This window comes from Alteromonas sp. CNT1-28, assembly GCF_022348345.1.
GTDB classification, from domain to species: Bacteria; Pseudomonadota; Gammaproteobacteria; order Enterobacterales; family Alteromonadaceae; genus Alteromonas; species Alteromonas macleodii.
Genome location: NZ_JAKREZ010000007.1, coordinates 171,829 through 229,499, shown reverse-complemented (window position 1 = coordinate 229,499; position 57,671 = coordinate 171,829). Strand labels below are relative to the sequence as shown.

Genomic DNA, 57,671 nt, shown 5'->3' with positions numbered 1-57,671 from the left:
CGGGCTCGGGATTTTTTTATTTATAGCAAAGGTAAATGACGCTAGAGCGCCTAACTTTTGTTATAAGGTAAGATAGACACAGATCTTTAACGTCAAAGAATATCTAAGGCAGCCTTATGCACGAGTTTAAAATTGATGTAACGCTAGATGCATCATTGCCCTTTGTTTTTGCAGCATTTCACGAGCCTGAATATCTTAGTGAGTGGTTTGCACCGGGCGATTGTTCGGTCACACAAATCATGAGTGATTTCAAGGAAGGCGGTCGCTATCGCATAAAGATGATGGATCCCAGCGGTATTGAAATGTCATTAACTGGTGAGTATGTGACTATTTTAGCGAACGAGCAGCTGTCGTTTTCCTGGGCGTGGGAAGATGATATGGAAGAGTCGGTGATGACATCAGTAGACATTCACTTCGAAAAGACCGATGAGGGGAATGTAAGGTTGGTGCTCATTCAGCAGGGCTTTCTCAATAAGCAAGAGTGCGATCAGCACAATTACGCGTGGATGTCGTGTCTAGAAAAACTTGCCGTATTAGCCGCTAAGAAAAAGTCGTTTAACTAAGGGCATATTTAAATAGTGAGAACGCGTTAGCATTACACATCGTGTTATTTCAAATAACGCTTTTGAAAAGGGCAGAGCGCTAGGCTCTGCCCAAAGACAGTCAGGTCAGCGAAGTCATCGCGTCCTTCCCACTCTTCTCGCGGTAGGTTTCAAAATCGTTGTAGCCTTCAACACCACCTCCGTACCACGATGATGGATCGTCAAAGGACTCGAGAGGGTAATTATGCTTAAATCGTGTCGGAAGATCTGGATTCGTGATCCAAGGTCTCCCAAACGCAATCATGTCACCATCGCCATCAGATAAACGTTTCTCGGCTTCTTCTTTGGTGTAGCCACAGTTTCCGATTATCATACCGTCGAATAGTGCTCTAAATTCAGCAAGGGTCATGGCTTCGCCTCGTTCATGGAAGCCAAAGGCCAAGCCATCCATTACGTGTAAATAACCTATCTCCAATTTGTTTAGCTGTTGAGCAACAAAGGTAAAGGTTTCACGAAAATCATCGGCCCCCATATCGTTAAACACCCCGTTTGGCGATAATCTCACGCCAACGTGCTCTTTATCCCACACGCTCAATACTGCATCCATCACCTCGGCCAAAAAGCGGTAGCGGTTATCGACACTACCACCATAATTATCGGTGCGCTGATTGCTGCGGCTATCCAAAAATTGATTGATGAGATAGCCATTTGCAGCATGAACTTCCACACCGTCGAATCCGGCTGCCTTGGCGTTAATGGCCGCTTTTTTGTAGTCTTGTACTGTGCGTTTTATATCGTCAAAGGTCATCGCCTTCGGCACTTCGTAGGGCTTCTTGCCTTTAGGCGTGTGAATTTCGTCCCCTTCAATTTTTATTGCTGATGAAGACAGGGGCAAATTTCCATTGTGGAAATCGCTGTGTGATGCGCGTCCAGTATGCCAGAGCTGCAAAACGATTTTTCCCCCTGCCTCGTGCACTCTATTGACCACCGAGCGCCAGCCCTCGACCATTTTGTCGGTATAAATTCCAGGGGTATCAACCCAGCCAATGCCTTCTTCTGAAATGGCCGTTGCTTCAGTAATAATGAGCCCTGCATCTGCGCGTTGTACATAGTGATCGCCCATAATTTTATTGGGTATGCGATCGGCGCCAGCTCTACCTCTCGTCATAGGGGCTAATACCATGCGGTTTTGCAATGTATTCTCTGCCCAATCAAACGAGCTAAAAAGTACTGAGTCTGTCATTCTTATTCCTTATTCAACGTAGAAAAGATTGATGTTGAAGCGCTAAGCGTATTGGTGCTCAAAACGCTATAAGATAGTAGTGAATACAGAGATAGCGAGAAGTTGGATTGGTAGAAAGTTGTCCTTGAAACTAATTAAACTCAACGGCAGGGAATGGCATCGGTTTGAAAAAAAGCGCCCGAAGGCGCTGTAAAGTGTATTGCAGGGAGATTTAAAGTATCAAAGCCGCTAGGTTTACGTCGAACCTTAGGCCCAGAACAATCGCATCATCAAGTGCCATGACTCTGTCGCGCTGTGCGAATTGGTCGGGGTTGATAATGTAGTGAACGTTCGGCTGAATTCTTACGTGGTCATTGAGTTGATAACCATAACTTAGCTCTAACATGGTTTGGCTGCTTGCTGGTGTGCCAACCCCGCCGTTTATGCTTCTTAATATACGCTGATCCTCTAGCGCTTCGTCACTGTACTGTTGACGGGTAAATACGAAGCCAATGGTATCGTCAGGGCGTGAGGCCAGTGTGCCTCGCAATACAAAGCCCGCTTTTATATAGTAGTCTTCAATCAGCTCGCCCGATGTACCGGTTAGCACGGCTCCGAATAGTGTTAACCCTTCTTTCGTTAGTGGGTTAGGACGAGTAACAGTTTGTTCAAAACGTGCGAATATACCCGAGCGACCGTTTCTAACAGCGTAATCATTGCCTGACTGCGCCGCATAGTTGCCCTCCTCATCAAAGACAGGGTCGGTGTAGTCTGCGCCATCGTACCAACCGCCAATTTCGTAGCGTCTTGGAAGTTCGTCATTGTCCCACGTAGTTTGATAGCCCAGAGTGAAGGGCACAACAACGCCTGTAGCCTCATTAATCGCCCAATCGAAGCCGTGATCGCCTAAGTCTTGATGACTGGTGTTATCTTCATAGATGCCGGTATGAAAGTATGTTTTTGGCGAAAGCCAGTATTTCGCATGGCCACCCCAACTCGAAACCGGCCACCAAGTAAAGTTACTGGTTCTAAATACAAAGGTTGGGTTCCCACAAGCAGCATTGGTTTGAAAATATTGACAAAGTTCAGAGCCTAAAAAGCTGATATTCGCTACTGTGCGGCCACCTTCCAGTTCTAAATCGCCATCTAAAAACGAGGAAGAAATCGTAAACCGTGCAAGACGGGTATTTTGGCCGCCAAAGATTTCTTGTACGGACGTACTGTTCCCAATGTAGTGCTCGGCTAAGTTTTTGCCGTGTCGGTTTGTCATGGCAATATGAATTTTGGTGTCTTTCCAGCCCGCTAGCGTATTTAAATCTAATTCCCCACCTACAAAGAGCTGACCAGCATAGGCACTGCCTCTGCGTTCACCACCGTCAATATTGGTGGCTGACTCACCCGTATAACTTGCTTGAAAGTCAAACGCGTCTTGAAACTTACTTTGTGATGCTGACGCAGTGGCGGCAACAATGGCGGTGCTTGCGAGGAGCGCTGTTTGCAAGCCTGTCTTACATCCAGAAAAGCGACGGGTAACTGTAGGTGTTTTCATCATTATTCTCTCAATTAAAAATGTTTATCAACCGCAGCTTGTTATAAGCGTGTGACTGATGACATCTATGCATTTGTTGCTAACTCCTTGTTGACGCGAGATAAATCAGAGTTAGCTAACGTTACAACGCGTTAACATATGTTTGTTTTGAACGAAATCTAACTAACCTTTGCTATTAAATCAACCTTGTTTATTTATTTCATTTGCTACATTTGTGTGTTTTTCGTTAATAGTGGGGAGATGCGATGGCAATATTTCAAGGTGAGTAGAAAGCGTTCAGTGAGGCGTACTATCTAGGTTATGTCATTGTATATTAAGAAATTTTCAAAGGCGCTTTTATCCGCTTAATAACAGTCACGCATTTTCTGTTAACGGTCGTCTACATATAAAGTCTAATTTTTAACGCAATTTGAAATAAGTAAATCAAATTGATTTATTGACAGAGGTAAAGAGCAATGCTTAAATTGGTTAACTAATTTTTTACAAGCGAAAGGCCGTTCTTATGAAAAACAACGCCCCTTTGGTTTCCAAAGACACATTGATTCCCTTTGTATTGTTAACGATTTGCTTTGCTGCATGGGGTGTGGCTGCGAACATGACAGACCCTTTGGTAAAGGTATTTAGTAAAATATTTACCATGTCGTCTTTGCAATCGGCATTGGTTCAATTTGCCTATTATGGCGCGTATTTTTGCTTAGCCATTCCTGCTGCTTTTATCAACAAGAGCTTTTCTTATAAAACAGGTGTATTGACCGGACTGGGCTGCGCGGCCACGGGGGCATTTCTGTTTTATCCAGCCAGTCAAACCATGACTTACGGTTTTTTCCTTGCTGCACTTTTTGTATTGGCTGGCGGATTATCCATTCTGGAAACGTCGGCGAACCCTTACGTCATGGCGATGGGAAATCAAAAAAGTGCGACACGCCGTTTAAATCTAGCTCAAGCATTTAATCCCGTTGGTACTAATTTAGGTGTGTTTTTGGCTGCAACGCTTATATTGCCAAACCTGAATCAGGCATCTGCACAAGAGCGTGCCGCCATGTCGGTAAGCGAGCTTAAAAACGTGATAGGGGCTGAGCTTGATGCGGTAATGCTTCCTTATGTAGGTATGGCATGTGTACTCGTTTTGGTTTGGGTTGCAATCTTCCTGATCAAAGCGCCAATTCAAGAATCGGTTGAGTCTAGTGTGGAAGACGTTAAGTTGGGCGCTTCGCTTAAGCGGTTAGTAGCCAACAAGCATTATCGGTTTGGCGTATTGGCTCAGTTTTTTAATGTCGGAGCACAAACGTGCGTGTGGACCTTCACCATCCAATATGCAATGAAAGCGACAGGTGGCAATGAAGTGAGTGGTGGTGAAATTTTACAATACAGCATGATTGTATTTCTAATTTCTCGTTTCGTGATGACGTGGGTTATGCAGTACCTCTATCCAGCTAGACTGCTAATGATCATGTCACTGATTGCCATGGCGCTATGTATCTTCATGACACAGTCTCCTAATTTAGCAGGCGTAATCGCATTGGTATCTATCTCTGCCTGTTTGTCACTAATGTTTCCAACGATTTACGGCATTGCGCTTGAAGGTCTGGGGGAAGACACTAAGCTAGGCGCAGCAGGCCTTGTAATGGCCATTCTTGGTGGAGCTATTATGCCGCTGTTCCAAGCCGCCATTATTGATAGCGCAGGTGTTGTTGTGTCATATATTGTTCCAGCTATTTGCTTCTTGCTAGTAGGTGGCTATGGCTACTTCGACATGCGCGCCAAAAAGAGCAGCGCTAAGCCTCAGTCCGATATAGACGCAGATGCCCTTAAAAAGATGGAAATGGGAATAGCTAAGTAGTATTTCTTCAGAAACGTGTACGGGGCCAGTGATTCTATCACTGGCCTTTTTTGTATATTGAATACGTTATGTATTCCACTTTTTTGAGGAATGCACTCAATTAGTTAACAGCATTTTTTCACCGTATTTTCATCAGTTTAGTGCATGTTGAATATAACTGATTTTTCCCCTTGTATAGCGCAGAACACCTGCTAAAGCATGAACAGCAATCGTATAATTCACCCCTGACAATTTGGGAGTAAAACGTATGCTGGACTATGTGCTCATTGGCATAGCGGTAATGGCATTATTGGGTGTGGTATTTGAAGAAGTGCTACACGTGAATAAAGCCAAAACCACATTATTTTTCGGAACATTCGCATGGATCCTTCTTTTCATAGATGCGAATAGGGGCCCTCATCTAGCAGAGCTCAATGAACACCTCATAGAAAACATAAGTGAAATATCCACCCTCTGGTTATTCCTTGTGGCGGCAATGACCTTCGTTGCTTACCTTAACCGCAAAGGTATGATTGAAAACATGTTAAACATTATCATGCCGCAAAAAATAACCCTCAAAAAACTCATATTCTTTACCGCTATTTTTAGTTTTTGCTTCTCCTCGCTAGCTGACAACATCACAGCGACCTTGGTGTCTATTGCCATGGTTTTATCCTTGGGTTTGCCCTTTAACCAAACCATGCGATTTGCCGTGCTAGTGGTATTTGCGGTGAACTCTGGGGGCGTGTCGCTAATAACCGGGGATGTCACCACTCTTATGATTTTCTTGGATGATAAGGTCACTATAACTCAGCTGCTCTTACTTATTATTCCTTCACTCACAGCAGTACTATTTCTAGCGTTACTGTTGAGTATAGGTATGAAGGGGGAGGTTAAAATAAAAAAAACACGCCATGAACTTAGGCCGGTTGATTACGTAATTGCGGGAATATTCCTGTCCACTATTGTACTGACGTTAATTGCCAATGTGCTTTTTGCTATTCCACCTATGCTTTCGTTTTTAGCGGGTATGGCGGTTATGTTTTTAGTGGCAACCTTTATGGGAGAAGAAAAATATGATGATCCTATCTTGGACTATATTCGCCTAATAGAATTCGACACGCTTCTGTTTTTCCTTGGGGTGTTGCTGCTTGTCGGAATGCTCGATCACATTGACGCATTGGGCGCACTTTTACATGTATATAGCGTAATGCCTTCAACAGGAGCCAACTTTGTGATGGGGGTGTTGTCTGCCATGATAGATAATGTGCCATTAACTGCTGCGTTGTTAAAAGCGGACATTGCCATGTCGACAGCTGAGTGGATGGCGTTCACGTATGCAGTAGGCGTTGGGGGCTCGTTACTTATTATTGGCTCATCAGCAGGTATTGTTACCATGAGTAAGGTTAAGGGCCTGACGTTCGCCAAATACGGCAAGTTCGTGTTGCTTCTTCTTGCAGCGTATAGCGTGGGTTACGCGCTGGTGTTGGTAATGGCGAATTTGTTTGTTACGGCAAGTTAATTGGTGACGTTGCTTTTATAAACAGAACCAATAAAGCGTTTGAGGGCGATAGCCTGTCGCCCTTACGCTTTTTTATATAACGCTCCGAGTACCGTTGCTTTCGAAGCCCCTGTGACTGCAGGCACATTGCCTGGAATATCATTCATATACGCATGTGCAAACCACGCAAATGCTGCGCCTTCAACGTGCTGTGGATGGATGCCCAGAGCATGGCTGTCTGTTACTACATAATCGCTTAAAGCATTGCTCAAGTTATGCATTAATGCTTTATTGAAAGCGCCACCGCCACACACTATAACTTCGCTTTTTGCGCCTTCTCTATTTGTTTTAGGAAAATGCTTCACAATTTCCTGAGCGATAGTGCTACCTGTTAGCGAAAGTAGGGTAGCTTGCACGTCTTTAGGGGCTAAATTATTGTTCTTTTCTTCGCTTTGCAGCTCTGCACTAGAAGGGAAGTAATCGGCAAGCGCATTACTTAACCAATTGATATTGAAATACTCTCTACCAGTACTTTTAGGCGCAGGCAAAGCGAAATAATCATCCAATAAGAGCCTGTTTAACAGGCCTGAGTGACAATGCCCTGACGCAGCCCATGCTCCATCTTCATCAAAGCTTTTATTTAAATGAAGGCTTATCCACTGATCCATCAAGGTGTTACCGGGGCCGGTATCAAACCCTTTAGGTGGCGAAGCATCTTGTTTTGGCGCAAGCAGTGAAACGTTTGCTATACCGCCAATGTTAACGAGTGCCCGGTGTTTATCATCACTGGCAAATACTGCATTGTGAAAAGCGGGCACTAAGGGAGCACCCTGACCTCCAAGGGCTATATCTTTGCGCCTAAAGTCGGCAATAACATCAATGCCGGTAAGAACAGCGATGGTATTAGGATCGCCTATCTGACAGGTGAAGCCGCGTATGGATGATTCTGCAAAGTGTGCTGACAATACATCGGAATTCGGATGATGACGTATGGTTTGGCCGTGCGAGCCAATAGCCGTAATATCCGAAGGATGTAGGTTGTTTTTCTCAAGCAGCGCTAAGGTGACCTTTGCAAAGGTTTCAGCAACCAGTCTATCAGCGATGGCCAAACTATTAAGTTCATCAGGACCTTCACTACAAAGTGCATTGAGTGCAGTAAGTAATTCGGCAGAATAAGGAATTGAATGGGCGGCGAGGGTGGTGCAAGACGTTTGCGAGATGTCGCACAGGACGGCGTCGACGCCGTCCATGCTAGTACCTGACATCAGGCCAATATATTTTGCCATTTAGTCGTCGCTATTTCATTGCAAGCATAATGCGCTTGTTATTATCTAGCTGCTCTTGGCGTATTGCGGCAATTTCCATAAACCTTTCTTTCTCTTCCTTAGCAATAGGAAGCGCCTTCGGTAGTTCTACCGTTCGTGGGTTTCGGTGAACACCATCCACTAAAAACTCATAGTGAAGATGGGCGCCAGTAACCATACCTGAACTACCTAAATAGCCCACGGTTTGGCCTTGCTTAACCGTATCTCCTACCTTCACTGCACGCTTTTTAAAGTGAAGATATTTGGTCGTGTATTTCTCGCCATGCTGAATGAATACATGGTGACCGTTATATTTATCGTATCCGGCTTTAATTACCTTACCGTCACCCGCAGCCATAATTGGCGTACCAACCGCAGCAACGTAATCTGTACCGCGGTGCGCTTTCCAACGCTTTTGCACGGGGTGGAAGCGAGCTTTTGTGAAGTTAGAGCTTACATATCTAAAATTCACCGGCGCACGCAGGAAGCTCTTACGCATACTGCGCCCTTCAGGCGTGTAGTATGTGCCATCTTCGTGAAGAATAGCGCTAAAATGCTCGCCTTGGTTGGTAAACTCCGCTGCAACGATGTCGCCGTAACCGACAAATTCACCGTCGATGTATTGCTCTTCGAATACTACGTTGAACGTATCGCCAGAACGGATCTCAATGGCGAAGTCGATATCCCAGCCGAAAATACCCGCCAAATTCATAATTTGGTTGCTGGTTAAGCCTGCATCACTGGCGGCGTTCCAAAAGCTTGAGTGAATTTCACCTTGGGCGAAGTTGTAGCGAATGTCTACATCTCGCTTTTCAAGCTCAGCGGTTAAGGCGCTGTTCTCATCCGACGATTCTGGACGTACAAACAGGGTTTCAGTCGAAGACAATTTATACTTTAGCTCGCCGAAGCTGCCGTCTTTATTCGCTTTAAACGATAGTTCATCGCCGGGCAATAAAGTAACCAGCGTTTTTGTTAGCTCTCCTGCCTGCGTTACGTTATATACGTCACGCGAAGTGAAGCCAGCACGCTTAAAAAGCTTTGCTAATGTATCGCCACTGCGCACCTTGTACGTCTGCCATGAAGATTCTTCTTCACCAGAAAATACTTTGGTTGACGGCGCAATATGAAGCTCCACCGGATAGCGGACACCCGCATCCAGAATGTGTGCTTCTTGATGGCGACTGGCTTCTACTGGTTCACTTGGAAAAAGAATAAGCCCACCCAGAAATAAGCTAGCTACTGCTAACCCAGTTCTGTGCTGTTTCGGTAATTTTTTAAATAAATTGAGCGCTTTAGAAGCGTCTAATTTCTTTCTCATACTACTGCCCACCTGAGAAATGTTATGTGCACAACACTATTTCACATACGTTGCTTAAAAATGCAACTTTTCTCATTATATTGTTAGCGCAAATTGTTACACCCAATAGCTCTTATCATGAAGACTATTTCTTGAGTTTACTGAATACAGTCCACGTTAATTCAGCACTCTATTTCCACGTTAAAAGCTGTTGGGTTTAACAACATGACTGTTTGTAATCCGTTTTTTGACGCGCAAACCTTTTAATGGTTCCGTTGTACGCGTAAAATGCCCGCCAATATTGAATATACAGTTTTTTTAAGAGTGTGACGTACAAATGAAAGATTGGCAAACAGCGCTAGCTGAGATTAAACGGGGCGTTGATGAAATACTCCCCGAAGAGGATTTAATTGAAAAACTAAAATCCGGCAAAACCCTAACCATCAAAGCGGGTTTTGATCCAACTGCGCCTGATCTGCATCTTGGTCACACTGTGTTGATCAACAAGTTGCGTACATTCCAGCAACTAGGCCACAAAGTTGTTTTTCTTATTGGCGATTTTACTGGCCTAATTGGCGATCCTACAGGTAAAAATGTAACACGCAAGCCTTTAAGTAAAGAACAGGTATTAGAGAACGCGAAAACGTATCAAGAACAGGTGTTCAAGATCCTTGATGAAGATAAAACGGAAATACGTTTTAACTCAGAGTGGATGGACGACCTTGGTGCGGCGGGCATGATCAAACTTGCTGCAAGTCAGACGGTTGCTCGTATGCTAGAGCGCGATGACTTTAAAAAGCGTTATAACAACGGTCAGCCAATTGCTATTCACGAGTTTCTGTATCCGTTAGTGCAAGGTTGGGATTCTGTTGCGCTAGAGTCAGACGTTGAATTAGGTGGTACTGATCAGCGCTTTAACTTGCTAATGGGTCGTGAGCTTCAAAAAGAGCAAGGCCAAAAGCAGCAATCTATTGTAATGGTTCCGCTTCTAGAAGGTCTAGACGGCGTTCAGAAGATGTCTAAGTCTTTGAACAACTACATTGGTATTACAGATGCGCCAAACGATATGTTTGGTAAAGTGATGTCTATTTCTGATGATTTGATGTGGCGTTACTATGACCTTCTAAGCTTCCGACCGCTAGAAGAGATTGCTGAGCTTAAAACTCGCGTTGCTAACGGTGAAAACCCACGTGATATTAAAATCATGCTGGCGAAAGAAATTATTGCACGCTTTCATGACGACGCAGCGGCAGAAGGCGCGCATCAGGACTTTATTCAACGTTTCCAGAAAAACGCTATTCCTGACGACATGCCCGAGCTTGAAATTGCATTGAGCGATGAAGGTATTGCCATTGGTAATTTGTTGAAAGAAGCTAACCTTGTAGGTTCGACTTCAGATGCTATGCGCATGATTAAGCAAGGCGCAGTTAAAATTAACGGCGATAAAGTGGAAGACACCCGCTTAGTAATCACCGAAAAAGGTGAAAATGTGTATCAGGTGGGTAAACGCAAGTTTGCGCGTATTACGCTAGCCTAATGTTTTTCTGATAGTTTTTGAAAGCCCGCTTAGTTAAGCGGGCTTTTTTTTTCCTGAAATATAAGTACTAGTGGATAGTAGGGCGATTATTTTTTTAGAAGGCCCTAACTACTCATACAAAGTTAAGCATCAAGCCAAATTTGAAAGTGGGGGATATTGGCTTTAACGTTTATAAGTAATTGTCGTTAAAAGTTTTTTATTTTTCTTACTTTTTTTTGAAAAAGTTTGTCAGGATTTTGCAATCGCTATCGTCTATAGGGGAAAAATCAATCAATGAACCCAACCGTACGATAAGCAGTTAACGCGTAGCAGGCTGGGATGAAACAACAGTGAAACTCAATACTAACGCTTACGCAATGCAAAGGATAAAAACATGACAACGGTAACTTCAACTCGTGCAACATACCATCAGGCTAACAAGAGCCTTCCTGCGAAGGAAGCGTTCATATGGCTGAAAGAGGGGGGGCAGCTTTTTATAAAAGCACCTTTCAAATTATTGGGGCTTTCTTTTGTTACTTTATTTGCCGCGGGGCTCATTCAAGCGCTAGCAGGGCCAATTGGCTTAGGCATATCGAAATGGGTAGGTCCGCTTCTGGCTACCGTAATGTGGTTGGCCATTGCCAACTTAGCAGAGAACAACAAGCTGAGATTGTCGGGCGGTACCCTGCGCTCATGGACAAATGTCGCTTTGTGGAGTTTGACCGGGCCAGTGATCGCATGGATCCAATTTCAAATTGGCGCTATGTTAATGGGCGCAGATGCAGTGGCGGCGTTAGCAAATGGTGTTGTAGTAGATGTACCCGCTTGGAAGGTCGGGCTAATGATGGGCTCGGCAACACCAATAAATTTACTGCTTTTATTTGTACCTATGTTGCTTATTTTAAAACATCGCTCAATCCCAGCATCTTTTAAAAATAGTATTGCTGTAGTAGTGGGCGCTTATAAGCCGATGTTGATAATAGGTGCCATGATTTTCTTAACAGTTGCACTTGCGCCCTATACTTTCGCATTGTCGGGATTAGTGTTTGGCCCTATTGTTTCATGTATGTGCTTTATTGCTTACCAGCGCTTATTTCGCTAATCAGCTAGGAAGCGTAATTCAACTGCTCACTTAAAGCGTGGAATTAAAAAATAATAAAAATGGAAATGCAGTGAAAGAAACCATTCAAATAGAAAAACTGCTTAGTGAATACGCGCCGCTCATGGCGCGTATTGCGGCAACATTTGAGGCTAATAAATCACTTCAAGATGAGCTGATACAAGAAATGTCACTGGCGGTTTGGCGCGCTTTTGAAGGAGCTTCAAAAGACAGTGGTAGTGGCTTTCGCGGTGAGGCAAGTGTGAAAACGTTTGTTGCTAAAGTCGCACATAACAAGGCGGTTGATCACGTGATTAAAGAGCAGCGGCGTCAAGAGTTTACCCGTGACGGCGAGTTTGATTCTTCTCATACAACCAGCGCCAGCTCATCTCGGGATGTCACGTTACAAGAGAATGCGATTGATCTCATGACAGGCTTACGTCAGCTAGAAATAAAGTACAGACAGGTACTGGCATTGCTTTTAGAAGGTTTCAGTCAGCTGGAAATAGCTAATATGTTAGGTATCAAAGAGACTGCCGTCGCTAAGCGAGTAAGCCGCGCCCGCCAACAGCTAACGCAGATAATGGAGCAACAGCCTTGAGCGATAACAAAAAATCCTTGAGCGATAATAAAAAAGCCTTGAGCGAAGAAAAATTAAGTATGGCCGAGAACAGCACGCAAATGAACGAAATAGATAAGCAACTCGCTCAGTGGCAAAGTGCCTACAAGGATGCAACCCCTTCAGTAGATACAGATGCACTGATAAAAGAAACCAAGAGCGCAAGATTTAAACTTAAACTAAAAGGTGCCGTTGATTTGGTGCTCGGGCTAGCGGTTTCTGTGTGGTGTTTAACTTTGGTGTTGTTCGAGCCACTTAGCACGTATCAATTTTTGCTTTTCATGGTACTTACACCTATTCCCGCCGCTTTCGGGGCATGGGGATATTGGGTAAGGCAAAAGCAGTGGAAGGTCCAGGCGTTAGACGTTCAGTCAATGTTGGCGTTTAAACAAAATCAATTAAAACAACAATTACATTACTGGAAAATTAGCCTCTATGGATGCTTGGCTTTGTGGTGTGGACTGCTGGCACTCGCCGTTTTTAATGTACTGATGTTTAACGCCTTCACGCTGTGGGGAACACAGCTTTTGATAAACAGTGTGGTCGTTTTTATCGTATACCGCCGGTACAAAAAGTTAGCCGCCGACTTGCCGTCGGCGTTAGCGAAAATAGACGATATGAAATAGCTGAAACTAATAGTCTTATAATTCCAGCATTGGTACGAAGCCCCCATAAATAAGGCGCTTACCGTCGAAAGGCATGGGGTTTTCGTTTTCCTGCATTCTTGGATCTTCCATCACCTTTTTCCAAGCAGTATCACGTACTTCTTTTGAAGGCCAAAATGCAATGGAAAACACCACGGTTTCATTTTCTTTGGCTTTAACAGCCATCGGGAAAGACGTGACTTCCCCTTCAGGGACATCGTCACCCCAAGCTTCAAGTATTTTAGTCGCACCATACTCTTTAAAAATATCGCCGGCGAGTTTGGCGTGCTCAATGTATAACGCTTTATTTTCAGTGGGAACGGCTACAGCAAAGGCATCGATATATGACATGAGGTGACTCCGTCAAAGAATAGATACCTAAAATAGCCTAATTTATAGACAGCATGCAATGCTTAACTTTAAGGTGAATCGTAATTTATAACCATTACTAGCGTTCTGCTATTTTCGCCCATTGGTACAAGCCATGCAGTGCTAGCCTTCTTGCTTTTGCAAAGGGGTAGGTTTTCAAAGGAGAACGATAAAGGGGAAGCGATAAATCGACGTCATTGCTACCCATCATACGTTGAGCAAGTCGTTGCCCTGCAAACGCGGCAAAAGAAACGCCCGAACCGCAATACCCCATGGCGTAACCGATATTACCGCTAGAGCGGTTTAAATTGTTGCCGCTAACCTCATTGTCGATAAATATCCGCGGCATGCTGTCTAACGATACACTTACCCAACCACTCCAAAAATAATCCATGGCTATACCGCTAAGTGAAGGGAAACTTTTTACCATAGCGCGGTATAGTCGCTGTTTCTCTGACGCGTTATCTGCATCTTTACCTTTTACGGCACCACGACCGCCGAATAATAATCTGCCATCTGGCAAAACACGGTAGTAGTATTTCATCATCCGTGTATCCATAAAGCTCATTGGGGTGGTTAGGCCAGACTTTGCGCGCTGTTCGCTACTCAATGGCGCAGTGACAAAAATGCTCGACTGAACAGGAAATTGCTTATTGTCTACGCTGTCATGAAAGCGCTTAGGGGTATAAGCATTAGTAGCAATGAGCACGTGTTTGGCCGAAACTGACCCGCTGGGTGTTGCGACAACATATCCGGTCTTGTGCTTTTCAATGCGAATGGCTGGCGAGTCGTAAAAAAGCGTTGCTCCAAGCTCCTTTGCTACTCTTGCATATTCGCTTACTAATTTTAGTGGGTGTAAGCATGCACCCTTTAGCTCAACGCCACCATACGCCCCTTCAATACCAAAGCGCGCAGTAAGGTCTTTATCACTAAGTGGAGAGCTCGGTACGTTGAAGTGTGACTCAAGATGCTTAGCACTGGCACGGAGTAGTTCGGCTTGCTTTGGGTTATGCGCCAGTTTTAAATAGGGTCCTCCTACCAAATCGACCTGCATATCAAAGTCTGCAATACGTTGTTTAAGCAGGTGTACCGCGCCATCAAACTCTTCCTGCATAGCTTTGGCGATGTCGCGACCCCACTTGTCCTCTATGGCGCTTAAGCTCAATCGGCCGCTACCCGAGAGGATAAAGCCCCCGTTGCGGCCCGCACAGCCAAATCCCAGCGAATTCGCATCAAGTAGCGAGACTTCTTGTTTCGCTTGAGCAAGAGTGATGGCAGCTGAAAGACCGGTATAACCACCACCGATAACGAGGTATTCGGTGCTCACCTTTTTGTTTAAAGGCGGTATTGTCGGTGGTTTATGTGTGGCATGCCAGTAGCTGTTTGCTGCGGGTAACATTGATGAAACGCCGCGTGAAATAAGAGGATCGTAGGTCATAGAATAAAAACGTTTTTACCTTTGGCGTACTTATGGGGCTTGAAATTGAAGTAGCATTTCCGCACCTTCACACTCGCAATAACCCTCGCATACAGGACAATCGTAGCCTTCATGAATAGATGCGTAGCGCCACTTATTAGGATGCTTCTTTACAAGCTGCCCCCCATTTTTGGTGAAGTACTTAAATGCGCTGTTGCCAGGGCTTGCCAACCAAATATGTGCTAAACCCGCTTCTGCGCCTTGAGTTTGCGCACATTCAATCGATTTACTTAATAGTCTGCTGCCAATTCCACAGCCCTGCATTGCGGGGTCTACCGTGTTGCATTTGAAATAACATACGGTATTTGGATCTACTGGCCAAAGGGAAGGGCTGCACCACTCATCTGCTTCCCATTGCGTATGCGCAAAGGTGAGCCTGAAACCAACAACTTTTTGTTTGTATAGGGCTACCCAGCTAGCATTAGTATTGCCAACAAAGCTCTTTGCATAGTAATCAGCAAGCAGCTTGTTGGTTAGGTAGTTATCTCCGTGCACGTGATTGCCAAGAGCAATCACCCCTGCAAAAAACTCAGGCGCTAGAGACTCGTAGCTGATATCACTTTGAATTATGTGGCTCAAATGATTTGTGGGCTTCATACTTTTTCTTTACGCGGGGCGTTTTTCATCCCGTCAAGGTGCACATCCAAGGCTTCAACTGATATCAATATTTCTCTTACCGACATCCATAGTGAATACAGAAGTGATACTAAACTTGCAGCAAACACCCAGTTTCCTACCTGTTGATAGGTGAGGTATATCGCTAGCATGGATACTACACAAAGAAAAAAACTACCCACACCTGCTATTTGCATTCGCTTAATAAGTTGAATACGTAATCGAAGGTTTTTTATTTGAGCTTGAGTATTCTCATCTCTCTCTTCTTTTGAAAAGTTTCGGATAATAGTTGCAAGCGTTAAAAAGCGATTGGTATAGGCTAGAAGCAATAAAGAAATCGCCGGAAATAACATGGCCGGAGTAGCAATATCTATTTTCATGGGTGTTTCATACAATCGTCGAGTAAAAAGAGTGTATCACAGGGGCTCAGTTACACACAGTAATCAGCCAAGAGGTTGAACTTACAACATCTTTAGTGCCAAAGACTAATACGAAGGAGAAGGCGGAATATTGAGTCTACATTCGGTCAACTGTCATGCCAGCGGCACTCCAGCCTAACATATCGCCTTCTAAATGCATGACTTCAGAAAAATCGAGTTCTTCCAATACTTTCATTGCCAGTTTGGCTCTTCTGCCTGAACGACAATAAATGATAATAGGCTTGTTTTTGTGGCCTTCTAATTCGCTAAGGTAGTCATTGATATTTTCATGGGGCATATTTACTGCGCCAGGAATGTGACCATCGGCGAATTCTTGCGGAGAGCGAACATCAATAAGGAGCCAGTCGTTGTTCGCAACTCGCTCGATAAGATATGGTGATGCGGCAACAGAGGCTTGCGCGGTCGCTTTCGCTGTGCACTGAAGCGACACAAACAATGCAACACTGATAACAACTAGAAAACCCGCAACAACAATCCGCATGAATAAAAACTCTTACCTTTTTATAGAAGATTAGAACCTGCTCTTATTCTGTTACACAAAGGCGCTTAAATTGGGCCAAGTCGGTGTGTATCAATTGAAAACAGCCCAGCAGGTCTAGACTTAAGTATAACGCTTATGCGCTTTCTTTAATACCTTTACAGAGTACTTTTAGTTCATTTATTAATCGCAATGAAAACCGACTGGTGACGTCTGGATCCACAACAATTAAGGGGGCTTTGAGGAAAGAGCGATGATCATGCCAGAATACCTCAAGTTCTGAATGCGTACTTTTAGATGCCGCAATGAGTGCATGAGGTTGGCGAGTAAGTACATCTTTTAATGCGACTTGAGGATAGTCTACAGGACTGTCTGCAAATAATGTTTGAGCACCACACACATTCAGCAGTTGGTTACCCCACGCGTTGGGACCGATGGTCATAAGTGGAGCAGTCCACGAATAATAAAATACTGGTATAAGCGAGGATTTGTCGTATTTACTTCGAAGTTCGGCCAGTTCGTTGAGAAAATCATTGGAGAGCTGGGTTGCCTGCTTTTGCGTATTTGTAAGTGCCCCAAGCCTTTTAATTTCGCTGGCTATATCAGTGATATTTTCGACCTTACTGCTAAATACGTTTAGACCCATCGAGGAAAGTTTATGGATATCTTGCGGCTTATTGCCTCCATCCCATGCAAGAATTAAATCAGGTTCTAACGCCACAATGGTAGCGATATCGGCACCTTGAAAATCCGCCACCCGCTTAATATTTTTCGCGGCGTCAGGATAGTCGCTATAGTCGCTTACACCTACAAGGTTAGGGCCTAAGCCCAAACTAAATGCCCATTCGGTAAGGTGGGGCGCAAGGCTGACTATCTTTAGCTCGACGGAATTTGATAAGGCGCTTGATTCCGAGCTTGGTGCAACATCGCCAGAAGCAAATTGATCTGAATGAGCTAGGTGCTTTGTCTCGGTATCTGATTCTGAGTTAGCAAATGTGAGAAGAGGTAAATAGCTTAAAATTACAAAAAAAATGATTTTCATCATAACTGCTGTTTTCATTGGGCTACGGCCATTGCCAGCATAGCTAACGATGCGAAGGCGCTAACTGCAATCATGGCATGAGTAACCGTATTTTTGGCTGTCAACATGTGAGAGTACTTTACCTCGTTAGCGCCTCCCACGCGGGTGCATCGAATCTTCTTGTTGGCATAAATTGCTGGGCCGCCGAGTTTAATATCAAGCACACCGCCCATAAGCGCAAGCAGTAGCGACGTTTTATCTTTCACTGGGGAGCGCTTTATGGCGCGAAACCCTTTAATAGGATGGCTGACCAGAAGTGTTGCTAGACCACCAATGACCGCGGGCGGCATATTAAGTAAGTAAACAAGATTGCGTACGGGTTTGGCAAAGAAAGTCATTGCAGGGGTTCGGTAATGCCACTGCCAAGATGTGAGCAAAAGCAATCGATAAATGAGTGCGCCTATGGGGCCTGCCACTACAAAGTAGAAAATAACGCCGCAATAAAGATAAAGAAACTTCAGCCATAGCGATTCTATCGCGGCTTTGGCAATTCCTATATCGGAAAGTGAAGCGCATTGACGTGCAGTAATGGTTTGCGCCATTTCACGTGCGAGGGATTTTTTATTTCTTCCCACACTCGCCAGCACTTTTTTGTACTGTTGACGCTGGTAACCGTAGTCGAGCAGTGCGACAAGAATAATCGCCTCAAAGAATACGGGGTATTGGGCCATGTACACCAAGATGGCAACACATACTACCAATGGCGCAAGAAGAACTAGGGCGGCTAATGAGCCTGAAATATAGTGCTGAGACCTACCGTATTCGCGAGAGGGCACCACTTTGCGCCCCATTTGCTGAACGAGGTAGCGCATAAGCGTTAATGGATGAGTACTTTGGGGCCAGCGCCATAACACGTCAACAGCGATAGCCAGCCAAAGTACGAATAGCGACTGGTATTGCGGGTCGCTAATTACCTCTGTCATCTTATTTTGCGAGGGCCTTAATCATTGCCATAACAAGTTGCGCTGAGTGCTTAGCGGCAGTATCTAAATACTCTTTAAAGCTAACTGACGACGTTTTTCCTGCAATATCTGACAATGAACGAATGACAAGGAAAGGCGTGTCGAGCATATGGCAAGTTTGACCTATAGCTGCACCTTCCATCTCAACCGCTTTCATGTCTGGGAAGTTTTCACGCAGTTCTGCTACAGCTTCGTCGCTACCGATAAACGCATCGCCCGTACAGATTAAACCTGTTGTCGATTGAAGTGAGGTAATGCCTGTGGCAGCACTACGAGCGGCTTCCATTAACCTTGTATCGCAACGGAAATCTTCAGGCATACCTGCGCATTGACCGAGCTTGTAGCCAAAATGGGTTAAATCGGCATCATGGTGAATAACGTGACTGGCGATCACTAAATCACCGATGTTTAGATTCTTGTCGAAACCTCCGGCAGAACCGGTATTGACAACAGCATCAGGGGCGTACTGTTCGATAAGTACAGTAGTAGCAATTGCTGCAGCCACTTTACCAATACCGCATTTTACTAGCACCACTTCTATGTCGTTAAGTGTACCTTCGTAAAACGTCAGGTGCTTCCACTGGGTTTCTTTTACATTCCAAAGTGACGCTTTAAGTAGCGCAACTTCTTCGTCCATTGCACCTAAAATACCAATTTTTTTCATAACTTTACCGACGGTGTTGAGGGAATTTAACGCGTGAATACGCTGCTGAAAGCGTTAATTGTATAAGGAAAACGGGCAAACTGACAGAAAAATGCCTCTGTTACCGCTATTTGAGAGTAAGAAAATAGCAAAGCAACAAAGGCCAGGGGAAGTGGGGTTATGTCTTAAGCTGCAGCTGGTCTGCTTGAACGCACTGGGCGAGTCGGGCGCTTTGGTGGCTCTGGATTATGCGTTGGCAGCTGTGCCATTTTTTGCTGTAAACGGCGATATGGAATGAGTTTGTTTTCCAAACACTCGCGAATATCGTCAACGGTATAACCAGATTTCACTTTAATTCTTGCATGAGGAAGGCCGGCAGCATCAAGTGCTCCGGTTACAAACCAGTCTTTTTGTGATTTATAACCATCTTTGCCTTGGCTATGAACTAAGTCGATAGCAAGAACAGGACTCATGTCGTGTTTATCTACTAATACAAAGTCGAGCTGTCTGCTAGAAGCTCTGCTGATGGCTTGGCTTGCCGTCTTTTTATTTGCAGACTGGCGAACCGCCACTAAATCGTTAAGACGCACACGGCACACTATGCGAAACTCTCTTCCCATAGCCTGTTCGATAAGGTTTAAAAAAGAGTGTTCAACGGGGGTGAACAATTGCGGCTTTCGCCTAAATGGAAATGCGACACCGCCGTCTGACAACTTTATGGCACCCAGTGCAACGACAATAAGTAACATCATTAGAATAATTGCCAATTCCATCGTAACCCTCGCAAATTTCAATAGTTAAAGCCCACGGAATGCATAATAAAGAAGCCCGCTAAAGTGTTTATATCGAAAAAAGCTTGGGCTCCGTTTGCAGTTTAAGCGTCATAAAAATGACACTCACTGTTACCGTGGAGTAGTTATTGATGATTTTGCAAAGCAGATGCCAACATGAGTAGATTTCGTAGTTGTCTTGCTAAAAGGGCTTATTTTGTTGTGGATGTAACAAGAATATCCACTTGAGAGCCAGTATTATCTGGGCTGATTATTACTCTGACCCCTTTATCTTCTGAGGATAACAACGTGCGGCCGCTAACTGGCGTGTGAGTTTTTAAAGCGGGGTGCGCCGTTTGGTAAACATTCAGTAATTCACTCGGGGAGCGAGGAGAGTGGTAAACCATTACTGCTGTCTTGCTTTCGTCAAATGCTTGGCATTGTCTTGCATCATCAGAAATCTTAACTTGCTGAAAATCAGAAGGGCAAGACATGATGCTTGGCTTACTAGGTGAAGAGTTGACGCTTTGTTTCTTAGTTTGGTTGTTAACTTGCGCATTTAATGAAGCGTCAACAGCAATGGTATCAGCTAAGCTGGCATTGCTCGCTGCTATCGCCAGTGTTAGACAAAATGTAAGTTTCTTAATGTTTAAATGCTGCATAGATAGATTCTTCACCCGATGTGCGATGTCTTTAATTGCTTAAACGATAGTAGAGTCGTAACTCTCGCGCTTCAACTAAACCTTGGTCTATTAACGTATATTAGTGAGGTTTTCCGTATAGGTTTTGGTTTAAAGCATCACTTCATCACTACAACTCTATTACTGGGCATAAGGCGTGGTCAGTAACTGATACAGCGCATTTGTTCCACTGTAAAAGTTGCCTATACGTAAGTTTTCATTAGGGGCGTGTTGATTGTTATCAGCATTGACTAATGGAATAAGAATTACCGGCTTCTCTATACTGTTTACTAGCGGTGCGGTTGGAACAGTACCCCCCATCATTGGAATAACTACAACCTTCTCATCGCTTACAGATTCTAGTGCCTTTTGCGCCCATAGACCAACTGGCTCATCGAGGGACGTTTGTAGTGCTGCAGTGCCGGGGCTAACTTCTATAAGAATGAGTTTTTCATGCTTTAGACGGGTTTCTTTTGATGGCAATTCGTCCACAATGTGATATCCCTTAGCTGTTATATAGTCTTTTAACAGCTTAACTTGTCTGGACGAGTGAGCCTCTTTTGTAGTTCTAATATCGATGGACGCTGTAGCGCTAGCCGGAATGATTGTCCTTACTGCTGTTGTGCTTGCAGCGCTCAATCCATTGATATTTAGAGACGGAAGACTAATGGATTCATAGTAGTTGCCACCTACAGACTCTGACTTTGCTACCCCAAGGCGTGCCAATAGTGCAGTTTCATCAATAGGAATGTCTCGAAGCACCTGTTTTGTTTCTTCTGACAGAGGAGCGTCTCCGTAATAATTAGGAATAGTCACCTTGCCATTTTCATTTTTCATCCCTGCTAAGAGTGTTGAGAGCATAAAAGCGGGGTTTTGAATGTAGTTGCCAAAGTGCCCACTATGGCTATCAGAGTTTGGTCCGAAGACAGTGAGCTTAACCAGTGTCGCACCGCGATGACCGAAAACCACGGTAGAAGCGTTGGATGGATGCATGGGACCGTCTAACATTACTACGGCATCTGCAGAAAGCTGCGCTTTGTTTTTTTCTATCACTTTTGCGAGGGTAGGAGAGCCACCTTCCTCGTTTGAATCAAGGAGCACTTTGATATTAACTGATGGCGTCACCTTATTCGTCGAAAGTGAGTTTATGGCTGCTAGTAACATCATAATTGGGGCTTTGTCGTCAGATGCCGAGCGCGCAAAAATACGCCAATTAGGGTCATAGTCTTTATCGAGTAAAGAGAGTGGTTTTTCAACCCAGCTGTCATTTTCTTCGATTTTTAGAACGGGCTGCCAAGGGCTGTCTTGTTCCCACAACTCAGCGTTAACCGGTTGACCATCCATATGTGCATAAAAAAGCAGGGTAGGGGCATTTTTCCCAGCTAGCATGTAATCAGCATACAGCATCGGCATGCCGTTGTTTTCCAGCAGCTGAGTATTAAAACCATACTCGCTGTATTTCGTTGCCGTCCAACGCGCAACCTTTTCTATATCAGTTGCTGATTGCGTTGCAACGTTGGGTAGCGTGAGATATTCCAAGTAGTCTGCGAACACAGCTTTAGCCGAGTGAGTGGTAAGTGCGTTACTTTCCTCTGCCTGGGCGCAATATGAAACGGAAACTAAAAATAACCCGTAAAGTAGCCCTGTCCGCAATCTCATGATGTCATCTCTTTATTCAATTATTCTATCTAATGTAAATCGTATCTCTTTAGTTTTAAATAAAAAAAGCTCGATAGCAGAACTATCGAGCTTTTCGTAAATGGACAATAGGCCTTAGTTAGCGAAGGTTAAACGCCAATATAGTCCATAATCCCTTCTGCGGCTTTACGGCCTTCGTCGATAGCAGTAACAACCAAGTCACTACCACGTACCATATCGCCACCGGCAAAGACTTGCGGGTGAGAGGTCTGGTAAGCAAATTTGCCAGCAGATGGCGCGCGTACGCGACCTTTTTCATCAAGCATAATGCCGAAGTCAGCAAACCATGGCGCAGGGCTGGGCTGGAAGCCGAAGGCGATAATTACCGCGTCAGCTTCTAGTACGTGCTCTGAACCCTCTACTTCAACAGGGCGGCGGCGTCCATTGGCGTCAGGCGGCCCCATTTCAGTTTTAACCAGCTTAACGCCACACGCTTTACCATTTTCGTCTACTGCGATGTCTAGCGGCTGAAGATTAAATTTAAACTCAACCCCTTCTTCTTTTGCGTTAACAACTTCGCGGCGAGAGCCCGGCATGCTTTCTTCGTCACGGCGGTATGCACAGGTAACTTGGGCAGCGCCTTGGCGGATTGACGTGCGAACACAGTCCATCGTGGTATCACCACCACCTAGTACTACTACGCGCTTGCCTTTCATATCAATGTAATCAGCAGGATCTTTTTCAAGGCCCATTACGCGATTGGTGTTGGCGATAAGGAAAGGTAGCGCTTCGTGAACGCCTTCAACTTCTTCGTTATCGAAGCCACCTTGCATAGACTTGTACGTACCCATGCCTAAGAAAACAGCATCGTATTTATCAAGCAAATCCTGGAACTGTATGTCTTTACCAATTTCAGTGTTAAGTACGAACTCAACACCCATCTCGGTAAAAATTTGGCGGCGTAGCTTGATTACGTCTTTCTCTAATTTAAAAGACGGGATACCAAATGTAAGTAGGCCACCAATTTCTTCGTATTTGTCGTAAACAACAGGTTTAACGCCGTTACGAACCAGAATATCAGCACATGCAAGACCAGCAGGGCCTGCACCTACAATCGCCACTTTCTTATCGGTCCATACCACGTCAGACATATCTGGGCGCCAGCCCATTTTGAATGCCGTATCGGTAATGTATTTTTCAATACTACCAATGGTCACTGCACCAAAGTCATCATTCAACGTGCATGCACCTTCGCACAGTCTGTCCTGTGGACATACGCGGCCGCATACTTCAGGCAAGCTGTTGGTTTTATGAGAAAGTTCCGCAGCTTCTAAAATGCGGCCTTCGTTCGCCAAGCTTAACCACTGAGGAATGTAGTTGTGCACTGGGCACTTCCATTCACAGTATGGGTTACCGCAGTCCAAGCAGCGATCTGCTTGGCCTTCGGTTTGAGATTGGCTCAGCGGTTGATAAATTTCCGCGAACTCTTGTTTACGTACCATGATCGGCTTTTTCGGCGGATCGATACGTTCAACATCGACAAATTGATATACGTTCTTTGCCATAAACTAAATCCTCCTACTGAGCCTGAATACGTAATTCAGCACTTGAACGACTGATGTGACCAAGCAAGTTTTTCACATCACTGGTTTTTGGCTTAATAAGCTTGAAGCGTTTCAGCGTTGCGGCGAAGTCAGTAAGCAACGACAACGAGTGCTCGCTTCCTGTTTCTTCGTAATGCTGATTAATTAAGCCACGTAAGTGCTCAGCAAGAATCGCTTTATCTTCAATTGGCATTACATCGACCAGTTCCGCATTTACACGGTTATCAAGGTCGTCGCCATCATCCATAAGATAAGCAAAACCACCAGTCATACCTGCACCGAAGTTAACACCAACCGGACCAAGTACAGCCACGATACCGCCTGTCATATATTCACAGCCGTTATCGCCAATGCCTTCAACTACCGCAATAGCACCAGAGTTACGTACGCCAAAGCGCTCGCCAGCACGGCCAGCAGCAAACAGCTTACCGCCTGTTGCACCGTAAAGGCAGGTGTTACCCATAATGGCGCTGTCGTGGGCGTCGTAAGAGATATTGCGTGGTGGGTGAATAACAAGCTTACCGCCGGTCATCCCTTTACCTACATAATCGTTGGCATCACCTTCAAGGTGCATATGCAGGCCGCCAGCGTTCCACACACCGAAGCTCTGACCCGCTGTACCGGTAAGTTCAACTTTGATAGGTGTATCTTCAAAGTCGTGGTTACCGTGGTGTTTAGCGATTTCACCTGATAGCAATGCGCCGACAGAGCGATCCGTATTGCGGATTGGGTATTTAAGGGTAATAGATTTACCGTCAACAACCGCTTGCTGGCCGTCTTTAAGCATCTGCGCGTTCAATTCACCTTTATCGATAGGTGCGTTGGTCGTTTGTGAGCAGAATAAGCGCGTATGGTCGCCTGCTTTAGGCTGCGCTAGCAACGGAGACAAATCTAAACGGTTTTGCTTAGCGGTAATGCCATCTAAAACTTTAAGTAGCTCTGTGCGACCAACAAGGTCGTCGAACTTAGCAATACCCATAGACGCCATGATTTCACGCACTTCTTGAGCAATAAACTTGAAGTAGTTCATTACCATATCAGGTAAGCCAATGAAGTGGTCGTCACGCAGTTTTTGATCCTGCGTCGCAACACCGGTCGCACAGTTGTTCAAGTGGCAAATACGTAGATATTTACAGCCTAAAGCCACCATTGGACCTGTACCAAAACCAAAGCTCTCAGCGCCTAAAATACCGGCTTTTACTACGTCTAAGCCTGTTTTCAACCCGCCGTCGGTTTGAACGCGTACTTTATGACGTAAGCCGTTTTCAATAAGTGCTTGCTGAGTTTCAGATAAGCCAAGCTCGAACGGACTACCCGCATATTTAACTGATGTTAGCGGGCTTGCACCTGTACCGCCGTCGTAACCTGAAACGGTGATAAGGTCGGCATAGGCTTTCGCTACACCAGTTGCAATGGTGCCAACACCCGGCTCAGATACTAGCTTAACGGATATAAGTGCCGTTGGATTAACCTGTTTCAAATCGAAAATTAGCTGTGCCAAATCTTCAATTGAGTAAATATCGTGGTGTGGTGGTGGTGAAATAAGGGTTACACCCGGCACAGAGAAACGTAGCTGTGCGATGTATTTATTTACCTTATCGCCAGGAAGCTGACCGCCTTCACCCGGTTTTGCACCCTGCGCCACTTTAATTTGAATAACGTTTGCGTTAACCAAATAGTGAGGCGTTACACCAAAGCGACCTGAAGCCACCTGCTTAATTTTAGAGTTCTTTTCAGTTCCAAAGCGAGAAGGGTGTTCGCCACCTTCCCCAGAGTTAGACTGACCGCCCAGGCGGTTCATGGCAATCGCTAGCGCTTCATGCGCTTCAGGGCTTAGTGCACCAATTGACATTGCCGCAGTATCAAAGCGTGGGAATAAGTTTTCCGGTGCTTCTACTTCACTAATATCAATAGGGTCGCAATCAGGGTTTATAGCTAGCAAGTCGCGAATGTGCGCAGGCGCACGTTCGTTAACAAGCTTTGCATATTGCTGGTAGTCGTCGTAGTTACCAGACACCACAGCCTTTTGAAGCGTACTGACTACGTCTGGGTTATAGGCGTGATATTCGCCACCGTGCACGTATTTAAGCAAGCCGCCGTGATCGACAGATTTACGCTTAAGCCAAGCAATACGGTTTAGGTTGATAAGATCTTGCTGGAAATCATCGAAGCCCGCACCTTGAATGCGTGAGGTCACACCTTTAAAGCATAACTTCATCACTTCGTTGTTAATACCCACTGCTTCAAACAGTTTAGAGCTACGGTAGCTAGCAACAGTGCTAATACCCATTTTCGACATGATCTTGTACAAGCCTTTGTTGATACCCTTACGGTAGTTCAACGTGGCCTGCATAGGAGAAATATCTAGCTCGCCTTTTTCACAAAGCTGCTCAATAGTTTCATATGCTAGGAATGGGTAAACCGCAGTGGCACCTAAGCCAATCAACACCGCGAAATGGTGTGGATCGCGGGCACTTGCTGTCTCAACAACAACGTTAGCATCGCAGCGTAATGACTTTTCAACTAAGCGACGCTGTACCGCACCAACTGCCATTGCTGCAGGGATAACCAAGCGATTTTGTTTAATGTTTCTGTCAGACAGAATAACGAACGCAGCACGCTTGTTTTTAACCAGCATCTCGACTTCGTTACACACGCGCTCGATGGCTTTCTTCAAACCTTCTTGCGGCGCATACTGAAGCTCCACGACTTCTGAGTAGTAGTTGTCTGGGTTAAATTCGCGCAGTTGCTTAAGGTCGGTATACATTAGCACTGGCGAGTCAAACAATACGCGGTCAGCGTAACCTGAGGTTTCGCTAAATACGTTTTGCTCGCGGCCAATACAGGTTGCCAACGACATAACGTGGTTTTCACGTAGCGGGTCGATAGGCGGGTTAGTAACCTGTGCGAATTGCTGACGGAAATAGTCGTAAACCGTACGTTGACGCGAGGACATAACCGCCATTGGCGTGTCATCACCCATTGAACCAACGGCTTCTTGACCGTCTTTCGCGAGTACTTTTACAACTTGTTGAATTTCTTCATAGCTGTAGGCGTGTAGCTTGTGGTACACCGCCATGGCATCGTCGTCAAACACGCGTTTACCAATTAATGACGCATCAAGCTTTTCAATTGGTGTAAGTCGACGAATATGCTTATCTAGCCACTCTTTATAAGGGTGACGTGCTTTTAAGTCTTCATCAATTTCAGTAGAGCGCCAGATTTTGCCTGTGTATGTGTCTACAGCAAGCATTTCACCTGGGCCTACACGCCCTTTTTCAATTACGTCAGCTTGCTCGTAATCCCAGATACCTACTTCTGAGGCTAGGGTAATGAAACCGTTCTTAGTAATAACGTAACGAGCAGGACGTAGACCATTTCTATCAAGGTTACAGGCAACGTGGCGACCGTTAGTTAAAACGATACCCGCTGGGCCGTCCCATGGTTCCATGTGCATAGAGTTAAACTCGTAAAATGCACGAAGATCATCGTCCATGGTCTTGTTGTTTTGATAGGCGGGTGGAACAAGTAACCGCATAGCACGGAATAAATCCATACCGCCGGCTAAGAATAGCTCCAGCATGTTATCCAGCGAGGATGAGTCTGATCCTTCAGTATTAACGAAAGGGGCTGCATCTTTAAGATCTGGAATAAGTGGCGTTGCGAATTTAGCAGCACGTGCCATGGCCCAGTCGCGGTTTCCTTTAATGGTGTTAATCTCACCGTTGTGCGCAAGGAAGCGGAAAGGCTGAGCAAGCGGCCAGCGTGGTAGTGTATTTGTTGAAAAGCGTTGGTGGAAAACGCAAATTGCGCTTTGCATACGCTCATCGGCAAGATCGTGATAAAAGGCAGGTAAGTCTTTTGGCATTACCAAGCCTTTGTAGATCGTTACCAAGCCTGACAAACAAGCTACGTAAAAATCGGGATCTTTCTCAAGACGTTTCTCAGCGCGGCGGCGGATCATATACAAACGACGCTCAAGGTCGCGTTTTCTCCAACCTGCTGGCGCGTTCACAAATACCTGTTCAATTTGTGGAACACCCGTTAGCGCTAATTCACCCAGTACTGAGTGGTCGACAGGCACTTCGCGCCAACCCACTACTGAAAGTGTTTCTTTTTCTAGTTCTTCATTAAGTACTTCACGCGCGGCTTGCGCAAGTACCGGGTCCTGACTTAAGAAAATCATGCCCACGCCGTATTTTTTGCTGAGTTTCCAGCCATTTTCTTCGGCGATTGCATGGAAGAACGCATCCGGTTTCTGTAGTAATAAACCACAGCCGTCACCGGTTTTCCCGTCGGCGGCGATACCGCCACGATGCTGCATACGGTCAAGACCGTGTATTGCAGTAGTTACCAATTCATGACTGGCTTCCCCATGAGTGTGAGCGATTAAGCCAAACCCACAGTTGTCCCGGGAATCATTGGGATTATATAAACTCATCTCTTAACTCCTTCAACCTTTTGACTGGGCAAGGTATGCGTTGCGTGTAGATGCGCCTAGGTTTGCGTATCACAACATTATTAGACGTCTTTTATGCCTGCGAGCGGTATTGCTCGCGGCGTGCGCCTTTCTTGTCGTTATTTTATTATTAGAGGATTCCAGTCGTTTCCGCATTTTTATGCATTATTGCGATGCGGGCCGTACAAAATACCCACATTAAAAACTAAAATCAAACGCTAAAAGTATAAGCTTTATAGTGAATTAGTATAAATATAATTAAGTCGATATTAATCAGTTGTTTACGTGTAATCATTTATGTTTGTAACAAAAATGTTATCAGTATTGCAAAGTTAATAACTCATCCCTTATAAATGATATTACTTCTCATTTGTGTTTTATTAATGAATAAATATGCTTTGAAATTGATGTTTTATGTTGTCAATAGCGGTTTGCGGTGTATTTTTATTAATTTGTAAAGCTATGGTTCCACTAATATAAGTAGTTTGCTATATTGGTTGAAAATTAACCACAGGTAAGGCTCGTGGTGCGCTGAAGGATGTTGATAGAGAGCCCTGTGTGTGAATTGAGTGTACGCTTATGTGGAAGGCGAAGAATAAAAATTCACTGTGGTGGCGTGCTGTTAAGACAATAAGGATTATTGTATGAATACACTACATGCTTTACCACTGCCTTTATTTAGTATAGATGATCATATTCTAACTGGCGACAATATCACCTTCAGGCTTTCTCCTAACACATCTGGGCGTTTTCAATCTGGATCTCCCGATACTATTGTTATTCATTTTACCGCCGGTAGTAGCCTTTCATCTTCGGTGAATGTCTTGACCAATGCCGATAGCGGTGTGTCAGCTCACTTTGCCGTTGGACGCAATGGTGACATTGTTCAAATGCTTCCGACTAATAAAATAGCGTGGCACGCAGGAGAAAGTTATTACGAGGGGCGTAGTGGCTTGAATCAGTACTCTATCGGCATTGAATTAGACAATGCCGGCCAGCTTAAGGCTAGAGGAGACGGCACCTTTGAAAGTTGGTTTGGCGAAATTTTTGGCGAGAATGAAGTATTAGCTGCCCAGCACATTAACCAACAGTTTATGGGCTATTGGCACAAGTACACCGACGTACAAATTGTTAGGACGCTATCGCTGTGTAAAGCGTTGTGTAGCCACTACAACATCTCTACTATCGTCGGGCATGAAGAAATAGCGCCGTCACGAAAGGTCGATCCTGGCCCCGCTTTTCCCCTTCAAAGACTCAAAGCCGCTGTTTTGCAAAGTGATAGTGAAACGTGGGCAACTGAGTCAAGTGATTCGAATTCACAGCGAGAGGCGCATGATCAAATTCAGCGGGATCTCGCTAGCCCTGTAAAGCGGGTGGCCAATGTAAGTGCCAATTCGCTGAATGTGAGAAAAGGGCCAGATGTTTCGTACCCAACTGTCGAGAACGGTTTGAATAAGGGCGAAGTGCTAAAAATACTGGAAAAGCGAGGGGAGTGGGCGAAAGTGTCTTACACGAAGGTGGGATGGGTGAATACCAAATACATTAATGAAATTACTGAAAAGTCGCCTTTCAAATCCTAATTCTGAGCAGGGCCGCAGAGTTATGCTTTGACAAACCGCATTCCCGAAAAGAGGAAAGCCTGATAGGATAACCGCAAAATAAGCTTAAATTAGACGTACATGCATTCAGATTCACCAAACGATTCTTGGGCAATTCGCTTTGCCCAATTTGTTCAGCGTTTTGGCACTCTAAAGCTCAGCATAATGTTTGTTGTTCTTTCGCTTGTGTTTACGCTAGGGGGCTCATACGTAATTCGCGTGAGCATGGGAAGCCAGGTTCAGCCCGATGACTTCATCAGTGCTGTAGTACTGACCATGTTATCTGCGCCTTGGGTACTTTATTTCTTTAGTGAGTTAATCAAGCAATTAGAAAACTCACGTACCAACTTAAAGGAAGTGGTAAGCCAGTTGGAAAGTTTGCGTGAAGAAGATGTCTTTCTTAACCGCGAACTTCAAAGCAACATCAGACAGCTTAATCACGAGATAGAGCAGCGCAAGCAAGCACAAGAAGAGCGTGAGGCGCTGTTTAAAGACTTAGAAAAAGAAATTCAGGATAAATCAGAACAAGAAGCACAAGCACGCCGCTTATCAACCTTGTTACGTTCAATCATCGATGCCTCGCCAGACTTAATATATTACCGAAATGAAGAAGGCAGGTTTGCTGGTTGTAACCGTATAGCGGAGCTTATGACGGGCAAAACCGAGCAAGAGCTGCTTGGCTTAACGCCAAAAGACGTATATGAGGAAGAGCTTGCCCGCCAAATTGTAGCGAGTGATCACGAAGTTCTAGAAACCAACGCCAGTATCACAGAAGAGCTGTGGCTTCGCTTTGCTGATGGACGTCGTCGTTACTTCGAAATGAAGCGTGTACCTTTCTTCGATAAAGACGGTAATCGCCTTGGCTTGTTGTCGTTCGGTCGAGATATGACTGAGCGTAAGCAGGCTGAAAATGCTGCTGCAAAAGCAAGTACCGACAAAACTCGCTTTATCGCAACCATAAGTCATGAGCTACGCACACCGCTAAACGGTATTGTGGGCTTAAGCCGTATGCTGCGTGATACCGAGTTGAGTGAAGAACAATTTAACTGGGTAAGTACGATATACGCCAGCGCTATAACATTAGGTAATATTTTTAACGATATTATCGACCTTGATAAGTTAGACAGAGATAAGCTTGAGCTGAGTCTAAAAACCATATCGTTGAAAGACTTTACCGAAGAACTTAGCAGCATTATTCGTCTACTTGCAGCCGACAAACAGCTAGAGCTTAAAACGACAATTAACGAGCCGCTTCCCCGTCTTGTTGAAATAGATGGTACGCGCCTTCGTCAGATATTATGGAACATCCTGTTTAACGCAGTGAAGTTCACACAAAAAGGTCACGTAAGTCTAACGGTTTCATCGACGAAACCTGATGGTGATAAGGCGTACGTAACATTTGTGATTGAAGACACGGGCGTAGGTATTCCTGAAAGCGAAATTGATAAGATTTTTGCCATGTACTATCAGGTTGATCACCCTGACCACCAATCGGCCACAGGTACCGGTATTGGATTGGCAATTTGTAAGCAAATGGTCGACTTGATGAAAGGTGAAATTCACGTTTCAAGTAAAGTGGGTAAAGGCACCCGTTTTGAAATTGTGTTGCCTGTTCAAATTTCTAATAGCCCGATGAAAGTCGCGCAGCTTCAAGTGACAGGGCTCAATATCTTGTTAGTAGAAGATATTGAATTGAACGTAATGGTCGCTAAAGCCTTGCTCGAGAAGCTTGGCCAGAAAGTCGATGTAGCAATGACCGGTCAAGAAGCCATAGACAAAGTCAGGGAAAACCAATACGACCTTATCTTGCTTGATATTCAATTGCCTGACATGACAGGATTCGATGTGGCAAGTACGATTATTGAAGAAGATCTGGTTATGCAAACGCCTATCGTGGCGCTAACGGCAAACGTCATTAAAAAGCGTGATGAATACTTAGAAAACGGTATGGATGACGTTATTGCGAAGCCGATTAAAAAATCTCGCGTTATCGAGGTGTTTAACGAGCTGTTCCATGCACCACCTGCACCGCTTGAAATTGACGGCGAAGTAGAGCGCCCTGAACCTAACAAAACATTAAGTAACATTTTAGATATGGACTTGTTACAGATGTTAGTTGATACCATAGGGGATGAAATGGTGCGCGCTAGCGTTAAAGTATTCCAAGAAAAAATGCCTGAATACATGGAAATACTGCAGCTAAGCTTAAGTGCGGACGAAAAGTCAGAAGTGTGCTCACAGGCTCACAAAATTAAAGGCGCCGCTGGCTCTGTTGGTTTGGCTCGTGTACAGCGTATTGCTAATCAAATTCAACAGGGCGACCACCCTACATGGTGGGAGAACGTGCATGATTGGGTGGAAGAGCTACAAATGGCCGTTCAGCACGACATGAAGGCACTACACGATTGGCTGAATGAACAGCAGGTTGATGACTAGTTAGCATAACGCGCTCTTTAATAGGTAACGTAAAAAAGAGGGCTTGCCCTCTTTTTTGTTATAAAAACTGCGCTAGATAAAGCGGTCAGAGCAGCGTTGCTAAGTAGCTAAGCCTCTCCTTAAAAAAAGCGGCAGGCTGATCTTATTTATACAGTGGTAAAAGGAATTAATGCGATGACAATTAGCGCACAACAAGAAACCGTGTTTTCAAATAATCAGCTCAGTGTTGAGGAAATTCCCTCACTTCAAACGCTCGCATTACTTCCTATATCCAAAAAGTACCGGACACTAAATATCCTCTCCATTGGATTGATAGCCTTAGTGCTAATCGGTATTGCTTCTGCGTTACGATTCCAAAGCTTTTGGTCATTGCCAGAAGGACTGCTGCAAGCCTACCCGTATGTTGTTGCTGGTATCGTCGCTGTAGGCTCTCTATGGGCGCTGTACCACTTTTTTGCTGATGTACGCATATTTTATGCGATTCGAGAGCAAGACATCAGTAAGCAGTCAGGGCTAATTTTTAGAAAACTTTCGTGCCAACCTATTTTGCGTGTTCAGCATGTAGAGGTTAATCGCGGTCCATTGGACAGGTGGGCGGGTCTTGCCTCACTTCAGGTGTTTTCGGCTGGTGGTGAAATGCACACGTTTGAAATACCTGGGTTAAGCATTGAAAGGGCAGAGCAGTTGCGTGAGTTCATTCTTGCTCATAAAGACATAGGTGCACGCTAATGACGGTATCAGAAACGCCCTCACACCAAGCGCCTACACTTAATCAGTCAAAAGAGCTGAAAGAAGATGCTGTGCTCAAATCCCATGGGCAAGATGCTAATATGGAAGAACCGAAACTTAAAGTAGAGACGGGTGATGAGTGGCAGCGCCTCTCTCTAATTTCTATTTTGTATTTTACTATTCGCAATTTTACCAACTCGGCTCAAGTGCTTATTTATACCATTCCCGCCTTAGCCATATCGTTCAATATTTGGGATAACCTGCTGTCGCCTGAAGTACTAATCGGTGCTGGAATCCTTTTTCTATCTACCAGTGTTAGCGGCGTAATAAGCTTTTTAATGTACAAGTTTCGCGTGCACAACCAGCACGTTGAGATTCATCATGGCGTGTTTCAACGCCGCTATACCAACTTGCCTTTGTGGCGTATTCAAAACGTTAAGATAGAACGCCCTTTTTATTACCGACCTTTTGGGTACGCGCTAGTGGTGCTTGATACCGCAGGAAGTGGGAAAGAAGAAGCTAAAATTGTAGCGGTTCCCGAAGATTATGCTGAAGCGCTAAAAAAGCAGGTGTTGTATGAAAAAGCGCTGCACGATGAGGGTGACCTGGATTGTTTGCCAAATGAAGATTTATCCGACGAGCAGAGTCCGTCTTTTCCCACGCCACGAACGCGCACTAAAGCGATAGATTCTTCCCATTCAAATGAAGAAGTATTAAATCGACGGTCCGTGAAAGACATCATTATTCACGGTATCACCAACAATCGCGTGTGGATCATACTGGGTGCTGCGGCACCTTTCTATGACGATGTGTTCGGTCTGGTTTCAGAGTGGTTAGCCGATAAAGGCTTGCAGCTTAATCAGCTGGTTGGTGAACAAACGGTTGCGTGGTGGCAATTTGGATTGTATGCCTTTGTCATTCTCATGATGCTTATGGCGTTAGTGGCACTGCTGAGTGTTGGTGGCGCGCTTTTCACTTTTTACGGCTACACACTTTCACGAACAGGTGATCGCTATATCCGTCGCAGCGGCTTGCTTAATAAACTGGAAGTCAGCATGCGAGCTTCACGCATCCAAATGATTACGGCGAAGCAAGACTGGCTGGATAAAATACTAAAGCGGGTGAATTTGTATTTTGAGCAGAACTCAACGGCTGGGCAGCAAATGCAAGAACTGATGTCGCCAAATAAGCTTATTGTGCCATCGGTAACCGAAGATGAAGCCTTCGCGCTTAGTCAAGAAGTGATGCCAGGATGTGACCTGCGAGGTCAAGATTATCAAACCATTAGTAAGCGATTTATTACTTTTTGGTTGCTTGCGGGCTGGACGTTGCCTTTTATTACCTTTTTCACTATTGGCGCTGTGTCATCCCATCTAGATATTATGCTAGGTTCACTCGTTGTCTTTAGTGCGGTATCGCTGTTACTCACGCTTAGGTGGTGGCGATGGGGTATAGCCTACGACAGTAAGTACGTTTATATAAGGCGAGGTAGAATAGGCATCGACTATCAATGCTTTGAGCCCTATAAAGCGCAGCAAGTTATCGTTAAGCAAAGCGTGTTTATGAAGCGAAGAAAACAGGCCACCGTTAAGTTTGTACTGGCTTCGGGGGCGGTGACTGTGCCGTTTCTACCAGAAGACTACGTTAATAAACTAGCAGATAGTGTGCTATTCGAGGTGGAGTCAACCAGAAGGTCTTGGATGTAACGTACACTATTTCTTTGAACGCTGCTTTTTTATACGTTTTTTATGCAAATAGACCGAGTTTATGTAATGGTAGGTATTTAGTTGCTTAACCTTGCGTCTATATGGATATTCTTGATTACAGTGTCATCGCGATTTACCTCATCACTTTACTCGTCATCGGCTTTAGCTTGCGTGGACAGCAGTCAAAGAAAGATTATTTTCTCGCTGGAAGAAGCTTAAGTTGGAAACCGCTGTTACTTTCAGTGATGGCGACGCAACTCTCGGCGGTCAGTTTCATTTCCGCCCCTGCATTTGTCGGCTTCCGTGAGGGGGGAGGGCTGATTTGGCTCTCTTATGAACTGGCAGTTCCGTTAGCCATGCTTTTACTCATTACTACCGTGTTGCCTACGTTATACCGAAGCGGTGTGGTGAGTATTTATGACTATCTTGAGCGACGTTTCTCTACCTCTACCCGTATTTGTATCAGTGTTGTATTTCAATTTAGCAGAGCCTTCGCTACCGGCATAATGGTTTACGCGCTATCCATTATATTGCAAGGAACCATGCAGGTTTCATCCACGCATGCAATATTACTCATTGGTGTGATTACCGTTTTGTACTCCTTACAAGGAGGCATGAAAGCAGTTGTATATGGTGACGCGGTACAAATGGTTGTCATCGTTTTGGGCACAGCTATCTGCATTGCTTTTGGTCTTAACGCATTAGGCGGTTGGGAGCACTTTCTACAGTTACTTCCAAGCGAGCGGGTCTCTACCCTTAATTTTTCATCTCTGGGTTTAAATGGTGACGGCTTCGGCTTTTTTCCTATGGTGCTAGGTGGCGTGATCCTTTACGCCTCATACTACGGTTGTGATCAATCAGAAGCACAGAGGGCATTGTCAGCGAAATCGGAAAGCGATCTTAAAAAGATGATGTTAGCCAATGGCATTTTCAGGTTCCCTATAACACTTCTATATTGTTTAGCAGGCTTGGTGGTCGGCACACTAGCGTTTAACGACGCCAACTTGCTATCGCAAATTCCTAAAGATAATCCGGACTGGCTTATGCCGGTCTTTATTCTTAATTATTTACCTCATGGGCTTATCGGCTTGCTTGTGGTCGCTATTCTTGCTGCAGCCATGTCATCACTGAGCTCAGCAATAAACTCTCTTGCCGCTGTTTCGCTTGAAGATTATTTCAAACTCACTCGGAAACGCGCAAAACCTGAAGGCTACCTGAGTCATGCTAAGTTTGCGGGCTTGCTTTGGGGAGGGATTATATTGCTGCTTTCGCTCAATGCTGGCGATATAGCGCCTACCGTAATAGAAGCGGTGAACAAAGTGGGCTCTGTTTTTTTTGGTCCCGTCTTGGCTGTGTTTCTACTTGGCATGCTAACGAAGAAGATAAATGCCACACAGGTCAATACCGGCCTGATGTGTGGCGTGCTGACTAATTTGTCGTTCGCATTTTTTGTCGAGGACGTGTTTTGGTTTTGGTGGAATGTAACGGGGTTCGCGAGCACAGTGATACCCGCTATTATCTTGTCTGTTTTGTCAGCTAATGATGAAAACGATACAGCGACGATCACCACCTCTGGTCAACGACGCTTACTGATTGATAAGCCGATTGCCACCCTATTGCTTGGCTATTTTTGCTTATTGGTCGTTGTTTGCTACTTAATGCCGCGTTGGCTGCAGTAGACTCAGTGATTTACGCCTCTACTGTTTTGGCAACTGAGTCTCTCAGAATAATCTGATCTTTGCCCGCGTGCTTAGCTTCGTATAAGCGCGCATCAGCCACTTCTAACTGCGACTCCAAGCACTTGTGTTCCTCGGTACATACGCCGATACTGCACGTGATATTGAACTTGTGATTGGTAAAAATAGTAGAGCGCACTGCATCCATAAACGCTGAAAGCGCAGATAGATACACTTTAGGTGGCCTTACCGATACCACTGTAAATTCTTCACCCCCATAGCGCACAATAAGATCGTCGGGGAAGTAATCTTTTAACAATGCTGCAAATTCCTGCAATAACATGTCACCCGTTTTATGTCCGTAGGTATCGTTTACACTTTTGAAGTTGTCAGCATCGATCATAGACACAATGACATCCTTTCTCGACGCTTTATTGGCAAATAACTCCTCTGCTTTTTCGTAGAGAAAACGGCGATTGTATACCTTGGTTAGCGGGTCTAAGTTTGCTGAATTTCTAATGGTTTGAATCATTTCTTGTGATTCAAGGTTTTGCATAATTCTGCAGTAGAATTCTTCGTGATAAAACGGTTTGGACAGGAAGTCATTGGCGCCGCTTTTAATGAATTTCGAGGTCAACACGCTGTCGCCGTTTGCCGATAAACCGATAAATACCAAGTCTTGCATGCGTTTTTCGTGGCGTATTGCTTTAACCAGTTCATAACCGTCCATATTGGGCATACGGTGATCAGCAATAACCATTTTAATATCGCGATGATTATCAAGCTCTTCCAACGCTTCTAAGCCATCGTTCGCTTCATGTACCTGAAATTGGAATTTGCGAAGTAATGAGCAAATGTGATTTCGGCTCGTTCTAGAATCTTCCACCACCAACACTTTGGTAGTGAGATTCTTTCTTAAACGGTCTACAAGTTTAGACACTTGAAGGTATGAATAGCGAGACTCTTTTGTAATGTAATCCAGTACGCCCTGATCGAGTAACTGAGCACGGGTAAATTCGTCGAAATTCCCAGTAAGTACGATGGTTGGAACGTTGTAGGAAAGTGCAAGCTCAACGCTCTCGCCGTTGGGCGCGTCGGGAAGGTTTAAGTCGACGATGGCTGCCAAGTATTCGGTGTCACTCTCGAGGGCACTTTTAGCTTCCGCAAGATCTTCGCACAGATCACACGTAAAGTGAGGATTATCCTCAATAAGTTTGTTTACAATCTTTCGGACAGTGAGACTGTCTTCTACTACAAGAACTTTATACATGTGATCTACTCTCGGCACTTAGGCTTCGATAATAACCAATTATAGACAAAAAAGCCCTCAAAGAGAGGGCGTTTTATACTTATGTCTAAATAATTTTATTCTTATATAACATTGCGTTGTACTAACTTTGTTCAGCGGGAACACGCACGGAGCCTTCCATCAAAATACGTGCGCTTCTGCTCATTACAGCTTGCTTAATTTGCCACTTGTCGTCTTCAAACGTAGCTTTTGCTCCTACTCTAAGCGTTCCAGATGGATGCCCAAAAGTAACCGAGTCTCTTTCGTCGCCTCCAGCTGCGATATTTACAAGAGTGCCGGGTATCGCCGCAGCCGCTGCGATCGCGACTGCTGCCGTGCCCATCATAGCATGATGAAGTTTCCCCATAGACAGTGCGCGAACCAATACATCAATGTCCGAACCCAAAATATCTTTGCCACTGGAAGCTTGGTAACCTCTTGGAGGTGCAACGAACGCGACTTTTGGTGTGTGCTGCCTGTTTGCAGCTTCACCCACATCATTGATGAGCCCCATCTGAACCGCGCCGTGTGCACGAATTGCTTCGAACTTGGACAGCGCCTCGGAGTCGCTGTTTATATCATCCTGCAGTTCAGTGCCTGTGTAGCCAATATCTTCTGCGTTGATGAAAATAGTCGGAATACCCGCGTTTATCATGGTCGCCTGAAGTGAGCCTACGCCTGGAACTTCAAGTGTGTCGACTAATCGTCCTGTCGGGAAGATTGCCCCTTCACCGTCAGCTGGGTCAACAAAGGCTACTTCTACTTCTGCGGCAGGGAAGGTGACACCGTCTAGTTCAAAGTCGCCCGTTTCTTGTACTTCCCCGTTAGTCATTGGCACCTTAGCGATAATGGCTTTGTTGATATTGGCTTGCCAAATGTTGACGGTGGCAATGCCGTTTTCTGGTAATTTACTTCTATCCACTAGCCCATTGGTTATCGCAAATGCGCCTACGGCTGCCGTTAGGTTTCCGCAGTTTCCACTCCAGTCTACGAATGGCTTGTCTATGGCTACTTGACCAAATAGATAGTCCACATCGTAACCTTCACATTCACTTTTGCTTAAGATAACGGTTTTGCTGGTACTTGATGTAGCACCGCCCATACCGTCGGTTTGTTTACCGTACGGATCGGGGCTGCCAATTACGCGCAGAAGCAGGGCATCGCGCGCCGGACCTGGCTTTTGCGCGGCTTCTGGCAAATCGGTTAAATTGAAAAACACACCCTTACTGGTACCGCCACGCATGTAGGTAGCCGGTACTCGAAGTTGTGGCGCATACTTTGTCATGTTTTTTCCCCTCAGCTAGCTTCAGCTTCTAAGAAGTCCTTGGCGAAGCGCTGTAATACACCGCCTGCGCTGTAAATAGAGACTTCTTCTGCGGTATCTAGGCGACAGGTTACTGGTACTTCTAGCTGCTCACCGTTTTGGCGGTTTACTACTAGCGTAAGCGTTGCACCTGGTGACGGTTCGCCGCTTACGTCGTAAGTTTCCGTACCGTCTAGCTCTAGTGTTTTACGTGTAGTGCCGGGTTTAAACTCAAGCGGTAATACGCCCATACCAATTAGATTAGTGCGGTGAATACGTTCGAAACCTTCAGCTACAATCACTTCAACACCCGCAAGGCGCACGCCCTTGGCTGCCCAGTCTCGTGACGAGCCCTGACCGTAGTCAGCGCCAGCAACAATAATCAGCGGCTGTCTGCGGTTCATGTAGGTTTCAATAGCTTCCCACATGCGCATAACTTGTCCTTCTGGCTCGACGCGCGCCAGTGAACCTTGCTTCACTTCACCGTTTTCCAGCACCATCTCGTTGAACACTTTCGGGTTCGCAAGGGTAGCGCGCTGTGCGGTTAAGTGGTCACCACGGTGTGTGGCATACGAGTTAAAGTCTTCTTCCGGTAAGCCCATTTTGTGGAGGTATTCACCTGCCGCGCTGCTGGCTAAAATAGCGTTTGAAGGCGACAAGTGATCGGTGGTGATGTTATCTCCCAAAATAGCCAGTGGACGCATACCTTTCATGGTGCGCTCAGCATCCATTGCGCCTTCCCAATAGGGCGGGCGACGAATGTAGGTGCTCATTTCACGCCAGTCATAAAGCGGGTTAATGTCTTTGCCGTAGTCCACGCTTAAATCGAACATTGGCTCGTAAACTTTTCTGAAGTGCTCTGGTTTAACCGATTTCGCTACAATAGCGTCAATCTCTTCATCGCTTGGCCAAATATCTTTAAGCGTTACTGGGTTGCCTTCTTTGTCGGTGCCCAATATGTCTTTTTCAATATCAAAGCGCACGGTACCGGCGATGGCGTAAGCTACAACCAGTGGTGGCGATGCTAAGAATGCTTGCTTTGCGTAAGGGTGAATACGGCCGTCGAAGTTACGGTTACCCGACAATACTGCTGTTGAGTAAAGGTCGCGGTCGATGATCTCTTGCTGGATTTTCGGGTCTAGCGCGCCGCTCATGCCGTTACAGGTAGTACAGGCAAATGCTACCACGCCAAAGCCCAAATCTTCCAACTCGCTCATTAGGTTAGCTTCTTCAAGGTAAAGCTTAACGGCTTTAGATCCAGGTGCTAGTGAGCTCTTAACCCACGGCTTGCGAGTTAATCCGCGCTGGTTGGCGTTGCGCGCAAGCAGGCCTGCCGCAATAACATTGCGCGGGTTCGATGTATTAGTACAGCTGGTGATAGCCGCTATAATAACCGCGCCATCAGGCATTTTGCCTTCTTCCTCGGTCCACTTCGCTGCTATACCGCGACTTTCTAAATCGCTGGTAGGTAAGCGAGCGTGAGGGTTAGAAGGGCCAGCCATGTTACGTCCAACAGCAGAAAGGTCGAACGTAAGCACCCGCTCATACTCGGCAGTTTCTAAATCATCAGCCCATAAACCGGTATGCTTAGCGTATTGCTCTACCAATGCAATTTGCTTTTCTTCACGCCCTGTTAGGCGCAAGTAATCAATGGTTTGCTGGTCAATGTAGAACATGGCTGCAGTGGCGCCGTATTCCGGTGTCATGTTCGAAATGGTTGCGCGGTCGCCCAGCGTCAGGTGCGATGCACCTTCACCATAGAATTCCAAATATGCAGATACCACACGCTCTTTACGCAAGAACTCTGTTAACGCTAATACGATGTCGGTTGCAGTAATGCCTGGCTGTGGTTTGCCCGTTAGCTCAACACCTACAATGTCTGGCAGACGCATGTAAGACGCACGGCCCAGCATAACGCTTTCCGCTTCAAGGCCGCCAACGCCCACAGCAATTACACCAAGTGCATCAACATGCGGCGTATGGCTGTCTGTACCCACTAGCGTATCAGGGAAGGCAACACCGTCACGAGCTTGAATAACCGGTGACATACGCTCTAAGTTAATTTGGTGCATAATGCCGTTACCCGGCGGGATAACATCCACGTTTTTAAATGCGGTTTTTGTCCAGTTAATGAAGTGGAAACGGTCGTCGTTACGTCTGTCTTCGATAGCTCGGTTCTTTTCAAACGCGTCTTTTTCGAAACCAGCGTGCTCTACCGCTAGTGAGTGATCAACAATAAGCTGCGTTGGAACTACTGGGTTAACTTTAGCCGGATCGCCGCCTTTTGCTGCAATAGCATCGCGAAGCCCGGCTAAGTCTACCAGTGCCGTTTGGCCCAAAATGTCGTGACACACTACGCGAGCCGGAAACCAAGGGAAGTCTAAGTCGCGCTTGCGATAAATCAGCTGTTTTAGCGAGTCGGTGAGCATCTCAGGTGCGCATTTGCGCACTAAGTTTTCAGCCAATACACGCGACGTGTAAGGCAGCTTGGCATAGGCGCCTGGTTCAATAGCATCTACCGCTTCACGGGTATCGAAAAAATCGATACCCGCATTTGGAAGCGGTTTACGGTAATCAATATTCATAAAACCCCAACCTTAATCTTAAGCGCGTTCGCTAATAGCTGGCACTGGGCGTAGTTCTTCGCCTGTGTATTCTGCTGATGGACGAATAATACGGTTGTCAGCGCGCTGTTCCATAACGTGTGCTGCCCAACCAGTTAGACGAGACATTACGAAGATTGGTGTAAACAATGGCGTAGGGATACCCATAAAGTTATACGCAGAGGCATGGAAGAAATCAGCGTTACAGAAAAGCTTCTTCTCACGCCACATTACTTCTTCGCAACGAACCGACACAGGGTAAAGCACGTCGTCGCCTACATCGGCAGCTAGTTTCTCAGACCATTGCTTGATAATTTCGTTACGCGGATCTGACTCAGAGTAGATAGCGTGGCCAAAGCCCATGATTTTCTCTTTACGCTCAAGCATGCCCATCATTTTTTCTTCGGCATCATCAGGTGAAGTGAAGCCTTCAATCATTTCCATGGCCGCTTCGTTAGCGCCACCGTGAAGTGGACCACGCAGTGAACCGATAGCACCGGTTACGCAAGAATGCATATCAGATAAGGTTGAAGCACAAACACGCGCCGTAAAAGTAGAGGCGTTAAATTCATGCTCTGCATAAAGGATCAGTGATACGTGCATGACTTGCTCATGAAGTTCACGTGGCTTTTCGCCGTGAAGCATATGTAAGAAGTGACCACCAATTGAATCGTCATCGGTTTCAACGTCAACGCGCACGCCGTCGTGCGAGAAGCGGTACCAGTAACAAATGATGCTTGGGAAACACGCCAACATACGGTCTGTCACGTCTTGCTGCTGGTCAAAGCTTGTTTCCATTTCAAGGTTACCTAGCATTGAACAACCCGTGCGAAGTACATCCATTGGGTGAGCATTTTTAGGAATGCGCTCTAGCACTTCTTTAAGCGCGGTAGGAAGACCGCGCATGCCGCGAAGTTTAGTTTTATAAGCGTCTAGCTCAGACTGGTTAGGTAGCTTGCCCTTTAGAATAAGGTACGCTACTTCTTCAAACTGACAGTTTTGCGCTAAATCTTTTACGTCGTAACCACGATACGTTAAACCAGAACCTGATTTACCTACGGTAGATAATGCTGTTTTACCTGCAACTTGGCCGCGTAAACCCGCGCCACTTAACTGTTTAGCCATCTTGTTGTCTCCGGTCTTGTGTAATTTGTAAGGTACTTGAAAGTCTGTTTAAAAATAAACTGTGTAAGTTACAGCTTAGAGTCGGCTCGGGGCACCGATGAAACGGAGCGGTGCGCAGGGTGTTACCCCTCCGAGGCATGGATGCCGAAACGGAGCCCCCATGGATGGGTTCACGGCGTGGTAACGCCCTGCGTATCGCTCCCGCTTCTATGGAGGGGCAGGGAACTGTACTTCACCCCTACATCTTCGCGCCCGCCAACTTCAAGCTGAATTTATTTACTAATTTTTGCCTTCTGCGAATAGGGCATCTAGCTTTTGCTCGTACTCGTGGTAGCCAAGATAATCGTACAGTTCCATGCGTGTCTGCATGCTGTCCACAACGGCTTTTTGGTCGCCGTTTTCAAGTATAGATTTGTACACCATTTCTGCTGCTTTATTCATCGCACGGAATGCACTTAGTGGGTAAAGCACCATGTCGGCACCCCATTCACCAAGCTCTTCTTTGTTCCATAGTTCGGTTTTGCCGAACTCAGTGATATTGGCCAGGATCGGAACGTCTAACGCTTCAGCAAATGCACGGTAGTGCTCTTCGGTTTGTATTGCTTCGGCAAAAATACCGTCTGCGCCCGCTGCGACGTAGGCCTTAGCTCGTTCAATAGCTTTCTCTAATCCTTCCTGAGCAAACGCGTCGGTGCGCGCCATAATGAAAAAGTCTGGGTCAGTTCTGGCATCTACCGCTGCTTTGATGCGATCGACCATTTCTTCTGTGCTTACAATTTCTTTGTTAGGGCGGTGGCCGCAGCGCTTTTGTGCAACCTGGTCTTCCATGTGCACAGCCGCCGCGCCTGCTTTTTCCATGTCGCGAATAGTTTTGGCAATGTTAAATGCGCCGCCCCAACCGGTGTCGATGTCTACCATGAGCGGAAGATCGCATGCGCTGGTAATGCGCTGAACGTCTGCAATCACATCATTAAGTGACGTCATGCCTAAGTCCGGTAGGCCGTAAGACGCATTCGCTACGCCGCCACCTGAAAGGTAAATGGCTTGGTGCCCAATGGTCTTTGCCATCATGGCAGTATAGGCGTTAATGGTGCCGACAATTTGTAGCGGTTTGTTGTTCTCTAATGCGGTTCTGAATTTCTTTCCTGCACTCATGATAATCACTCGCTTATTTGAAAGTAGGGTAGAGGTGAATTAGGTATGGAGAAGACTGAGTGGTGTTAACCATGATTAAGCTTCTTCTCAATATTATTTTTTGAATAAAGAATATGGCGACGCATTAGCATTTCAGCCAGTTCCTCGTCGCGATTGGCAATAGCGTTAACGATGTGTCTGTGTTCATCAAACGCAGTGCTTACGCGAGGGCCAGCCATACCGAGCTGTACGCGATACATACGAACAAGATGGTAAAGCCCGTCTACAAGTACGCTGATAAGATGATCGTTTTTACTGCCGGTTACAATTCTGTAGTGAAAGTCTACATCGCCGGCTTCTTGATAATAGCTTTGACCGTCTTTAACTTTATCGAAGTGGCTATCAAGCAACGCCTGCATGTCGGCAATTTCTTCGTCAGTCATATACCTGGCGGCTAATCGCGCGGCCATACCTTCTAACGCTTCGCGCACTTGATATAGCTGAATTAGACCTTCGGGAGACAGGGCCACTACGCGTGCACCCACGTTAGCTTTACGTTCCACCAAGTGACAGGTAGCGAGACGATTGATGGCTTCACGAATAACGGCGCGACTGACTTCATACTTTGTCGACAATTCCATTTCACTCAGCTTACTGCCTGCTGGAATGATGCCCTCAACAATATCCTTCCTTAACTGAAAGAAAGTACGGTCGGCGTTGGTTATGGCTTGTTCGCTTTTTACTAACACTGTATAGAATCTTAAAATGACTAATGTCGACAATATATGCCCATTTTGGCGTTTTTTCAACCTTAAAAGGTTTGGATTGTCGACAACGAGAGTAAGATATTAGTCTGATAGTCTTGTTTAGCGGCCTGTGTTGACAGTTGTGCAATGGTTTAATGCGATACGCAAACAGAGCCAGGCGTCAATTTACGCTCATTAGGCGAACCTTGCGCAACCATATTGATAGCTACTGCCCGGACGGAGGAGGGAATTTGGTAACGAAAGTTACATACAGAGGTTCTGAGCTAAAGAATGATTCAAGTAAGTGGTGATTTGTTTAAAGTTTGTCCATCTGGTCTAGGTCTTCTTTACTTTATTCGCTTAGGTGTTGTGAAGAGATAGAGTAAATTATCTTTATGATATCTAATTGATTTTATGAAACTTATAAACAATTTTTGTTTGATGCTTAACCTAACCAGTTAGTCTAATTTTGAAGTCTTATTTTAGTGAAAGTGTAATATTTTACTTTGCAAGATCGTAATCTAACGGTAACATATCATTCCAGTCTTCAAGCCTAAATTCTTCTACTGAATTTTAGAGGGCTGGAAAAGTAAGTTCTACTTTTAAAGCAGAGTTTCATTGAAAGTAAGTTTGTAATGTTTTATTGCGACTTACTTTTTTATTGCCTGTAATCCAGTATAAGCACAAGGTTATGTGCGCCTCTTAAATTAGTGAGTTTAGTCTTTCAAAGTTCCAAAGAAGAACTTGAAGCGGCCTAAAAATATTATTACACCTAACACTCACGCAAAGGGGTTATACCATGAAAACCAATACTGACGTGTCTAAGGCACTCGCCAGTAAGCTTTCACCTGTCGCACTAGCAGTAGCGATGACCGTTCCAGCAATTTCAAATATTGCCGTTGCTCAAGAAGTAGAAGCAACTGAAGAGCAACAATTTGAAGCCATTACCGTTACCGCAACAAAACGCCCTCAAGTTATCTATGAAGTTCCAATTGCTATTAGCGCCTTCGATGGCGACAAGTTAGCTGACCAAGGTATTACTGACCTGACTGACGTTGGTAAATTCGTGCCAAACTTAAATGTTACTGGTTTCTCTGCTGGCCACACGTCGTCTGTAAACCCATTTATTCGTGGTATTGGTCTTCAAGATCACCTAATCACAACCGATCCGGGTGTGAGTGTTTATGTAGACGGTGTTTATCTGGGCCGTCAGGTTGGTCAAAACTGGAGCCTAAATAATATTGAGCGTATTGAGGTACTTCGTGGCCCTCAAGGAACGCTATATGGTCGTAACTCAATTGGTGGTGCAATTAACATCATCACAAAAGAGCCAGACCAAGGTGATGTAACCAAAATCAACACTGAATTTGGTACACGTGGTCGCGTTAAAGCTGATCTTTTTGTTAACCACGGCCTATCAGAAACCGTTGCGTTTAACATGAACCTGTCATTTAACAAGCGTGATGGTCTTGGTGAGTTCATCAACGTGCCTAACGCCGAGTACGATGTTGGTGAGACTGAAGATGTTTCTGGCCGCGTTTCTCTTAAGTGGGAGCCATCAAATGACTTCCGCATGGTATTAACTGCAGATGCTAACAATGGTGACGGCGGTCTGCGTCCTTACACTGTGCTAATTGATGAAGTGGGTTCAGATCGCTACTTCGGTGGTCAAAATGGTGTTGGCGTACCGTTACGTAACACAGATGTGACACCTGAAGGCGCTGATATCTACGACAATGCAACAGGTACTGAAGCAGTAACTGGCGTGTCGAACGAAGCGCGTGGTCTTTCACTTACTACTGAGTGGGATATTAACGAAGACTACACTGCAAAGGTTGTTGCAAGTCAGCGTACATCAAAGTACAAGGCTGGTCTTGATGATGATGGAACAATTTACTCGCTAGATCAGTTCCCAGAGCGCGGTGAAGCAGATCAAACATCAATCGAGCTTCAGCTTAACGGCTACATCAACGAATACACTGACTTCGTAGCCGGTCTTTACTATTTCAACGAAGAAGGTAGCAACCGCCAAGGTGATGACTCTAACTTCGATGGTGGTCCTAACCTACTTGCGCTAGACCAAGAAACTACTTCAAAAGCAGCATACGTAAATGTACGTCATGATTTGACTGACGAACTTAGTGTGTCTGGTGGCCTTCGTTACACCAAAGACGAAAAAGATGCGTCTGCGAACGTATTCTCTGCACTTGGTACTATTTATGATTCAAATGATTGGGACGAAGTAACCTGGGAGGTTGCTACAAACTATACGTTTGAAAATGGCATGACAGGCTATGCAACTATTCAGTCTGGTTATCAGTCTGGTCAGTTCCCTGCACGCCCTTACTGCCTAATCGGCCAGTTCTTTGGTGCTGGTGGCTTCGATGATATCGAAGGTGCACAAGCAGCAGTTCGAGCAAACAACTGTTTCACAGCGTCAGACAATATTACCGCGACTAACTATGAAGTAGGTATTAAAGGTCGTGTGAACGATTACTTCGACATTAGCGTTGCAGTATTTAACACTGAATTTGAAGATCTGCCTTACCAAGTAAGTCGCGTGAGCGAAGGTGGCTTCGACACCGCGAACCTTGTGGTAGAGCAAACATCTCGTGGTGTTGAAGCTGATGCTACATTTACCTATGGCAACTTCAGCATGATGACCAGCGTTGGTTATATGGATGTTGATGTTGAAGAGCAAGATGGATTCAATCCCGTAGCGCCACTTACTCCAGACCTAACCCTTGCAATTGGTCCGCAGTATACCTTTGAGCTTGATGGTGGTGATTCAATTCGCGTACGTGCAGATTACTCATATCGTGCAGAAATGTATGGTGAGCCTACTTCAGCACCTGAGCGGATGACTAAACTTGATAGCCGTGAGCTTGTTAACTTCGACATCGCTTATACGCCAGCGAATGATGCGTATACTGTTGCACTTTACGGTCGCAATATTTTTGATGAGCGTTACGACAATGCACGCTTGAATACAGGTGACTACATCCTGCAAATTCTAAGCAACGACGCAAGCGAGTTTGGTGTTAGATTCTCAACTGAATTCTAATAGCTACAACGAGTTACAATTATAAAGCCAGTCTAAAGACTGGCTTTTTTTTGCTTATTTTTTCTTGTTTTATCCTCATTATTAGCATAGTTTTAAAACTGTTCTAAAAATGCTCAGCAACTATTTATGAAAGTGAAAGCACTTTACGGTATTGGTTTTCTTGTTGTTAATATGCTTTTTTCAGGGTGTACTTACACGGTGTATTTACCCGACGATAAAGATATAAACGCTAAGAAAAACGGCAAGGTTGCAGTTGCTAAACCTGAATTTGGTAACCAATGTCGTTATAGCGGAAACGGTGAGTATGGCGCGTGCCCAACGTCAAATAGCGAAATGGTTGGAACATCTTGTTCTTGTCCAACACCTTCAGGTCAGATTATGGGAACGGTGTCGAAATAGTAGACGTGCTTTTGTAGTAAGTAGGGCCTTTCAATCATACGGAGATGGAGCGTGGGTTTGTTTACCAGTTTTAAAAAATCGCGGTTAGAAAAAAAGTTTAAGAAAAACGAATGGGTTATCATTCAGCCTGTTCCGTTTACTCAATTCGAACAAGTCATCGTAGAGCATGTTGATGCAGGTTGGGAAATTGAAGATGATTACGAGCGGTTAGCGGAAACAACCGCGAAGTGGCAGTGTGAACTGCGTAAAGGTACAAGTATAGTAACTTGTGTATGGACTGAAAAACATCAGGGTATCATTTACGGGCCCGAACGCGTACTTACCGGTTTGTCTGAGAAGTTAACTATACCCACGTCTACAACAATCGCTACCACGTGGTTTTAACCCTCTATCAAAGCCACCCCTTTTGTTTTGCAATACGCGCTGCATCCACGCGATTAGTTGCGTCTAGTTTTGAGATAGCTTCCGATAAATAATTACGTACCGTGCCTTCAGAAAGAAATAGCTGCTGTGCGATTGCCCGCGTTTTTAGGCCATCTGAGGCAAGTTTAAGGGCTGACATTTCTTTTTGCGTCAATGGATTTTTATCGTCAAGGGCCATGATAGCAAGTTCAGGTGAAATTACCTTGTCGCCGGCTGATACCTTGTGAATGGCATCTATCAGGTAGTCGCTGTCAGACTCTTTCAATATAAAACCCTTAACCCCTAAACTTAATGCACGCTTGATGTAGCCCGGTTTAGAAAAGGTAGTCATTAATACCACCTTGGTATTGAGATTTTGCTTTGCAATGTGAGCAGCTAGATCTAGCCCTGAAACCAGCGGCATTTCAATATCGCTCAAAATAATGTGTGGTGCAGGGGTATCATTTAAATAATCAATGGCTTCCTTTCCATTACTGCACTTTTCAACAATGGTTAAGTCGTCTTCTAATGACAGAAGCATGGCAATGGCATCGCGAACCAGCGACTGATCTTCAACAATCAAAATGGTAGTTGGCGCTTTTGAGTTCATAGGGAAGCCTTTTGTGACAAAGCTTGCTCGGCAGTAAGCTGAACCCTGACAATAGGGTGGGGAAGGAAAGAAATGTCCACATCCGCATGAATAGACGCCGCGCGTTCTCTAATTCCCATTAATCCGTTTCCTTCTTTAATTGATGCGGTGTTCTCAACTACGCCATGATCTTTATAGGTCATTTTCACGGTTTGCTCATTGACTTCAAGGCCAAGGGATACCGCGTTACCGTTTGAATAGCGTAAGGTATTGGTTGTCAGCTCTTTGATAATAAGCGCAAGCTGGCTTTCTTGTTTAGCGCTTAAACGTGCTTCAGCGCCGTCTTCAATATCGGTTGTAACATTAAAGCCGTTTTCTTCTAACAGTGATTTGTCTTTTGCTATTTCATCGCTAAGAGAAAGCTGCTTGATATCTGACACCGCTTGGCGAATATCACTCAGTAGCGCTTGAGAAAGCTGTGCCAGTGCTTTCACCTCGCGATGCGCGTCTTCAATCTTATCTTTGCTTATAAGTTTATCGGCCAGCTGTGCTTTTAATGAAATAGAGCTTAGCGCGTGACCTGCAACATCGTGTAAATCTCTGCCAATTCGTTCACGTTCAGCGATCGCAGACAATACGCGTAATGCTTTGGCCTGCTGGCTCTCTTTCAGACTATGGAGCGTTTCTTTGCGCTCCATAACACCAAACCCGAATAGCACTAAGCTGTTGAGCAACGAAGCACTTAAAAGAAAATGTGCGTTATTAAATACGGTAATGTGCAGAGACACGAGTACCAGCATCATCACGCCTATGCTCACTATGCCTGTCTTGAGCGAATTATAATAACCTACGATAAAAGCAATAAAGCCAATAATGGTTGCGCCACCAGGGTTTTGAAAGCTGCATGCTACTGAAAGTAGAAACATGAGTAGCAAATAAGTGGGCAGTGTTTTAACAGGCTGGTTTATGGCTTTAATGTAAAGAATGACAAAGCTAAGGTATCCTAGGGTTTGAAGTACCCATGTTTCGATGGGAAGAGGACGGGAAATAATGAGTGGAACAAAGAAGAACAATGAAAAAAACAAGCTTCCGTGAGACCAGCGCTTTTTCCGTCCACTTGCCAAAAGGGGCATGTCAGGCGCGGCGCTCTCGTTTCTGACGGCAGGCACCGCGCTGTTACTATCTTGTATGCTTTTATTGCTGAGCATTGTGAGTACTTCGTCCCTACTGAAATACAACGGCAGACTTGCTAGTGATGAGCAATGTGCCTGAGATGATTAACATAATACCCAGCACGGCATAAATGTCGAAAGTTTGTTTCCAAAATACCACCGAAGCAGCGGTGATAAGTGCGATACCCATACCTGACCAAATCGCATAGGCAACGCCTATTCCCATGTTTTTTAAGACCATGGCAAACAGCATTCCAGACACGGTGTAGAAAAATATTGCGCCGTATCCGAACGCCCATTTTTCCCATCCGTTCGACATTTTAAGCAGCATGGTAGCGGTAACTTCGGTGATAACTGCAACTGCTAAAAGTAAATAAGTCATAGTGCATTCCTTTTTAATTAAAGTGAAATTAGTTAGATTTGATTGATTGAAAACGACGTTCAAGGGTGATGAATGACACAATGTAGACAGCGACAATCACAGCCGATATTGCCTCTACCCGTGCATCGGGAAACAAGTACCAGGCGGCGACAATGCCGAAGGTTCTGGTTAGCGTGTGAAAGTAGCCTATCCAGTGTTCGATAGCCCATGATAAAGGCATCCACATCAGGCCTGCGAGAATGCCAATACTCAATGGAACGGTGGTGTGGTCGATGGCTGCAACGGGAAGCGCAATGGCAAATACCATTAGGCTCATGATCATGCCAACGAAGAAAAGACGATCAAAACTGTTCTTTGCTGCCTTCTTGGCAAAAAATCGCTCGCCGGTGAGGTAGGAGAGACCTGCACCGAGGTAGAAGATGGCACCTGTGCCGATATACAGCAACCAGGTTATGGTTAATTCAGATACAAAAGGAGCGCTGATACCAAGCAGAGCCCAAACAACAGTGCCTGCCAGCGGCATGGCAATGAATCGGTTCTTTTTAAAATCTTCTCGTTGCTGTTCCAATGGGATGAAAGCATTCTGAACGGGAGTTATTGATGAAGCGTGAGATACTTGTTCCATGAGCTTTACCTGATGTTGTAATGTCTTTAGGTAAAGTATGCCGAGGGACCCCAGATTGCGTTAGTCACAAACGTCACCAATCGCATATGACAATTGTCATCAGTTCACTAAATGAAGCCTATTAACTAAGTCCGTCGTGCTTTTTTCGCTTTTCGTTTGTTTAACACTGAATCACCATCTTCCTTAGACAGCATTAAGCTATCGTAAATGCTGACAAGCGCTACTGCGGCCATAAACATCATAGATAGCGTAAACGTTTGTAGGTTTGGCATATTGGCGCTTTGTCCAAGAATGAATGCTGCAGCAGCGATAGCAAGCGCAGAAAGGGTAATGCCAAGACCGCGGTTCATTTGCATTAAAATGGCGCCTAGCGTGTTTGCGTCTCGCATTTTATTGGGTGGTACGTCGGCAAAAGCAATGGTGTTTATTAACGTTAAGTGCATTGAGCGAGTAATACCGTTAACAAATAAAATAACGGCAATAGTAAATGACGATGTGGAGTGATTTATCATCGCGAGCGCCACAAAACCAAGGGCGATGAGCACGCCGTTAACTACAAGCACGCGTTTGAAGCCGAAGGTATTCATGATCCACGTTGTCGCTGGCTTTATCGCTAAGTTTCCAGCAAACAGCCACAGCAACAGTGAGCCGGCTTCTACAGGTGAGTAACTTAATCCAAGCTGGAGCATGAGTGGCACAAGAAACGGTGCACTGCCAAGTGCGACACGCATAACAGAGCCGCCAAATACAGTAAGCCGGAAGGTTTTGTGTTGCATCGCATCGAAAGAGAATAGTGGGTTCTTGGCCGTTTTTACGTGTTTGACTGCCAATACCATGAGTACTAAGCCAATAGCGATGATGCCAAGTGGTCGAATAAGCTTGTCGCTGGTACTCGCTAAAAACTCGATCCCCGCCATAAACAGCGCAAAGCCGATACCGGTGAGCAAAAAGCCTTTAATATCGAATTTACCTACATTGCCTTTAATGTTTTTAAGGAGATACAGTGATGTGATGATAGCGATTATGCCCAGTGGAATATTCATATAAAAAATCCACTGCCAGCTGAAATGAGTGGCGATGTAACCGCCTAGCACAGGACCTAGTAGCGGTGCACTTAACGCAGGCCAGGTTATAATGGCCACGGTTTTTACCAGTTTTTCCTTTGGCAAGTCCCGCAGAACCACCAATCTTCCCACGGGAACCATCATTGCCCCGCCTAAACCTTGAAGAATGCGAGATAAGGTAAATTCGAATAAGCTAGTACTCAGGCCACAAAGGACCGAGGCAAAAGTGAATACGGCAATCGCTGCTACAAATATAGTGCGTGCGCCAAATTTATCGGCTGCGTAACCACTTAATGGAATAAAGAGTGTTACGGCTACCAAGTATGCCGATACACCAATAGATAAGTGGGCTGCCGGCACATTGAAGTCGGCAGCAATGACAGGTAACGCCGTGGTGATAACCGTGGCGTCTAAAATTTCCATAAAGAGTGCCCCTGCAACCAAAAGGGCAGTGGCGAACTCTCTATTGAACAATTTCAAAGGCTCTAACTACGCGCGCGACACCCGTAATATTACGAGCAATATCTACAGCGGCTGTGGCTTCTAAATTGGTTAACCGACCCATCAGAAATACTTCTGAATCTTGAACCACTACCTTAACTTGTAGAGCAGGCACTCGTTCGTCTGCCACAATTTTAGTACGCACTTTTGACGCTAACCACAGGTCGTTGGCTTGTGTGCCTGCACCTATCGCCTCGCCAATTCTAATTTGGTTGTGAATTTTTTTGATATAGCTTACTTCTTGGGCGCGGCGCACAGCTTCGTCAACTAAGCCTTGGTTTGGCGCTTGCCCGGTTAGCAACGCTACACCGTTATAAACATCCACTTGCAGGTTAGCCTGCTCTTTAAGCGCATCGCTTTTCGACCATTGATACGACACCGCAGCATCGGCATTTTGGTCATCAAGCTGCGTGCCCACAGTACGTCTGTCATTAGCCACTTTCGCAGCCATGGCGCCTGCAGCTCCAACGGCCACTACACACCCTTGCAATGTAAGAATTAGGGCTAATAAAGAACCCAGTAGTCCCAAATTTTTCACTTGTGTCCTCTTTACTACTCGTCGCCGTGATCGGCAGGGAATAAGCTGTCGTCAATGCATTCACATAAATTGTGAATTACCAGTAAATGAACTTCTTGAATACGCGAAGTGCGGTTTGACGGTACGCGAATTTCAACATCATGTTCACTTAAGAAGCCCGCCATTTCACCGCCGTCTTTGCCAGTAAGCGCGACAATGGTCATATCGCGAGATAATGCCGCTTCCATCGCTGCTATGACGTTACGAGAGTTACCGCTGGTTGAAATAGCCAACAGTATATCTCCGGGTTGGCCGAGCGCTCGTACTTGCTTCGCAAATATTTCTTCGAAGTTATAGTCATTCGCAATAGACGTCAGGGTTGAGGTGTCTGTGCTTAATGCGATTGCCGGTAAGCTGGGACGGTCGCGCTCGTAGCGATTGAGCATGTTGGAAGCAAAATGTTGCGCATCACCTGCAGACCCGCCATTACCACAGCTCAGTACTTTATTACCTCTAATTAAGGCTTCAACGATCATGTACGCCGCTTTCTCAATATGCTCTGGCAATATTTCCGATGCCGCTATTTTGGTTTGTATGCTCTCGGTAAAATTCGCTTTTATCTGTTCAATCATGTGTCATCTCTTTGTTTTCACCAAATGGCAGACCATTTAGTGAAATTTTTTGCGCTGCATTACAGCGCCTTGATTTTTGTAATGGCCAGTATCTGAAAGTCAGAGGTTTAAACTGTGGCCTCAGCGCGAGAGAAAAACGGCCTAACGTTTATCGCTCGCGATAATCAACTCGCATTTACTATTGAAGCGTGCGAAAAAACTCAACCAGGTTTCTAGCTTCATCTTCAACCTTAAAATTTTTCACAACGTGTTCGCGTCCGGCTTTGCCCATTTCTGCAAGTTTGTCCATATCTGAAAGCAGCAAATCCATCTTTTCTGTGACAGCTTGCTGGTCTTTGGTAGGAACAATATACCCATCAACGCCTGGCCTGATGATGTCTTCCCATGCGCCCGCCTGAGTAGCTAATACCGCAGCCCCAGCACTCATGGCTTCAGGTACAGTTAATCCAAACCCTTCGTTATAGCTAAGTGCACTTACTAATGACAGTGCACTGAAGATTCTAGGAATTTGCTCAAACGGCAATTCACCGGTGAAAACAATTCGGTCAGTTAACCCGGCTTTAGAAATTTTTTCTTTAAGCTCGTTTACAAATTCTTGGTTACTCGAGGATATGGCACCTACAACTACTGCATTCACGTCAGGGTATTTGGGCAATACTTTGATGCACGCTTCAACAAATAGATGAACACCTTTTTGCTCTCTAACTCTGCCCAGAATACCAATGCCGTACTTGCCGCCGTAGCCTAATGCTTGCCATGCTTCTTGCTTGTTTTCTGCTGGCGTGTAGTTGTCTATTTGCACACCGTGTAAATTTATCTTGGCGGGGGGCTTATTTAGATATTTTGCAGAGCGATTACTCATTGCAATAACCGCATCCATTTTATTGCTTAACCACACCGTAGAAGCCGAACGCTTTCGCTGAGCGGCAGAGCTAAATACAAGCTTTATCTTGGCGCGAAACACGTATTTGAGGATCACACCCTGAATCATCTCGTCAACGCGACGCGCATGAAAAATTCGCCACTTACCATTACTAAGCGGGCGTCGACACATTTTTGCGACCTCCCAAAAAGTAATAGTCATTGATGGGTCTGGAACAAAATGCTTGCCCATTATCCGCAAATTAATCATATGCTTCTGTAGCGATGTTACTTGTAGCATCGTAGACGTTACGCCAGAAAAATTAGAGCTGGAGTTGCCGACTATTAGCTCTATTTCTTGGTTATCAACGCTGCTGGACGAAACCTTGTTGTTGGGATGACTCATTATTTGTGGGAACCTAAGAAACTTTCATCAAACCGATGAAGGGTTGCAAATCATAAGATAAAACAAACGGAATACGTCTGACATAAAGACATTTTCATCAATATCGGCCGCGCTCATCGTTGGCGCACGCTTCTAGTCCTCTTTGGGGACCATCAGTTTAAAAGCTGGATATTGTCAGTCTTTAGCCCACGTTCTTCAACCACTGAAGGTTGTCTCCGTCTATGGCAACAACGTCTATTCGCAGAGAAGTAGACGCTGGATTTAAGCCATTATCTAACAAATAGAAATCAAACGCAGCCTGAATTCGCTGGAGCTTTTTGGCAGTCACAAAATCTAGAGCACTGCCAAACTGATTTCGTCTTCGGTATTTAACTTCAACGCACACTATGGTGTTGCCGTCTTGCATTACAATGTCGAGCTCGCCACGCCGAGTGTGGTAATTTCGACATCGAAGAGTAAGGCCTTGTTTCATCAGATATTTACAGGCCTTGTCTTCTGCTGCACTCCCTTGCAGTGTTGACATAATTTTACTCCGAAAGCATTTGAACTTTTTCGTTACGAATAATTGCCTGAGGCTGTTTGCGTATTACTTCACCTTGTTGATTAAGGGAAAGTGTACCCGTTAACCCTTCGTGTGAAAGATATTTCAGCGTGTTAAGCATGCCTAGCTGAGGCAACAACTGATAGGCATCAAAACCGAAGGCAAATAAACGTTTTTGCATAGTATTTTGATTTTGCCAAGCCTGTTCAACCTCCTGCTGAAGAGGTTGCCAACTATGTGAAGGCATTAACCAAGGCATATCGATAAAGTGCACATTCTGCAGGTCACGCCATTGGTTTTTCCCGCTGTCGTAATCCATTGAACGAGAGGTGGCATACACGGGGACTTGTTTGCCATCGTATGGGTTTAAGCTCGCTTCGATAATGGGGTTAAGCAGTTCTGTGTCTTGAGGTGAGGCAAATGCAACAATGGCATCAATATCACGCCTACTGCGAGGCATGTTGTACACTTCATCATTTGTCATGTACTCAATTTGATTGATACGCTCGTTGCTTTGCGCCACATCTAGCGCCTGTGTAATTCCCTCTCGAAGTGAATTACTGTCGTTAAACGATACCGACGTTATGTTGGCTCGCTGCTTGTTTTCCTGATTGTTGAGTATTCGCCAGTGCTTTTTAAAGGTGTCGTCCATTCGCTGGTACAGACTGCTTTGTGCGGCAATAACGATAGGCGCACGATATCCTTTATTAAAGATAAATTCAGCAAGCTGCTTTGCTTCATCTTCTGGTGCTAGCCCGTAATAATTCAACGAGGTAGGCAAGCCTAATGAGTGGAGTTCATTTTGTGTGTCATCACCTGCGAGACCTGTACCAGAGGCAAGAGCATCATCGGCTATCGCCGGATTTGACGATCCTGTTGCCAACCCTTTAGCAGACGCATTGTCTGGCAATTCGTCAGGCCTGTTTAATGCAAGTACGTTCACACCAAGCGGCAAACTGGGAATTAAACGTTCAACAGTGTCTTTTAAAAGAGGGCCAATGATGAACTTGGTATCGCCAATTTCGCTGAGTAATTGCTGTGTATCTACTTCGTTGGTGTCGATAAAACGAAGACGAGGTAGAAGGTGTTCATCTTGGCGCTTTTCAACATCGGTGTAATAAGCCGCCATGATGCCATTTTTTACGACTTGTCCCGTGCGAGCTAACCTGCCAGAAAGTGGTAGTAAAACCGCAATATCGTTGGCGCCAGCATCGGTAAGCTGGGTTGCTTCAATCACGTTTTCAGGCAAAGCGTTTTCTAATACATGACCGCGATAAACCTGCTTAAATTGCTGCAGGCTTTTGGCTAATTTTTCCGGTGACGACGCGTTTTCTTCGGTTAGTTCGCGAAGAGTAATGAAAGGAGACAGGTCGGGATAAGCACTGCCTACTGAATCTAGTGACGATGCAGGAATGGAGGTAATCCACTGCCAAACTTGTTGCACTTTTTCATCGTCAGTAAGATTGGTCTTTAATACGCTATTCGCTGCCGCAGCCAGGTTGCCTTGCTGCGTGAAGAGCTGGGTTTGAAGCTCCGCTTTTTGGAATGCGGTTTCGCCTGTACCGGTTACGCCATCCAACATAGCCAGCAATTCTTCTGCCGAGGCATCAGGCATTCCCGCATAGGCTTTGGTTACCAGAAGGGAGTAATAAGATTGATTTACACCTGAAATACCGTCTTCTTTTACCTCATATAGCACTTGCTGAGCCAAAACGGGCTGTTGATTTTGAAGGTACAGGTCAGCCGCTTGCAGCAACAGCGTATCGCGCTGTTCTTTGTTGCGGGTGCGCTCCCATACTTTTTTTGCTTCAAGGAGTTTGTGCTCAGGCGTGACGTTATCTTCA

Annotated in this window: 48 protein-coding genes (1 of these 48 running past the window's edge); 15 read left to right on the top strand and 33 right to left on the bottom strand. The window is 45.3% G+C overall.

The window, feature by feature from the left end; genetic code table 11:
* Positions 1-116 precede the first annotated feature (116 nt).
* Positions 117-563 (top strand): SRPBCC domain-containing protein, encoded by a 447-nt coding sequence (locus MHN02_RS07305; RefSeq protein WP_239245303.1) that lies wholly within the window; start codon positions 117-119, stop codon positions 561-563.
* Positions 564-663: 100 nt separating this feature from the next.
* Here MHN02_RS07305 and MHN02_RS07300 read toward each other — a convergent pair whose 3' ends face one another.
* Both MHN02_RS07300 and MHN02_RS07295 read right to left on the bottom strand, forming a co-directional pair.
* Entirely contained in the window at positions 664-1,785 is a 1,122-nt protein-coding gene (locus tag MHN02_RS07300) for an alkene reductase (protein ID WP_239245301.1), read from the bottom strand.
* 211 nt (positions 1,786-1,996) lie between these two features.
* Positions 1,997-3,316: a carbohydrate porin gene (locus MHN02_RS07295; protein WP_239245299.1), complete on the bottom strand. Its 1,320-nt coding sequence runs from the start codon at positions 3,314-3,316 to the stop codon at positions 1,997-1,999.
* 499 nt (positions 3,317-3,815) lie between these two features.
* On the opposite strand from MHN02_RS07295, the gene fucP reads away from it, so the two are divergent.
* The gene (gene fucP / locus MHN02_RS07290) at positions 3,816-5,153 is read left to right on the top strand and encodes an L-fucose:H+ symporter permease (RefSeq protein ID WP_239245297.1); all 1,338 of its coding nucleotides are present in this window, start codon (positions 3,816-3,818) and stop codon (positions 5,151-5,153) included.
* A gap of 247 nt (positions 5,154-5,400) precedes the next feature.
* Positions 5,401-6,654 (top strand): SLC13 family permease, encoded by a 1,254-nt coding sequence (locus MHN02_RS07285; protein WP_239245295.1) that lies wholly within the window; start codon positions 5,401-5,403, stop codon positions 6,652-6,654.
* Between the two features lie 62 nt (positions 6,655-6,716).
* On the opposite strand, the gene MHN02_RS07280 is transcribed toward MHN02_RS07285, so the two are convergent.
* Complete coding sequence (locus MHN02_RS07280) at positions 6,717-7,919, bottom strand: anhydro-N-acetylmuramic acid kinase (RefSeq protein ID WP_239245293.1); 1,203 nt, start codon at positions 7,917-7,919, stop codon at positions 6,717-6,719.
* Positions 7,920-7,929: 10 nt separating this feature from the next.
* A complete protein-coding gene (locus MHN02_RS07275) occupies positions 7,930-9,255 on the bottom strand; it encodes a peptidoglycan DD-metalloendopeptidase family protein (protein ID WP_239245291.1) in 1,326 nt (441 codons plus the stop codon).
* A gap of 316 nt (positions 9,256-9,571) precedes the next feature.
* Here MHN02_RS07275 and tyrS point away from each other — a divergent pair, with 316 nt between their 5' ends.
* The 4 genes from tyrS (at position 9,572) to MHN02_RS07255 (ending at position 13,094) form a co-directional block, all read left to right on the top strand.
* A complete protein-coding gene (tyrS, locus tag MHN02_RS07270; RefSeq protein ID WP_069944833.1) occupies positions 9,572-10,771 on the top strand; it encodes a tyrosine--tRNA ligase in 1,200 nt (399 codons plus the stop codon).
* 373 nt (positions 10,772-11,144) lie between these two features.
* A complete protein-coding gene (locus tag MHN02_RS07265) occupies positions 11,145-11,852 on the top strand; it encodes a hypothetical protein (RefSeq protein WP_239245289.1) in 708 nt (235 codons plus the stop codon).
* Positions 11,853-11,922: 70 nt separating this feature from the next.
* The gene (locus MHN02_RS07260; protein ID WP_039235599.1) at positions 11,923-12,450 is read left to right on the top strand and encodes an RNA polymerase sigma factor; all 528 of its coding nucleotides are present in this window, start codon (positions 11,923-11,925) and stop codon (positions 12,448-12,450) included.
* A complete protein-coding gene (locus tag MHN02_RS07255) occupies positions 12,447-13,094 on the top strand; it encodes a hypothetical protein (RefSeq protein WP_230598853.1) in 648 nt (215 codons plus the stop codon). Before MHN02_RS07260 ends, MHN02_RS07255 begins: the two co-directional genes overlap by 4 nt.
* Before the next feature lie 15 nt (positions 13,095-13,109).
* Here the strand turns inward: MHN02_RS07255 and MHN02_RS07250 are convergent, their stop codons facing one another.
* The 13 genes from MHN02_RS07250 to gltB form a co-directional block, all read right to left on the bottom strand.
* The gene (locus tag MHN02_RS07250) at positions 13,110-13,463 is read right to left on the bottom strand and encodes a DUF1428 domain-containing protein (RefSeq protein WP_014950555.1); all 354 of its coding nucleotides are present in this window, start codon (positions 13,461-13,463) and stop codon (positions 13,110-13,112) included.
* A gap of 97 nt (positions 13,464-13,560) precedes the next feature.
* Positions 13,561-14,919, bottom strand: coding sequence for an FAD-binding oxidoreductase (locus tag MHN02_RS07245; RefSeq protein WP_239245287.1), 1,359 nt, complete (start codon positions 14,917-14,919; stop codon positions 13,561-13,563).
* 30 nt (positions 14,920-14,949) lie between these two features.
* Positions 14,950-15,555 (bottom strand): GNAT family N-acetyltransferase, encoded by a 606-nt coding sequence (locus MHN02_RS07240; protein WP_239245284.1) that lies wholly within the window; start codon positions 15,553-15,555, stop codon positions 14,950-14,952.
* Positions 15,552-15,953, bottom strand: coding sequence for a DUF2721 domain-containing protein (locus tag MHN02_RS07235; RefSeq protein ID WP_014950552.1), 402 nt, complete (start codon positions 15,951-15,953; stop codon positions 15,552-15,554). The genes MHN02_RS07240 and MHN02_RS07235 overlap by 4 nt, the downstream gene beginning before the upstream one ends.
* Before the next feature lie 136 nt (positions 15,954-16,089).
* Positions 16,090-16,494: a rhodanese-like domain-containing protein gene (locus MHN02_RS07230; RefSeq protein WP_014950551.1), complete on the bottom strand. Its 405-nt coding sequence runs from the start codon at positions 16,492-16,494 to the stop codon at positions 16,090-16,092.
* A gap of 133 nt (positions 16,495-16,627) precedes the next feature.
* Positions 16,628-17,533: a cobalamin-binding protein gene (locus tag MHN02_RS07225; RefSeq protein ID WP_336246513.1), complete on the bottom strand. Its 906-nt coding sequence runs from the start codon at positions 17,531-17,533 to the stop codon at positions 16,628-16,630.
* A 14-nt stretch (positions 17,534-17,547) separates the two neighbouring features.
* Positions 17,548-18,495, bottom strand: coding sequence for a cobalamin biosynthesis protein (locus MHN02_RS07220; RefSeq protein WP_239245280.1), 948 nt, complete (start codon positions 18,493-18,495; stop codon positions 17,548-17,550).
* 1 nt (position 18,496) lies between these two features.
* Positions 18,497-19,198 (bottom strand): 5'-methylthioadenosine/adenosylhomocysteine nucleosidase, encoded by a 702-nt coding sequence (locus MHN02_RS07215; protein WP_014950548.1) that lies wholly within the window; start codon positions 19,196-19,198, stop codon positions 18,497-18,499.
* Positions 19,199-19,362: 164 nt separating this feature from the next.
* On the bottom strand, positions 19,363-19,950 hold the full coding sequence (locus MHN02_RS07210; protein WP_014950547.1) for a DUF2726 domain-containing protein: 588 nt from the start codon (positions 19,948-19,950) through the stop codon (positions 19,363-19,365).
* Positions 19,951-20,159: 209 nt separating this feature from the next.
* Positions 20,160-20,609 carry a hypothetical protein gene (locus MHN02_RS07205; protein ID WP_014980147.1) on the bottom strand — a complete coding sequence of 150 codons (450 nt, stop codon included), beginning with the start codon at positions 20,607-20,609 and terminating at the stop codon, positions 20,160-20,162.
* 159 nt (positions 20,610-20,768) lie between these two features.
* A complete protein-coding gene (locus MHN02_RS07200) occupies positions 20,769-22,286 on the bottom strand; it encodes a M20/M25/M40 family metallo-hydrolase (protein ID WP_239245278.1) in 1,518 nt (505 codons plus the stop codon).
* A 128-nt stretch (positions 22,287-22,414) separates the two neighbouring features.
* Positions 22,415-23,830: an FAD-dependent oxidoreductase gene (locus MHN02_RS07195; protein ID WP_014950544.1), complete on the bottom strand. Its 1,416-nt coding sequence runs from the start codon at positions 23,828-23,830 to the stop codon at positions 22,415-22,417.
* A 13-nt stretch (positions 23,831-23,843) separates the two neighbouring features.
* A complete protein-coding gene (gltB, locus tag MHN02_RS07190; protein WP_014950543.1) occupies positions 23,844-28,310 on the bottom strand; it encodes a glutamate synthase large subunit in 4,467 nt (1,488 codons plus the stop codon).
* Between the two features lie 662 nt (positions 28,311-28,972).
* Here gltB and MHN02_RS07185 point away from each other — a divergent pair.
* The 5 genes from MHN02_RS07185 (at position 28,973) to MHN02_RS07165 (ending at position 36,476) form a co-directional block, all read left to right on the top strand.
* Complete coding sequence (locus MHN02_RS07185; RefSeq protein WP_239245276.1) at positions 28,973-29,908, top strand: N-acetylmuramoyl-L-alanine amidase; 936 nt, start codon at positions 28,973-28,975, stop codon at positions 29,906-29,908.
* A 99-nt stretch (positions 29,909-30,007) separates the two neighbouring features.
* Complete coding sequence (gene arcB, locus MHN02_RS07180; protein ID WP_239245274.1) at positions 30,008-32,362, top strand: aerobic respiration two-component sensor histidine kinase ArcB; 2,355 nt, start codon at positions 30,008-30,010, stop codon at positions 32,360-32,362.
* 174 nt (positions 32,363-32,536) lie between these two features.
* Positions 32,537-33,091: a PH domain-containing protein gene (locus MHN02_RS07175; protein ID WP_061486464.1), complete on the top strand. Its 555-nt coding sequence runs from the start codon at positions 32,537-32,539 to the stop codon at positions 33,089-33,091.
* The gene (locus tag MHN02_RS07170; protein WP_239245272.1) at positions 33,091-34,797 is read left to right on the top strand and encodes a PH domain-containing protein; all 1,707 of its coding nucleotides are present in this window, start codon (positions 33,091-33,093) and stop codon (positions 34,795-34,797) included. The genes MHN02_RS07175 and MHN02_RS07170 overlap by 1 nt, the downstream gene beginning before the upstream one ends.
* 101 nt (positions 34,798-34,898) lie before the next feature.
* Positions 34,899-36,476, top strand: coding sequence for a sodium/solute symporter (locus MHN02_RS07165; RefSeq protein WP_156086852.1), 1,578 nt, complete (start codon positions 34,899-34,901; stop codon positions 36,474-36,476).
* Between the two features lie 10 nt (positions 36,477-36,486).
* On the opposite strand, the gene MHN02_RS07160 is transcribed toward MHN02_RS07165, so the two are convergent.
* The 6 genes from MHN02_RS07160 to MHN02_RS07135 all read right to left on the bottom strand — a co-directional run bounded on the left by MHN02_RS07160 (position 36,487) and on the right by MHN02_RS07135 (position 44,675).
* Complete coding sequence (locus MHN02_RS07160) at positions 36,487-37,743, bottom strand: response regulator (RefSeq protein ID WP_014950537.1); 1,257 nt, start codon at positions 37,741-37,743, stop codon at positions 36,487-36,489.
* Positions 37,744-37,864: 121 nt separating this feature from the next.
* Positions 37,865-39,046, bottom strand: a complete 1,182-nt coding sequence (prpF, locus tag MHN02_RS07155) for a 2-methylaconitate cis-trans isomerase PrpF (protein ID WP_239245270.1) — start codon at positions 39,044-39,046, stop codon at positions 37,865-37,867.
* 11 nt (positions 39,047-39,057) lie between these two features.
* Positions 39,058-41,649, bottom strand: a complete 2,592-nt coding sequence (gene acnD / locus MHN02_RS07150; RefSeq protein WP_239245268.1) for a Fe/S-dependent 2-methylisocitrate dehydratase AcnD — start codon at positions 41,647-41,649, stop codon at positions 39,058-39,060.
* A gap of 18 nt (positions 41,650-41,667) precedes the next feature.
* Positions 41,668-42,792: a 2-methylcitrate synthase gene (gene prpC / locus MHN02_RS07145; protein ID WP_061486459.1), complete on the bottom strand. Its 1,125-nt coding sequence runs from the start codon at positions 42,790-42,792 to the stop codon at positions 41,668-41,670.
* A 279-nt stretch (positions 42,793-43,071) separates the two neighbouring features.
* Positions 43,072-43,947 (bottom strand): methylisocitrate lyase, encoded by an 876-nt coding sequence (gene prpB / locus MHN02_RS07140; RefSeq protein ID WP_039218892.1) that lies wholly within the window; start codon positions 43,945-43,947, stop codon positions 43,072-43,074.
* A 65-nt stretch (positions 43,948-44,012) separates the two neighbouring features.
* Entirely contained in the window at positions 44,013-44,675 is a 663-nt protein-coding gene (locus MHN02_RS07135) for a GntR family transcriptional regulator (protein ID WP_239245265.1), read from the bottom strand.
* Positions 44,676-45,471: 796 nt separating this feature from the next.
* On the opposite strand from MHN02_RS07135, the gene MHN02_RS07130 reads away from it, so the two are divergent.
* The 3 genes from MHN02_RS07130 to MHN02_RS07120 all read left to right on the top strand — a co-directional run bounded on the left by MHN02_RS07130 (position 45,472) and on the right by MHN02_RS07120 (position 48,519).
* The gene (locus MHN02_RS07130) at positions 45,472-47,736 is read left to right on the top strand and encodes a TonB-dependent receptor (RefSeq protein ID WP_039218887.1); all 2,265 of its coding nucleotides are present in this window, start codon (positions 45,472-45,474) and stop codon (positions 47,734-47,736) included.
* A 126-nt stretch (positions 47,737-47,862) separates the two neighbouring features.
* Positions 47,863-48,135, top strand: a complete 273-nt coding sequence (locus tag MHN02_RS07125; protein WP_039218886.1) for a hypothetical protein — start codon at positions 47,863-47,865, stop codon at positions 48,133-48,135.
* A gap of 51 nt (positions 48,136-48,186) precedes the next feature.
* On the top strand, positions 48,187-48,519 hold the full coding sequence (locus MHN02_RS07120; RefSeq protein WP_039218884.1) for a hypothetical protein: 333 nt from the start codon (positions 48,187-48,189) through the stop codon (positions 48,517-48,519).
* A gap of 7 nt (positions 48,520-48,526) precedes the next feature.
* On the opposite strand, the gene MHN02_RS07115 is transcribed toward MHN02_RS07120, so the two are convergent.
* The 10 genes from MHN02_RS07115 to MHN02_RS07070 all read right to left on the bottom strand — a co-directional run.
* Entirely contained in the window at positions 48,527-49,147 is a 621-nt protein-coding gene (locus tag MHN02_RS07115; RefSeq protein WP_039218881.1) for a response regulator transcription factor, read from the bottom strand.
* Positions 49,144-50,334 (bottom strand): histidine kinase, encoded by a 1,191-nt coding sequence (locus MHN02_RS07110; protein WP_039218878.1) that lies wholly within the window; start codon positions 50,332-50,334, stop codon positions 49,144-49,146. The genes MHN02_RS07115 and MHN02_RS07110 overlap by 4 nt, the downstream gene beginning before the upstream one ends.
* Before the next feature lie 16 nt (positions 50,335-50,350).
* Entirely contained in the window at positions 50,351-50,680 is a 330-nt protein-coding gene (locus MHN02_RS07105) for an SMR family transporter (protein WP_039218875.1), read from the bottom strand.
* A gap of 28 nt (positions 50,681-50,708) precedes the next feature.
* The gene (locus MHN02_RS07100; protein WP_239245262.1) at positions 50,709-51,305 is read right to left on the bottom strand and encodes a hypothetical protein; all 597 of its coding nucleotides are present in this window, start codon (positions 51,303-51,305) and stop codon (positions 50,709-50,711) included.
* Positions 51,306-51,430: 125 nt separating this feature from the next.
* The gene (locus MHN02_RS07095; protein WP_336246510.1) at positions 51,431-52,813 is read right to left on the bottom strand and encodes an MFS transporter; all 1,383 of its coding nucleotides are present in this window, start codon (positions 52,811-52,813) and stop codon (positions 51,431-51,433) included.
* Positions 52,814-52,832: 19 nt separating this feature from the next.
* Entirely contained in the window at positions 52,833-53,408 is a 576-nt protein-coding gene (locus tag MHN02_RS07090; protein WP_014950523.1) for a BON domain-containing protein, read from the bottom strand.
* A gap of 14 nt (positions 53,409-53,422) precedes the next feature.
* Positions 53,423-54,019 carry a phosphoheptose isomerase gene (locus tag MHN02_RS07085; RefSeq protein WP_014950522.1) on the bottom strand — a complete coding sequence of 199 codons (597 nt, stop codon included), beginning with the start codon at positions 54,017-54,019 and terminating at the stop codon, positions 53,423-53,425.
* A 178-nt stretch (positions 54,020-54,197) separates the two neighbouring features.
* Positions 54,198-55,286 carry a glycosyltransferase family 4 protein gene (locus MHN02_RS07080; protein WP_014977256.1) on the bottom strand — a complete coding sequence of 363 codons (1,089 nt, stop codon included), beginning with the start codon at positions 55,284-55,286 and terminating at the stop codon, positions 54,198-54,200.
* 181 nt (positions 55,287-55,467) lie between these two features.
* Positions 55,468-55,809 (bottom strand): YraN family protein, encoded by a 342-nt coding sequence (locus tag MHN02_RS07075; protein WP_239245256.1) that lies wholly within the window; start codon positions 55,807-55,809, stop codon positions 55,468-55,470.
* Positions 55,810-55,813: 4 nt separating this feature from the next.
* Positions 55,814-57,671 carry the 3' portion of a penicillin-binding protein activator gene (locus MHN02_RS07070; protein ID WP_069944822.1) on the bottom strand. The gene runs 143 nt beyond the window's last position, so only the last 1,858 of its 2,001 coding nucleotides appear in the window; the start codon falls outside the window, past its right edge; it ends in the stop codon at positions 55,814-55,816.

Bases quoted from the DNA above. Each gene is read 5' to 3' on its own strand.
- MHN02_RS07305 (WP_239245303.1), top strand. From the start codon at position 117: ATGCACGAGTTTAAAATTGATGTAACGCTAGATGCATCATTGCCCTTT.
- MHN02_RS07300 (WP_239245301.1), bottom strand. From the start codon at position 1,785: ATGACAGACTCAGTACTTTTTAGCTCGTTTGATTGGGCAGAGAATACA.
- MHN02_RS07295 (WP_239245299.1), bottom strand. From the start codon at position 3,316: ATGATGAAAACACCTACAGTTACCCGTCGCTTTTCTGGATGTAAGACA.
- fucP (WP_239245297.1), top strand. From the start codon at position 3,816: ATGAAAAACAACGCCCCTTTGGTTTCCAAAGACACATTGATTCCCTTT.
- MHN02_RS07285 (WP_239245295.1), top strand. From the start codon at position 5,401: ATGCTGGACTATGTGCTCATTGGCATAGCGGTAATGGCATTATTGGGT.
- MHN02_RS07280 (WP_239245293.1), bottom strand. From the start codon at position 7,919: ATGGCAAAATATATTGGCCTGATGTCAGGTACTAGCATGGACGGCGTC.
- MHN02_RS07275 (WP_239245291.1), bottom strand. From the start codon at position 9,255: ATGAGAAAGAAATTAGACGCTTCTAAAGCGCTCAATTTATTTAAAAAA.
- tyrS (WP_069944833.1), top strand. From the start codon at position 9,572: ATGAAAGATTGGCAAACAGCGCTAGCTGAGATTAAACGGGGCGTTGAT.
- MHN02_RS07265 (WP_239245289.1), top strand. From the start codon at position 11,145: ATGACAACGGTAACTTCAACTCGTGCAACATACCATCAGGCTAACAAG.
- MHN02_RS07250 (WP_014950555.1), bottom strand. From the start codon at position 13,463: ATGTCATATATCGATGCCTTTGCTGTAGCCGTTCCCACTGAAAATAAA.
- MHN02_RS07245 (WP_239245287.1), bottom strand. From the start codon at position 14,919: ATGACCTACGATCCTCTTATTTCACGCGGCGTTTCATCAATGTTACCC.
- MHN02_RS07240 (WP_239245284.1), bottom strand. From the start codon at position 15,555: ATGAAGCCCACAAATCATTTGAGCCACATAATTCAAAGTGATATCAGC.
- MHN02_RS07235 (WP_014950552.1), bottom strand. From the start codon at position 15,953: ATGAAAATAGATATTGCTACTCCGGCCATGTTATTTCCGGCGATTTCT.
- MHN02_RS07230 (WP_014950551.1), bottom strand. From the start codon at position 16,494: ATGCGGATTGTTGTTGCGGGTTTTCTAGTTGTTATCAGTGTTGCATTG.
- MHN02_RS07225 (WP_336246513.1), bottom strand. From the start codon at position 17,533: ATGAAAATCATTTTTTTTGTAATTTTAAGCTATTTACCTCTTCTCACA.
- MHN02_RS07220 (WP_239245280.1), bottom strand. From the start codon at position 18,495: ATGACAGAGGTAATTAGCGACCCGCAATACCAGTCGCTATTCGTACTT.
- MHN02_RS07215 (WP_014950548.1), bottom strand. From the start codon at position 19,198: ATGAAAAAAATTGGTATTTTAGGTGCAATGGACGAAGAAGTTGCGCTA.
- MHN02_RS07210 (WP_014950547.1), bottom strand. From the start codon at position 19,950: ATGGAATTGGCAATTATTCTAATGATGTTACTTATTGTCGTTGCACTG.
- MHN02_RS07205 (WP_014980147.1), bottom strand. From the start codon at position 20,609: ATGCAGCATTTAAACATTAAGAAACTTACATTTTGTCTAACACTGGCG.
- MHN02_RS07200 (WP_239245278.1), bottom strand. From the start codon at position 22,286: ATGAGATTGCGGACAGGGCTACTTTACGGGTTATTTTTAGTTTCCGTT.
- MHN02_RS07195 (WP_014950544.1), bottom strand. From the start codon at position 23,830: ATGGCAAAGAACGTATATCAATTTGTCGATGTTGAACGTATCGATCCG.
- gltB (WP_014950543.1), bottom strand. From the start codon at position 28,310: ATGAGTTTATATAATCCCAATGATTCCCGGGACAACTGTGGGTTTGGC.
- MHN02_RS07185 (WP_239245276.1), top strand. From the start codon at position 28,973: ATGAATACACTACATGCTTTACCACTGCCTTTATTTAGTATAGATGAT.
- arcB (WP_239245274.1), top strand. From the start codon at position 30,008: ATGCATTCAGATTCACCAAACGATTCTTGGGCAATTCGCTTTGCCCAA.
- MHN02_RS07175 (WP_061486464.1), top strand. From the start codon at position 32,537: ATGACAATTAGCGCACAACAAGAAACCGTGTTTTCAAATAATCAGCTC.
- MHN02_RS07170 (WP_239245272.1), top strand. From the start codon at position 33,091: ATGACGGTATCAGAAACGCCCTCACACCAAGCGCCTACACTTAATCAG.
- MHN02_RS07165 (WP_156086852.1), top strand. From the start codon at position 34,899: ATGGATATTCTTGATTACAGTGTCATCGCGATTTACCTCATCACTTTA.
- MHN02_RS07160 (WP_014950537.1), bottom strand. From the start codon at position 37,743: ATGTATAAAGTTCTTGTAGTAGAAGACAGTCTCACTGTCCGAAAGATT.
- prpF (WP_239245270.1), bottom strand. From the start codon at position 39,046: ATGACAAAGTATGCGCCACAACTTCGAGTACCGGCTACCTACATGCGT.
- acnD (WP_239245268.1), bottom strand. From the start codon at position 41,649: ATGAATATTGATTACCGTAAACCGCTTCCAAATGCGGGTATCGATTTT.
- prpC (WP_061486459.1), bottom strand. From the start codon at position 42,792: ATGGCTAAACAGTTAAGTGGCGCGGGTTTACGCGGCCAAGTTGCAGGT.
- prpB (WP_039218892.1), bottom strand. From the start codon at position 43,947: ATGAGTGCAGGAAAGAAATTCAGAACCGCATTAGAGAACAACAAACCG.
- MHN02_RS07130 (WP_039218887.1), top strand. From the start codon at position 45,472: ATGAAAACCAATACTGACGTGTCTAAGGCACTCGCCAGTAAGCTTTCA.
- MHN02_RS07125 (WP_039218886.1), top strand. From the start codon at position 47,863: ATGAAAGTGAAAGCACTTTACGGTATTGGTTTTCTTGTTGTTAATATG.
- MHN02_RS07115 (WP_039218881.1), bottom strand. From the start codon at position 49,147: ATGAACTCAAAAGCGCCAACTACCATTTTGATTGTTGAAGATCAGTCG.
- MHN02_RS07110 (WP_039218878.1), bottom strand. From the start codon at position 50,334: ATGCTCAGCAATAAAAGCATACAAGATAGTAACAGCGCGGTGCCTGCC.
- MHN02_RS07105 (WP_039218875.1), bottom strand. From the start codon at position 50,680: ATGACTTATTTACTTTTAGCAGTTGCAGTTATCACCGAAGTTACCGCT.
- MHN02_RS07100 (WP_239245262.1), bottom strand. From the start codon at position 51,305: ATGGAACAAGTATCTCACGCTTCATCAATAACTCCCGTTCAGAATGCT.
- MHN02_RS07085 (WP_014950522.1), bottom strand. From the start codon at position 54,019: ATGATTGAACAGATAAAAGCGAATTTTACCGAGAGCATACAAACCAAA.
- MHN02_RS07080 (WP_014977256.1), bottom strand. From the start codon at position 55,286: ATGAGTCATCCCAACAACAAGGTTTCGTCCAGCAGCGTTGATAACCAA.
- MHN02_RS07075 (WP_239245256.1), bottom strand. From the start codon at position 55,809: ATGTCAACACTGCAAGGGAGTGCAGCAGAAGACAAGGCCTGTAAATAT.